Annotated in this window: 53 protein-coding genes, 1 tRNA gene and 2 pseudogenes (1 of these 56 running past the window's edge); 24 read left to right on the top strand and 32 right to left on the bottom strand. The window is 62.6% G+C overall.

The annotated features are described in order from the left end of the window. From E3T27_RS15145 to E3T27_RS15125, 5 genes and pseudogenes are all read left to right on the top strand, one after another. On the top strand, nucleotides 1-1286 hold the 3' portion of the coding sequence (locus E3T27_RS15145) for a sulfate adenylyltransferase subunit 1 (RefSeq protein WP_104197676.1). 127 nt of this gene lie to the left of the window's left edge; 1286 of the gene's 1413 nt are visible here — the last part of the coding sequence; its start codon lies off the left edge, out of view; the stop codon is at nucleotides 1284-1286. Between the two features lie 23 nt (nucleotides 1287-1309). Beyond that, nucleotides 1310-2089, top strand: a complete 780-nt coding sequence (locus tag E3T27_RS15140) for an ABC transporter ATP-binding protein (protein ID WP_241992279.1) — start codon at nucleotides 1310-1312, stop codon at nucleotides 2087-2089. Then, nucleotides 2079-3002 carry an ABC transporter permease gene (locus tag E3T27_RS15135; protein ID WP_104197675.1) on the top strand — a complete coding sequence of 308 codons (924 nt, stop codon included), beginning with the start codon at nucleotides 2079-2081 and terminating at the stop codon, nucleotides 3000-3002. The genes E3T27_RS15140 and E3T27_RS15135 overlap by 11 nt, the downstream gene beginning before the upstream one ends. A gap of 48 nt (nucleotides 3003-3050) precedes the next feature. Then, the gene (locus E3T27_RS15130; RefSeq protein WP_134573776.1) at nucleotides 3051-4451 is read left to right on the top strand and encodes an FAD-dependent oxidoreductase; all 1401 of its coding nucleotides are present in this window, start codon (nucleotides 3051-3053) and stop codon (nucleotides 4449-4451) included. 25 nt (nucleotides 4452-4476) lie between these two features. Beyond that, nucleotides 4477-4704, top strand: a pseudogene (locus tag E3T27_RS15125) (4Fe-4S dicluster domain-containing protein); the annotation flags it as partial. Nucleotides 4705-5018: 314 nt separating this feature from the next. On the opposite strand, the gene E3T27_RS15120 reads toward E3T27_RS15125, so the two are convergent. The 11 genes from E3T27_RS15120 to E3T27_RS15070 form a co-directional block, all read right to left on the bottom strand. Continuing rightward, the gene (locus tag E3T27_RS15120) at nucleotides 5019-5609 is read right to left on the bottom strand and encodes a HutD/Ves family protein (RefSeq protein ID WP_338144906.1); all 591 of its coding nucleotides are present in this window, start codon (nucleotides 5607-5609) and stop codon (nucleotides 5019-5021) included. A 115-nt stretch (nucleotides 5610-5724) separates the two neighbouring features. Further along, nucleotides 5725-9348, bottom strand: a complete 3624-nt coding sequence (gene smc, locus E3T27_RS15115; RefSeq protein WP_134573774.1) for a chromosome segregation protein SMC — start codon at nucleotides 9346-9348, stop codon at nucleotides 5725-5727. 325 nt (nucleotides 9349-9673) lie between these two features. Then, nucleotides 9674-10618, bottom strand: coding sequence for a bifunctional DNA-formamidopyrimidine glycosylase/DNA-(apurinic or apyrimidinic site) lyase (gene mutM, locus E3T27_RS15110; RefSeq protein WP_134573772.1), 945 nt, complete (start codon nucleotides 10616-10618; stop codon nucleotides 9674-9676). An 11-nt stretch (nucleotides 10619-10629) separates the two neighbouring features. Further along, on the bottom strand, nucleotides 10630-11322 hold the full coding sequence (rnc, locus tag E3T27_RS15105) for a ribonuclease III (RefSeq protein WP_104197671.1): 693 nt from the start codon (nucleotides 11320-11322) through the stop codon (nucleotides 10630-10632). Between the two features lie 47 nt (nucleotides 11323-11369). Next, nucleotides 11370-11573 carry a 50S ribosomal protein L32 gene (gene rpmF, locus E3T27_RS15100; protein WP_104126937.1) on the bottom strand — a complete coding sequence of 68 codons (204 nt, stop codon included), beginning with the start codon at nucleotides 11571-11573 and terminating at the stop codon, nucleotides 11370-11372. 2 nt (nucleotides 11574-11575) lie between these two features. After that, the gene (locus E3T27_RS15095; protein WP_241992278.1) at nucleotides 11576-12148 is read right to left on the bottom strand and encodes a YceD family protein; all 573 of its coding nucleotides are present in this window, start codon (nucleotides 12146-12148) and stop codon (nucleotides 11576-11578) included. A gap of 37 nt (nucleotides 12149-12185) precedes the next feature. Continuing rightward, nucleotides 12186-14585, bottom strand: coding sequence for a transglutaminase TgpA family protein (locus tag E3T27_RS15090; RefSeq protein ID WP_134573770.1), 2400 nt, complete (start codon nucleotides 14583-14585; stop codon nucleotides 12186-12188). Nucleotides 14586-14595: 10 nt separating this feature from the next. After that, nucleotides 14596-15945 carry a DUF58 domain-containing protein gene (locus tag E3T27_RS15085; RefSeq protein ID WP_166786235.1) on the bottom strand — a complete coding sequence of 450 codons (1350 nt, stop codon included), beginning with the start codon at nucleotides 15943-15945 and terminating at the stop codon, nucleotides 14596-14598. Nucleotides 15946-15959: 14 nt separating this feature from the next. Beyond that, complete coding sequence (locus tag E3T27_RS15080) at nucleotides 15960-17081, bottom strand: AAA family ATPase (protein ID WP_134573766.1); 1122 nt, start codon at nucleotides 17079-17081, stop codon at nucleotides 15960-15962. After that, on the bottom strand, nucleotides 17078-17566 hold the full coding sequence (coaD, locus tag E3T27_RS15075; protein WP_104197780.1) for a pantetheine-phosphate adenylyltransferase: 489 nt from the start codon (nucleotides 17564-17566) through the stop codon (nucleotides 17078-17080). Before coaD ends, E3T27_RS15080 begins: the two co-directional genes overlap by 4 nt. 65 nt (nucleotides 17567-17631) lie before the next feature. Continuing rightward, nucleotides 17632-19872, bottom strand: coding sequence for an ATP-dependent DNA helicase RecG (locus E3T27_RS15070; protein ID WP_134573764.1), 2241 nt, complete (start codon nucleotides 19870-19872; stop codon nucleotides 17632-17634). A 149-nt stretch (nucleotides 19873-20021) separates the two neighbouring features. Between E3T27_RS15070 and rsmD the strand changes: the two genes are divergently transcribed. Then, entirely contained in the window at nucleotides 20022-20603 is a 582-nt protein-coding gene (gene rsmD, locus E3T27_RS15065; protein WP_134573762.1) for a 16S rRNA (guanine(966)-N(2))-methyltransferase RsmD, read from the top strand. Between the two features lie 41 nt (nucleotides 20604-20644). Here the strand turns inward: rsmD and thiL are convergent, their stop codons facing one another. Then, nucleotides 20645-21679 (bottom strand): thiamine-phosphate kinase, encoded by a 1035-nt coding sequence (thiL, locus tag E3T27_RS15060; RefSeq protein ID WP_134573760.1) that lies wholly within the window; start codon nucleotides 21677-21679, stop codon nucleotides 20645-20647. Nucleotides 21680-21703: 24 nt separating this feature from the next. Here thiL and E3T27_RS15055 point away from each other — a divergent pair, with 24 nt between their 5' ends. Continuing rightward, nucleotides 21704-22228, top strand: coding sequence for a DUF3515 family protein (locus tag E3T27_RS15055; protein ID WP_134573758.1), 525 nt, complete (start codon nucleotides 21704-21706; stop codon nucleotides 22226-22228). A gap of 62 nt (nucleotides 22229-22290) precedes the next feature. On the opposite strand, the gene E3T27_RS15050 is transcribed toward E3T27_RS15055, so the two are convergent. The 8 genes from E3T27_RS15050 to E3T27_RS15015 form a co-directional block, all read right to left on the bottom strand. Continuing rightward, the gene (locus E3T27_RS15050) at nucleotides 22291-23388 is read right to left on the bottom strand and encodes a D-alanine--D-alanine ligase family protein (RefSeq protein WP_134573756.1); all 1098 of its coding nucleotides are present in this window, start codon (nucleotides 23386-23388) and stop codon (nucleotides 22291-22293) included. Then, entirely contained in the window at nucleotides 23288-24439 is a 1152-nt protein-coding gene (locus E3T27_RS15045; RefSeq protein ID WP_241992277.1) for an NAD(P)H-dependent glycerol-3-phosphate dehydrogenase, read from the bottom strand. The genes E3T27_RS15050 and E3T27_RS15045 overlap by 101 nt, the downstream gene beginning before the upstream one ends. Beyond that, the gene (locus tag E3T27_RS15040; protein ID WP_233200883.1) at nucleotides 24429-25226 is read right to left on the bottom strand and encodes a lysophospholipid acyltransferase family protein; all 798 of its coding nucleotides are present in this window, start codon (nucleotides 25224-25226) and stop codon (nucleotides 24429-24431) included. The genes E3T27_RS15045 and E3T27_RS15040 overlap by 11 nt, the downstream gene beginning before the upstream one ends. A 7-nt stretch (nucleotides 25227-25233) precedes the next feature. After that, nucleotides 25234-26541 (bottom strand): UDP-N-acetylglucosamine 1-carboxyvinyltransferase, encoded by a 1308-nt coding sequence (murA, locus tag E3T27_RS15035; RefSeq protein WP_104197778.1) that lies wholly within the window; start codon nucleotides 26539-26541, stop codon nucleotides 25234-25236. Nucleotides 26542-26710: 169 nt separating this feature from the next. After that, on the bottom strand, nucleotides 26711-27337 hold the full coding sequence (leuD, locus tag E3T27_RS15030; protein WP_104197660.1) for a 3-isopropylmalate dehydratase small subunit: 627 nt from the start codon (nucleotides 27335-27337) through the stop codon (nucleotides 26711-26713). 2 nt (nucleotides 27338-27339) lie between these two features. After that, entirely contained in the window at nucleotides 27340-28800 is a 1461-nt protein-coding gene (gene leuC, locus E3T27_RS15025) for a 3-isopropylmalate dehydratase large subunit (protein WP_134573754.1), read from the bottom strand. A 164-nt stretch (nucleotides 28801-28964) separates the two neighbouring features. Next, nucleotides 28965-29756 carry a PP2C family protein-serine/threonine phosphatase gene (locus E3T27_RS15020; protein ID WP_241992276.1) on the bottom strand — a complete coding sequence of 264 codons (792 nt, stop codon included), beginning with the start codon at nucleotides 29754-29756 and terminating at the stop codon, nucleotides 28965-28967. A gap of 37 nt (nucleotides 29757-29793) precedes the next feature. Next, nucleotides 29794-30819 carry a TerC family protein gene (locus E3T27_RS15015; protein WP_134573752.1) on the bottom strand — a complete coding sequence of 342 codons (1026 nt, stop codon included), beginning with the start codon at nucleotides 30817-30819 and terminating at the stop codon, nucleotides 29794-29796. Nucleotides 30820-31065: 246 nt separating this feature from the next. On the opposite strand from E3T27_RS15015, the gene E3T27_RS15010 reads away from it, so the two are divergent. After that, on the top strand, nucleotides 31066-32220 hold the full coding sequence (locus E3T27_RS15010) for a methyltransferase (RefSeq protein ID WP_241992275.1): 1155 nt from the start codon (nucleotides 31066-31068) through the stop codon (nucleotides 32218-32220). Between the two features lie 118 nt (nucleotides 32221-32338). On the opposite strand, the gene E3T27_RS15005 is transcribed toward E3T27_RS15010, so the two are convergent. The 3 genes from E3T27_RS15005 to E3T27_RS14995 all read right to left on the bottom strand — a co-directional run bounded on the left by E3T27_RS15005 (nucleotide 32339) and on the right by E3T27_RS14995 (nucleotide 33767). Further along, on the bottom strand, nucleotides 32339-32896 hold the full coding sequence (locus E3T27_RS15005; RefSeq protein WP_104197657.1) for a DUF3090 domain-containing protein: 558 nt from the start codon (nucleotides 32894-32896) through the stop codon (nucleotides 32339-32341). Between the two features lie 9 nt (nucleotides 32897-32905). Then, nucleotides 32906-33613, bottom strand: coding sequence for a histidine phosphatase family protein (locus E3T27_RS15000; RefSeq protein ID WP_134573750.1), 708 nt, complete (start codon nucleotides 33611-33613; stop codon nucleotides 32906-32908). A gap of 78 nt (nucleotides 33614-33691) precedes the next feature. Next, nucleotides 33692-33767 (bottom strand) — tRNA-Glu (locus E3T27_RS14995). A 139-nt stretch (nucleotides 33768-33906) separates the two neighbouring features. Here E3T27_RS14995 and E3T27_RS14990 point away from each other — a divergent pair. From E3T27_RS14990 to E3T27_RS17425, 4 genes and pseudogenes are all read left to right on the top strand, one after another. Then, entirely contained in the window at nucleotides 33907-34557 is a 651-nt protein-coding gene (locus tag E3T27_RS14990; protein ID WP_104197655.1) for an MBL fold metallo-hydrolase, read from the top strand. Nucleotides 34558-34681: 124 nt separating this feature from the next. After that, nucleotides 34682-35437, top strand: a complete 756-nt coding sequence (locus E3T27_RS14985; protein WP_104197654.1) for an ABC transporter ATP-binding protein — start codon at nucleotides 34682-34684, stop codon at nucleotides 35435-35437. Beyond that, the gene (locus E3T27_RS14980; RefSeq protein ID WP_134573748.1) at nucleotides 35434-36726 is read left to right on the top strand and encodes an ABC transporter permease; all 1293 of its coding nucleotides are present in this window, start codon (nucleotides 35434-35436) and stop codon (nucleotides 36724-36726) included. Before E3T27_RS14985 ends, E3T27_RS14980 begins: the two co-directional genes overlap by 4 nt. A gap of 26 nt (nucleotides 36727-36752) precedes the next feature. Then, nucleotides 36753-36908 (top strand): annotated as a pseudogene (locus E3T27_RS17425) (hypothetical protein); the annotation flags it as partial. A gap of 371 nt (nucleotides 36909-37279) precedes the next feature. Here E3T27_RS17425 and E3T27_RS16665 read toward each other — a convergent pair. The 3 genes from E3T27_RS16665 to E3T27_RS14960 all read right to left on the bottom strand — a co-directional run bounded on the left by E3T27_RS16665 (nucleotide 37280) and on the right by E3T27_RS14960 (nucleotide 43888). Beyond that, nucleotides 37280-38182 carry a response regulator gene (locus tag E3T27_RS16665; RefSeq protein ID WP_166786234.1) on the bottom strand — a complete coding sequence of 301 codons (903 nt, stop codon included), beginning with the start codon at nucleotides 38180-38182 and terminating at the stop codon, nucleotides 37280-37282. A gap of 4 nt (nucleotides 38183-38186) precedes the next feature. Next, a complete protein-coding gene (locus E3T27_RS14965) occupies nucleotides 38187-41084 on the bottom strand; it encodes a hybrid sensor histidine kinase/response regulator (RefSeq protein ID WP_241992285.1) in 2898 nt (965 codons plus the stop codon). A 266-nt stretch (nucleotides 41085-41350) separates the two neighbouring features. Beyond that, nucleotides 41351-43888, bottom strand: coding sequence for a zinc ribbon domain-containing protein (locus tag E3T27_RS14960; protein WP_134573742.1), 2538 nt, complete (start codon nucleotides 43886-43888; stop codon nucleotides 41351-41353). 364 nt (nucleotides 43889-44252) lie between these two features. On the opposite strand from E3T27_RS14960, the gene E3T27_RS14955 reads away from it, so the two are divergent. After that, complete coding sequence (locus E3T27_RS14955; RefSeq protein ID WP_104197649.1) at nucleotides 44253-45014, top strand: ParA family protein; 762 nt, start codon at nucleotides 44253-44255, stop codon at nucleotides 45012-45014. A gap of 25 nt (nucleotides 45015-45039) precedes the next feature. Here the strand turns inward: E3T27_RS14955 and E3T27_RS17420 are convergent, their stop codons facing one another. Both E3T27_RS17420 and E3T27_RS14950 read right to left on the bottom strand, forming a co-directional pair. Continuing rightward, nucleotides 45040-45258: a three-helix bundle dimerization domain-containing protein gene (locus tag E3T27_RS17420; protein WP_420898074.1), complete on the bottom strand. Its 219-nt coding sequence runs from the start codon at nucleotides 45256-45258 to the stop codon at nucleotides 45040-45042. Nucleotides 45259-45542: 284 nt separating this feature from the next. Continuing rightward, nucleotides 45543-46217, bottom strand: coding sequence for a haloacid dehalogenase type II (locus E3T27_RS14950; RefSeq protein ID WP_104197647.1), 675 nt, complete (start codon nucleotides 46215-46217; stop codon nucleotides 45543-45545). A gap of 607 nt (nucleotides 46218-46824) precedes the next feature. Between E3T27_RS14950 and E3T27_RS14945 the strand changes: the two genes are divergently transcribed. The 3 genes from E3T27_RS14945 to E3T27_RS14935 are packed head-to-tail and all read left to right on the top strand — an operon-like array spanning nucleotide 46825 to nucleotide 48146. Then, a complete protein-coding gene (locus tag E3T27_RS14945; RefSeq protein ID WP_134573740.1) occupies nucleotides 46825-47289 on the top strand; it encodes an SRPBCC domain-containing protein in 465 nt (154 codons plus the stop codon). After that, on the top strand, nucleotides 47286-47648 hold the full coding sequence (locus E3T27_RS14940) for an ArsR/SmtB family transcription factor (RefSeq protein ID WP_134573738.1): 363 nt from the start codon (nucleotides 47286-47288) through the stop codon (nucleotides 47646-47648). The genes E3T27_RS14945 and E3T27_RS14940 overlap by 4 nt, the downstream gene beginning before the upstream one ends. Before the next feature lie 12 nt (nucleotides 47649-47660). Then, nucleotides 47661-48146, top strand: a complete 486-nt coding sequence (locus E3T27_RS14935; protein ID WP_134573736.1) for a hypothetical protein — start codon at nucleotides 47661-47663, stop codon at nucleotides 48144-48146. A 90-nt stretch (nucleotides 48147-48236) separates the two neighbouring features. Here the strand turns inward: E3T27_RS14935 and E3T27_RS14930 are convergent, their stop codons facing one another. Beyond that, nucleotides 48237-48878 (bottom strand): maleylpyruvate isomerase family mycothiol-dependent enzyme, encoded by a 642-nt coding sequence (locus tag E3T27_RS14930; protein ID WP_166786232.1) that lies wholly within the window; start codon nucleotides 48876-48878, stop codon nucleotides 48237-48239. 428 nt (nucleotides 48879-49306) lie between these two features. Between E3T27_RS14930 and E3T27_RS17415 the strand changes: the two genes are divergently transcribed. Both E3T27_RS17415 and E3T27_RS14920 read left to right on the top strand, forming a co-directional pair. Next, nucleotides 49307-49453 (top strand): ArsR family transcriptional regulator, encoded by a 147-nt coding sequence (locus E3T27_RS17415; RefSeq protein WP_420898073.1) that lies wholly within the window; start codon nucleotides 49307-49309, stop codon nucleotides 49451-49453. Between the two features lie 123 nt (nucleotides 49454-49576). Beyond that, nucleotides 49577-50224, top strand: a complete 648-nt coding sequence (locus E3T27_RS14920) for a dihydrofolate reductase family protein (RefSeq protein ID WP_134573732.1) — start codon at nucleotides 49577-49579, stop codon at nucleotides 50222-50224. A gap of 390 nt (nucleotides 50225-50614) precedes the next feature. On the opposite strand, the gene E3T27_RS14910 is transcribed toward E3T27_RS14920, so the two are convergent. Then, nucleotides 50615-50953 carry a YciI family protein gene (locus E3T27_RS14910; RefSeq protein WP_241992284.1) on the bottom strand — a complete coding sequence of 113 codons (339 nt, stop codon included), beginning with the start codon at nucleotides 50951-50953 and terminating at the stop codon, nucleotides 50615-50617. 145 nt (nucleotides 50954-51098) lie between these two features. On the opposite strand from E3T27_RS14910, the gene E3T27_RS14905 reads away from it, so the two are divergent. The 6 genes from E3T27_RS14905 to E3T27_RS14885 all read left to right on the top strand — a co-directional run bounded on the left by E3T27_RS14905 (nucleotide 51099) and on the right by E3T27_RS14885 (nucleotide 56891). Beyond that, nucleotides 51099-51431 (top strand): YciI family protein, encoded by a 333-nt coding sequence (locus tag E3T27_RS14905; protein ID WP_104200957.1) that lies wholly within the window; start codon nucleotides 51099-51101, stop codon nucleotides 51429-51431. Further along, nucleotides 51416-52648, top strand: a complete 1233-nt coding sequence (locus tag E3T27_RS14900; protein WP_241992274.1) for an RNA polymerase sigma factor — start codon at nucleotides 51416-51418, stop codon at nucleotides 52646-52648. Before E3T27_RS14905 ends, E3T27_RS14900 begins: the two co-directional genes overlap by 16 nt. Beyond that, nucleotides 52648-53478 (top strand): alpha/beta fold hydrolase, encoded by an 831-nt coding sequence (locus tag E3T27_RS14895; RefSeq protein ID WP_134573728.1) that lies wholly within the window; start codon nucleotides 52648-52650, stop codon nucleotides 53476-53478. The genes E3T27_RS14900 and E3T27_RS14895 overlap by 1 nt, the downstream gene beginning before the upstream one ends. 9 nt (nucleotides 53479-53487) lie before the next feature. Beyond that, complete coding sequence (locus tag E3T27_RS14890) at nucleotides 53488-53997, top strand: serine hydrolase (protein WP_134573726.1); 510 nt, start codon at nucleotides 53488-53490, stop codon at nucleotides 53995-53997. 711 nt (nucleotides 53998-54708) lie between these two features. Beyond that, nucleotides 54709-55209 carry a helix-turn-helix domain-containing protein gene (locus E3T27_RS17410; RefSeq protein WP_420898072.1) on the top strand — a complete coding sequence of 167 codons (501 nt, stop codon included), beginning with the start codon at nucleotides 54709-54711 and terminating at the stop codon, nucleotides 55207-55209. A gap of 62 nt (nucleotides 55210-55271) precedes the next feature. Next, nucleotides 55272-56891 (top strand): HEPN domain-containing protein, encoded by a 1620-nt coding sequence (locus E3T27_RS14885; protein WP_134573724.1) that lies wholly within the window; start codon nucleotides 55272-55274, stop codon nucleotides 56889-56891. Between the two features lie 3 nt (nucleotides 56892-56894). Here E3T27_RS14885 and E3T27_RS14880 read toward each other — a convergent pair whose 3' ends face one another. Next, on the bottom strand, nucleotides 56895-57431 hold the full coding sequence (locus E3T27_RS14880; protein ID WP_134573722.1) for a hypothetical protein: 537 nt from the start codon (nucleotides 57429-57431) through the stop codon (nucleotides 56895-56897). Further along, on the bottom strand, nucleotides 57428-57671 hold a 244-nt coding region (locus E3T27_RS16835; RefSeq protein WP_134573720.1), incomplete at its 5' end, for a hypothetical protein. The genes E3T27_RS14880 and E3T27_RS16835, both read right to left, overlap by 4 nt.

Raw genomic sequence — 57671 nt, 5'->3', positions numbered from 1 at the left:
TGCTGCACGACTCGAAGGCGATCCTGGCCGACCAGCTCGAAGCGGTCACCCGAACCTCCACCGAACGCGGCTTCGGCGGCGAGAGCGGCGGCATCGACTTCGCCCTCCTGACCGACGGCTTGCGCGCCGAACGTGAACAGGGCATCACCATCGACGTGGCCTACCGCTACTTCGCAACGCCCGCGCGGTCCTTTATTCTCGCGGACTGCCCCGGCCACGTGCAGTACACCCGCAACATGGTCACCGGCGCCACCACAGCGGATGCTGTCATCATGCTCATCGACGCCCGCAAAGGGGTGCTCGAGCAGACGCGCCGTCATCTCAGCGTCGTCGCGCTGCTGCGGGTACCGCACGTGATCGTCGCGGTCAACAAGATCGATCTGCTGGACTACGACGAAGCCGCGTACCGAGAGGTGGAGGCATCCGTTCGTCTCGTCACCGCCGAACTCGGAATCGCTGAGGTTCTCGTGATTCCAGTGTCGGCATTGGTCGGCGACAACGTCGTCGACCGCTCAGAGCGCACGCCTTGGTATGCCGGGCCGAGCCTGCTTGAACTGCTGGAGACGCTCAGCGTGATCGATGACCTCGACGCATCTGGGCGGGCCTCCGAGGCATTCCGGCTGCCCGTGCAGCTCGTACTGCGCCCGCAGGGCGCTGTCGTCGTGGCCCCCGAGCTCGCCGACTCCTACCGCGACTATCGGGCCTATGCTGGCCAGATCGCGAGCGGCAGCATCAAGGTGGGTGACACCGTCAGCGTTGAACCCGGCGGCGGCACCAGCACCGTCACCAGCATCGACTTCGCCGGGGTATTTCTCGACGAAGCCTTCGCGCCGCAGTCGGTTGCCCTGCAGCTGGCCGACAATCTCGACATTGCCCGCGGCGCCATCATCGCAGCGCTGGACACCCTGCCGCCTCTTACCCGCACGCTCGAAGCCGACCTGTTCTGGCTCGACCCGCGCCCGCTCGCTCCGGGCGCCCGAGTTCTGGTGAAGTTCGGCACGACCGTGGTGCAGGCCCTGGTCAGTGAGGTCACCGGTCGGCTCGACCTGACGACGCTCGGCGTTGAACCGGCGACAAACCTGGCCGTGAACGATATCGGGCAGGCCAGCATCCGGTTATCGCGCGATCTGCCCGTGGAACGCTACGTGCAGAACCGCCGCTCGGGCGCTTTTCTCGTGATTCACCCGCAGGACGGCGCAACCCTCGCCGCCGGCATCGTCACCGCACCGGGCGAGCCCACCCGGGCCGGCGATGGCTCGGGCGCCGGGTCGGACGTGTCGCCGTGACCTCCCCCGCACGCACGTCAGTCGTGACAGCACCCGTGCAGACCACTGAACCGGCCGTCGCCGCGCAGCTAGCCGCAATCACGATCGAGTCCCTCGGTAAGCGCTACGGCACCGGCCCACTTGTGCTCGACGATATCAACCTCTCGATCGAGGCCGGCCAGTTCGTCTGCTTGCTCGGTGCGAGCGGATGCGGCAAGTCCACCCTGCTCAACATCATCGCCGGCCTCGAGAAGCCGACGGAAGGCGCCGTGACCGTGGCGAGCGGTAAAGCCGCCGTCATGTTCCAGGACGCCGCTTTGTTTCCCTGGCTGACCGCCGGCCGCAACGTGGAGCTCGCTCTGAAACTACGCGGGGTGCCGCGCAAAGCGCGGGTCGCAGCGGCACTCGAACTGCTTGATCTGGTCAACCTGGCCGATGCCGCCGACAAGCGCCCGCACGAGCTCTCCGGCGGCATGCGGCAGCGGGTCGCCCTGGCTCGTTCGCTGGCGCAGGACCGCAAGGTGCTGCTCATGGACGAACCGTTCGCCGCCCTCGACGCCATCACCCGGGACCTGCTGCACGAAGAGCTCGAACGGGTGTGGCGCCAGACCGGGCGCACCATCGTCTTCGTCACCCACAACGTGCGGGAAGCGGCCCGGTTGGGCGAACGAATTCTGTTGATGTCGTCGCGCCCCGGCCGCATCGTCAACGAGTGGACCATCACCGATACCGGCTCCCGCCGAATCGAATCCCCCGAGGTAGCTCGTCTGGGCGACGAGATCACTGGCCAGCTGCGAGAGGAGATCCGCCGCAATGCCGCTTGACGCTCGAATTGACACCACCCCTGCCGCACCGCACACACCCGACCCCGGCCACGACGAATTTCGTCGCCTCGAAGCTGGCCTGGATTCGTTGCAGGCCGTCCCCGAAACGCCCCGCGGAGCTTTCCGCCGCACCGTCGACGGTGTCCTGCCACCGATTCTGCTGCTCATCGCCCTCGTCGCGGCCTGGCAGGTCTATATCCTTATCGCCAAACCGCGGCCGGACCTGATCCCCGGGCCGTTCGACGTGTTCGGTGCCCTGGCCGGCGCATGGTCGAGTGAGCGCCTGCAGCTCGCAGTCGCGACGAGCCTCGAACGCGGCGGCCTCGGCTTTCTGATCGCCGTCGCCATCGGCACCCCGATCGGGCTGCTGCTCGCTGAATGCCGCCCGGTACGACGGGCCGTCGGCCCACTGTTGTCTGGTCTGCAGGTGCTGCCCTCGGTCGCGTGGGTGCCAGCCGCGATCATCTGGTTCGGCCTGACCGATGCCACGGTGTACTTCGTCATCCTGATGGGCGCCGTTCCCTCGATCGCCAACGGACTCGTGTCCGGTGTCGACCAGATTCCGCCGCAGCTTCGCCGCGTCGGAACGGTACTCGGCGCCTCCCGGTTCGAGATGGCGACCCTCGTGGTGCTTCCGGCCGCGCTGCCCGGCTATTTCTCCGGCCTCAAGCAGGGCTGGGCTTTCGCGTGGCGTTCGTTGATGGCCGCAGAGATCATCACGACCGGCGGTACGATCGGATTCGGCCTCGGTACAATGCTTAACCAGAGCCGCGAACTGGCCGATCTCGCGGGCGTGCTCGCAACGATCCTGGTGATTCTGTTCGTCGGGATACTGGTCGAACTGGTGTTTTTCGCTCCGATCGAGCGTCGCCTGTTGCGCCGCCGCGGGCTCATGGCCGCCGGCTTGCGTTGAACCGCGCGCATCCACTTTTCTCCCCTGTTCTCTTGTGAAAGGCCCGTTATGACCCCCGCTTCTTCTGCCCTGCGTGTTGCCATCATCGGCGCCGGCCCAGCCGGCATCTACGCCGGCAACATTCTCAATCGGCTCGTGGTCGAGGCGGGCCACACCGTGGCCATCGACCTGTTCGATTCGCTGCCCGCACCGTACGGGCTGATTCGCTACGGCGTCGCCCCCGACCACCCGCGCATCAAGGGCATCGTCAAGTCGTTACAGGAGATGCTCGACGCAGGCACGATCCGCTTCATCGGTAACGTCACGTACGGCACCGACCTGAACCTCGCCGATCTGCGCGAGCACTACCATGCGGTCATCTTCGCGACCGGCGCCATTCTCGATGCCCCACTCGTCATTCCCGGCATCGACCTGCCCGGCTCGTTCGGCGCCGCCGACTTCGTCTCCTGGTACGACGGGCACCCCGACGTATCGCTGGAATGGCCACTCGACGCAACCGACGTGGCGGTCATCGGCAACGGCAACGTCGCCCTGGATGTGGCCCGCATTCTCGCCAAGCACGCCGACGACCTGCTCACCACCGACATTCCCGCGTCGGTCTACGCCGGCCTCGCCGGGTCTCCGGTCACCGACGTGCACGTATTCGGTCGTCGCGGACCATCACAGGTCAAATTCACCCCGATCGAACTGCGTGAACTCGCCGACATCCCCGATGTCGACCTCGTGGTCTATGCCGAAGATTTCACGCCCGACTCATACAGTGAACAGCTCGTCGCCAGCAACAACCAGGTCAAGATCATGACCCGCACGCTGAACGGATGGCTCACCAAGGCTCCCCTCGGCGCCTCGCGTCGCCTGCACCTGCACTTTCTGCACGCGCCGGTCGAAGTGTACGGAGACGGTCGGGTAGAAGGAATCCGTTTTGAACGCACCGAACACACCGGAGACGGCGGGGTGCGGGCGACCGGGCAGGTCGTCGATTACCCGGTACAGGCCGTCTATCGCGCGGTCGGCTACCGGGGCAGCGCGCTCACCGAGGTACCGTTCGACGCCGTTCGCGGTGTCATTCCCAACGACGGCGGGCGGGTGCTCGACGCAGCCGGCGACGCGATCGCGGGACTGTACGCCACCGGGTGGATCAAGCGCGGTCCGGTCGGCCTCATCGGTCATACCAAGGGCGATGCCCTCGAGACCGTGACCCGGCTTGTGGCCGACCTGCCCGTGCTCGTATCCCGTGCAACGGTCGATCAGGGCGCAGATATGATTCTGGCGCTGCTCACGGACCGCGGCGTGGAGTACACCACTTGGGCTGGATGGCGCGCCCTCGACGTGCACGAGCAGTTGCTCGGCAGCCAGGATCTGGTCACCCCCGGCCGGGAGCGGATCAAGGTCATTTCCCGGGCCGAACAGGTCGCCATTTCTCGTGTGGAAGCGTTGTCGGCCCTATGACGTATGTGATCGCTCTTCCGTGCGTCNCTATATCCATCCGGACGAGTGCGTCGACTGCGGCGCCTGCGAACCGGTCTGCCCGGTCGAAGCCATCTACTACGAAGATGACCTGCCCGAACAGTGGTCCGACTACTACAAAGCCAACGTCGAATTCTTCGACGACATCGGCTCCCCCGGCGGAGCCGCCAAAATCGGCGTCCTCGCCAAGGACCACCCCGTCATCTCCGCACTGCCACCACAGGGGGCCGAGTAGGTCGGACTGGGTACTTACGCGTGCCGGTCAACACGCGAAATCGACTACATGCCGAACATGACCGTGCGAGCGCGCGCGGTCATGTTCTCCCGGCGATGATCACCTTGCACCGGGTTCTTCACTACGACGTATCGATCCGTCGAATCTGCCGCTCATCGTGACGAACCGCACGTTGGTCGCAAAAACCTCCATGGCACGGGCCGGTTGAGATCTAGTCGACACCGTTGCTGTCCGTGGCACCAGAATCATCGATATCGGAAAACGCTGTCGCCTCGCAACTGCTAATCTTCACATCACGGATACCGAATAGCCTGTCAGGCCGGAACCGCTTCCAACGTGATGACGGCGAGGAATCCCCGGCCGAGCACCTCCGGGGCCGGATCGTCGCCGCGTACGGTGTCGAGGATACTCAATTTGGCCTCCTCACCATTGGCGGTCGCGACTGCATTGCCCTTCAGCAGCAGGGCGAATTGATCGCTGAACACCGGGTGGGGACGTTTCTTCGACAGCTCGACGATCGACAGAAAGCCCTTGAACGCTCCCCGTCGCGCCATCACGTTCAAATCTTTTATATCGCCGACCGGCAAGGCGGAGCTGGTAACGCTGTCACCGGAAAACCGGAATGGCCGGTACTGTTCCATGGCATGCTCTTCACCATCGACCGTCACAACCATGAGCTCGCCTTCGATCACCGTGAGGATGCGGTCTACCCCTGCAAAAGTAGAAAAGTCGCCGGCCGCGGTCACGTCGGCGATGCTGATGCGCCAGTCGAAGTCCACCGCGCCGTCGGGGAAAGATGCCACCTCGCGGCTGGTGCCGCCGCCGTTTTGCCAGGGTACGTACGGGCCGAAGAGCGTCATATCGAATAATGCGCATGATTTCGAGTTTAGGTCAGCAGACAACACGAAACCAGTTCACACCCAAGCGATGCGCTCTGGCGGCCGCGGCTGGTCCAGCATTGAGAAGTTCGGGAACACCGATCAGTCCACGAACACCGAACTCCCAGCACACCCCGAGCGGTCAGGACGCCGCGGCACGCTCCCGCTGATCGGCACGGGCGCCGATGCGCTGGCCCACGACGGCGCTCACCCCGTCTTGCCGCATGCTGACACCGTAGAGGGCATCCGCTATCTCCATGGTGCGTTTCTGGTGCGTGACCACGATGAGCTGGCTGGTTTCGCGCAGGTCTTCAAAGATGGTCAACAGCCGGCCGAGGTTGGCATCATCAAGGGCCGCTTCGACCTCGTCCATGATGTAGAAAGGGCTCGGGCGGGCCTTGAAAATGGCGATCAGGAGCGCCACAGCGGCGAGCGAGCGTTCGCCACCCGAGAGCAGGGAGAGTCGTTCGATCTTTTTACCGGCCGGCTTCACCGACACCTCGATGCCGGTCGTGAGCACGTCATCGGGGTTGGTGAGCCAGATGCTGCCGCTGCCGCCGGGAAACAGCACCGGGAATACCTCGGCAAAGGCCGCCTGGGTGTCATCGAATGCGGAGGAGAAGATGGTCTGCATCTTTTCATCGATGTCGGCGATGATGGTCAGCAGGTCGCTGCGGGTCTCGGTGAGGTCGGTGAGTTGCTCCGTGAGAAACCGATGCCGTTGCTCGAGTGCCGCGAATTCTTCAAGGGCGAGCGGGTTGACCCGGCCGAGCTGACCGAGCTTGCGTTCAGCAGCCGCGAACCGTTTCAGTTGTTCGGCGCGATCGAAGCGCATACCGTCGCTGGCACCGTCTTCGCTGGCGCCGTCATCGCTGGTGTGGCTTTCGTCCCGAATGCTGTCCCGGATGCTTGCACCGATACCCATACCGTCAGGCGGAATGACCTGGTCCGGCCCATATTCGGTGACGAGCACGTCTTCGGTGAGCCCCAGTTCGCTTCCGGCGCGTTCGAGCAGGGCCGAGAGTTGCAGTTTCTTCTCGTAGATCTCGAGTTCGAGGCCGTGCACCTTCTCGGTGATCGACGCGAGCCGCTCGCGCAGGGCGTTCTCGTCACGACGCAGCTGCTGAAGTTCAGTGTTCTGGCTGGCCCGTTCGGTTTCGGCGCTCGCCAGTTGAAGCCTCGCCTCAGCGACGGAGCGATCCGCCGCGGCGAGCACAGCCGGAAGTGCCGTGGCGACCCGGGACGCGGCATCCACTTGGCGACGACGAACGACGGCGCGGCGAGCCGCGACGGCAGCGGCGGTGCGGTCGGCCTCGAGACGATGGGTGAGAGTGGTGACGTGCGCTTCGCCAGCGCGCACCCGCTCGCGGGCGGTTTCCCCCTGCAGCCGAGTCTCGATCTCGGTCTCGCGGGCGGTTTCAAGTTCGGTGTGCAACGCGTCGCGCAGGGTCACGTCAAGGATGGGCCGTGGCCGTGACCGGGCGGTGTCGAGGGCAGCTGCTGCCCGTGCGGCGACGGCCTCCGCTTCGGTGACGGCGCTGCTTGCGAGCTGCAACGCGGCAGAGACCCGATCGACGTCGGCGGTGGTGGCGTCTGCTTGCACCAGGAGTCGCCCACGTCGTTCGGTCACGGTGGCGAGCCGCGTTTCACAGGCGCGCAGGGCCGCCCGTGCACTGACGGACTGCTCTTTGTGCGCCTGCAACAGTGTGCGCTGTTCGGTGAAGTCGAACCGCACGCGTTCGATCTGCGAGGTGACGGCCGCGAGTTTCTCGGCGGCGGTATCGCGTTCGGCGACGAGTTCGAGCCTGCTCTGCCTGGCGCCGGACCCTCCGCGTACGACCCACGGGCTCAGCACCTCTCCAGAGAGGGTGATGAGGGTGATACCGTTCGGCAGCTGTGCGGCGCTGGCGACGGCGAGATCGTCGGCGATGACGGTCTGGGCGAGCAGCCCCCGTATGCCGGCCGGGCCGTCGATGACCGAGTTCGCCCAGCGGATGCCCACCCGCGCGCGCAGTTCGTCAACTGGCGCTGAAGGGTCACCGGCATCGGCATCGGCATCGGCATCGGCATCGGCCACGATCAGTTCGACCCGCCCGTAGTCGTCGCGTTCGGCCTGCATGATCGCGGCGAGTGCGGCGTCGCGGTTATCGGCAAGCACGGCGTCGGCGAGGGAACCGAGCGCGGCAGCGATCGCCGCCTCGAACCCCGGCTGCACCCGCACGTGGTCGGCCACGAGGCCGCGAATACCTGCTAGCTGCGCGGCGAGCACCGCCGATGAGCCATCTTTCTGATCAAGCGCGAGGGAAAACGCACCCTGTCGGGCTGCCTGGGCGTCGCGTTCCCGCTCGTGCCGGTGGAGGTCATCGCGAAGGCGCTCCACCTCGGCCTCAACGTGCTGCACCGCGGTTTGCGCCAGTTCAAAAGCCTCGGACAGGTCGCCCGAGTCGGGTTCTCCGGCGGGCACGTCCGCTGGCAGTTCGTCGAGCTGCTGCTGTGCTTTTCGGCTGCGGTCCATCGCGTCGCCCTGCGCATTCTGCTGCCGCAACTGCTCACCGCGCACGGCAGTGAGCCGCGACGCCGCCGCCTCCGATTGGCCGGTCAGGTGCGAGATCTCGAGGTCATGGCGAGAGACGAGTGCTGCCTGCGCCGCGATGTCTTCGTCGACCGCGTCGAGCCGCGACCGGGCCGCCGCACTCTGCTCGCGCGCGGTGTCTGAGGCGATTTGGGCTGTCCCAATGCCCGCACGCAACTGCTCAACCTCATCGGCGGCCTCGGCCAGCATGGTCGGGGTGACACTCGATACGAGTCCGGTCGACTCCGCCTGCGATCCCAGCAGGGCCAGTCGCTGATTGGCGAGGGTGAACAGTCCACGCAGGCGTTCCTGCACCGACTCGAGTCCGTGACTGGTGCGGCGAGCCCGGTCGACGGCATCACCGATTTGCGTGAGCTCAAGCCGCTGCGCGCGGTCCTGTTTCTGCGAGAGCTGTTCCTGGAGCACGATCCGCTCGGTGTGCCGTTCACTCTCGGTGCGGTCATGAATGTCGAGTGCGGTGCGCAGCGCCACGACGTCGTCGGCGAGCAGGCGGGCGCGCGCGTCCCGGACGATGGCAGCGATGGTCTGCGCTTCCCGGGCGATTTCGGCCTGGTGTCCGAGCGGCTTGAGCTGGCGCCGAATCTCCCCGGCAAGGTCGCTCAGCCTCGTGAGGTTGGTCTGCATCGCATCAAGCTTGCGCACGGTCTTCTCTTTGCGACGCCGGTGCTTGAGAATGCCAGCGGCCTCCTCGATGAAACCTCGGCGTTCCTCCGGGCTCGCACGCAGCACAGCGTCGAGCTGACCCTGCCCGACGATGACGTGCATCTCCCGGCCCAGGCCAGAGTCACTGAGCAGTTCTTGCACGTCGAGCAGCCGGCAGCTGCGCCCGTTGATGGCGTACTCGCTCGCGCCGTTGCGAAACAGTGTGCGCGAAATAGTGACTTCGGAATAGTCGATCGGCAAGGCGCCGTCGGTGTTGTCAATGGTGAGGATGACCGCGGCCCGGCCGAGCGGACCGCGGGTGGACGTACCGGCGAAGATGACGTCCTCCATCTTTCCACCGCGCAGGGTTTTCACGCCCTGCTCGCCCATTACCCAGGCCAGCGCGTCGACGACGTTGGACTTGCCCGAGCCGTTCGGGCCCACAACGCAGGTGACGCCGGGTTCGAAAGCGAACGTCGTCGGCTGCGCGAACGATTTGAAGCCCTTGAGGGTGAGGCTCTTCAAATACAACAGAAACCCTTTCGGTTGTCGGCCGCGAATGCTCGTCTCGGCATTGATTCAACGCTACCGTGACCCGCCGACACTGGCCGGGACATCCGCTGATCGCACAGTGTGGCGTGAACACTTCGGTCGCTCGGATCACTGTGGCGCAGAATGAGGTACTTCTCGATCGTAGAACTCGTCATTTCGCTTAGGGCTACCGCCCAGCTGGCTCGACCCTGACGCGCTGGCCGCGCTCCATGACGTCGTCGATGCGAAGAAATTCGCTACGATCGAGCCCCACTATCCGAACGTCGAGCTCGACTCCAAACCCGCGTGCTGGCGTCGCCCCAGCTCAGCGTGGCGGGCCTTCGCTGCCTGGGCGCGGCCGAGTCAACCGCTGGCAGTGCGGGCAGAAGTGCGAGCCGCGGTTCATGAACTGTTCGCGCACGATCAGCGTGCCGCAGCGCGAACACGGGTGGCCCTGCCGTCCGTACGCTTCGAGGCTGTGTGCAAAGTAGCCGGCCTGCCCGTTCACGTTCACATACTGGGCGTCGAAGCTGGTGCCGCCCTCGGCCAGAGCGCGGTGCAAAATGGTGCGCACGGCCGCCAGCAGCGTCGTCGCCTTGGCGCGCGACAGCGACGCAGCGGGCTGCTCATAGTGGATCCGCGCGGCGAACAGCGCTTCGTCCGCGTAAATATTGCCGATGCCGCTGATCAGGTTCTGATCGAGCAGCGCCCGCTTAATGCCGGTTTTCTTCTGGGCGAGCGCAGTGAAGAAGGCACGGGCCGAGAACGATGGGTCGATCGGGTCGCGAGCGATGTGCGCAACCTGTCCGGGAATGTGGTCCTGCCAGACGGCATGCGCTGTGGCCATACCGGAATAGCCGCCGGGAAGCCCGTCGCTGGTGGCCACCATGGTGTCGACCGCCATGCTTCCGAAAATGCGCTGGTCGACGAAATTGACCCACAGTTCTCCGCGGCTCGGGTGCTCCAGCGTCAAGCGGATGCGCAACATGCGATCATCGGCCGCCCCCGGGTTCCGCAGCAGCACCTGGCCGCTCATACCGAGGTGAATGACGAGTGCCCGATCGCTCTCGAGCGGCAGCCACAGAAACTTGCCGCGACGCACCGCTGCGAGAATTCGCCGCCCAACGAGCTGCTCGGCGAACGCCCCGCCCGCGGGAGCGTGCCGGCGCAGAGAACGTTCATCGAAGACCTCGACCCCGGTGACCACAGCATTGGTGACCGCCGGCTGAAGACCACGACGCACGACCTCGACCTCGGGAAGTTCCGGCATTTCGTAAGGCTTTAGAGCGCGTTCAGTTGGTCGATGGCGTCCCGCGCCGCGGCCATTTCCGCGAACTTCTTGCTCGGACCTACTCCCTGGGCGGTCACGGCGGAACCGATCGCTACGGTCGCGACAAAAATCTTCGAGTGATCAGGACCGCTGGATTCGAGCGTGTAGACGGGAATGCCCACGCCGGCGCTGGCGGCGAGCTCTTGCAGGCTCGTTTTCGGGTCCATCGACACACCGAAGTGACCAGGCTCAGCCAACAGGGGTTCGATCAGGCGCAGCACGAACGCAGTGGCGACTTCGCCACCGGCATCCAAAAAAGTGGCCCCGATGAGCGCCTCAACGGTGTCGGCCAAAATCGACGCTTTGTCGCGCCCACCGGTGAGAATCTCACCGCGACCCAAGCGAATGTAATCGCCCAGTCCGAGACCTCGGGCGATCCGGGCGAGGGCGGCCGTGGACACCAGGCTGGCCCGGCGTTTGGCCAGATGACCCTCGTCGAGGTCGGGGTAGGTGCGGTACAGCATCACCGTGACGGCCTGGCCCAGAATCGAGTCGCCAAGGAATTCAAGACGCTCGTTTGTGGGAATACCACCGTTCTCGTACGCAAATGACCGGTGAGTTAGAGCAAGCTCCAGAATCACCGGCTCAATCTGCACTCCGAGGGTCGCCAACAGGGGCGACCGCTCGGTACGCACGCTTTTCATCTATACACCTTCATCGACCGAGTTCCGGTCTCTTCAGAAGGAGTGACTTAGATGTCAGCGACTTTACGGCCCTTGTATTCCATGAACAACGGGGTGCCGGTGGAGTCGGTGACAACCTTGGCGCGGTGCGGCAGGCTGTAGACGACCTTGCCACCCTCCATGGACTTCACGAGGGTGGGAGGCGTGGCCTTCCACTGCGCGCGACGCGAGTGGGTGTTGGAACGCGACATCTTGCGCTTCGGAACTGCCATGACTACTTCTCTTCTCTGCTGTCTGAAACATGGATGGTCGCACCCATGTCTTTGTCTGTGGAAGCCGTGAACCCCGCCAGCGCTGACCACCGGGGATCGAGCGCATCGTCGGAAACGAGTTCGGGCAATTCGTCAAGCGGCTCACCGGTCTCACTGTCAAGACCTGGGCAATCCCGCCGACATACCGGCTGGAACGGAAGTGCTAACACTACCGCGTCCCGAAGCAGAGATTCCAAATCGACATGGTCGTCTAGAATCTCAAACTCGAAGGCTTCCTCCTGAGGATAACCGAAAAGCTCGGCAAACTGAACTCGAACCGGCAGGTCGATGTCTTTCAGGCACCGGCCGCACTCGCCGAGTGCCCGCGCGTACACGTCGGTGCTGACCAGGATTCCCTCGTGCATCGCCTCGAGCCGCAGCTCGGTCGACAGAATCGAACCGGCTTTCACCACTACGAGGCCAGCACCCAGGTCGTCGGGAACCTCAATGTCGAGGTGGCGTTCGTGCATGGTACCCGGGCGGTTGATGAGGTCACGCACGTCGACCGTGTACGGAGTCTTCTTGAACTTAGTCACGGTCGTAAATTCTACGCGCTCTGGGTGGACGCTGTGTTCAGGGGGCGATCGTGCGGGCCCATCGCTCTCCGCGCAGCACCGCAGCCAGAGTGGCGAACAGCGAGGTAGGAGCGAATATTGCCCGAAAACGGATGCCGACACTCGCACCATCGTGCACCGCGCGGAGGGCCAGGGTCAGGTCGTCGGCGAGGGTTTCTGACGACGCCTGCGACCGGTCGAACCGCGAGCGTTCAAGAACCAGAAGTACCCGCGCGAGTGCTTCCTTCTGCACAGGATCGACGGCTCGAAGGCGTTCCAGGCGGCCCGCGAAGACCCGGGGGGTTTCGGTGACCGGCACCGGTATGCCGTGATCGAGGCAGGTGTGCTGCAGCTCGGTCCAGGCGAGGCCTGCACCGGCTCGTCCGGAGCGGATACGGCGCACCCGCGAACCACGCAGCATCCGTCTGGTTGCCGCCGGAAGGAGTAACACGAGCAGTCCCAGCGTGCTGAGTCCGAGGATTCCGAGCAGTTTGCTGGACTCGACACTCTGCGCTGTGGCTCCGCGTTCCAGAGCGGAATCGTTCGCTAACCGGTCCGGGCTGAGGGCGGGGCCGCTCGTGGCGCGGGCCTCATCGGGTGTTGTGATCGGTGTGCCGGCAACGACTGCCTGCTCGTAGTTGGGTACGGTGCCGCGGCCGGGCGTAGGCTCGAATTTCACCCAGCCGACGCCGACGAAGTACAACTCCGGCCAGGCGTGCAGGTCGTGGGAATCCACGTTGTACTGCCCCAGTCCCTGCTCGAGATCCTGCGATTTAACGCCGGGCAGATAGCCGAGGGAGACCCGCGAGGGAATACCGAGGGTGCGTGCCATCGCGGCCATGGCGGAGGCGAAATGCACACAGTAGCCGCGTTTTTCCTGCAGGAACATTCCAATCACCCCCACTCCGCCACCGTCGTAACCGGCTTCAACGGGCGCGTCGGTGTCGTAGCTGAAAACGCTGCTGCGTAAATAGTTCTGAATTGCGACAGCAGCGTCATAGTTCGACGTCGTGTTCGCCGTCACCTCTCGTGCTGTCTCCCCGATGATCGGCGGCGCTTCGACCGGGAGTTGTAGATTACCCACGACGCTCGCGGGATAGTCGCTGCTCGACTGTCGCAGTTGTTCGGCGGTGGGTTTCAATTCCACTGACGACACCGTGTATTCCTGACCGAGAGTGTTCGCCGAGACGCTCGCGATCGCCCGGGTACGGCTGTCCCAATACCAGCGACCGGTCAGACCCTCGATGCTGCTTGCACGTGCCGGCGCGGGCAGCCAATGACTGTTGACGCCGTCGATGACGACCGATGTCGACGCTTCCACCGTCTCCACATTGGCATCGAGCCCGAATGGCTTCTGAATAGCGTCGACGGTATTGCGCACGTCTGCCTCATCGACGCGTGCCGTCCAGGTCGAACCGATGACCTCGTCAAGGGTGAGTAGGGTGAAATAGGGCTGCTCCGTGCCGGTCGAGGTGTAGTGAAATGCCGGCCCGGCCTTGGGGCGACGCAGGTCCTGTCCGAGATTGATCATGGGGCTCACCCCGCTGCCGAACAACAATCCACCGGTCCGGGCCGTCACGAGCCCGCCGGCAGTGAAAGCCGGGGCGACCGTGCTCAAAATCAAGGCACCCACGATAGTCAGGGATCCCACCAGGAGTGCGCCGCCCTGCGGCCCGCGGCCGCGCGACCGCTCCGACCGGTACGTTCGAGGCACGCGCGGCCCAGTCACACGATGCGTCGTCGCCTGGGCACGACGACCAGAAACGTCGACCCGCAGCAACAGCAGAAATGCAACTGCCGCCGCCACAAGCGCGGCAATATCAGCCCCATCATCGATGATGAAGCCCGGCACGGACAATGGCACGAGTGCACCCGCTGCACCGATGGCGGGCCAGCGCAGGGTCACCGCCAGCAAATCCATGAGAATCGCGATCAGTCCGGTGCCGCCGGCCAGCAGAAAGAGGATGCCCAGGGTCACCTCGGCCGGCGTGCTCTGCTGCGCGATCGAAGCCCCTCCAGCGTCGATCAGCCCGGCGAAAGTACTGACGGTTTGCGGTGTCGGAATGAGCCAGAACAGACCAGTCCCACCGCCGAACATTAGTGTCATCGTGACGATCAGCACAGCGCTGTTCGCCACCGGAACCAACGGGCGTGGCACTCCAAGACGGCGAAACACAGCCGCGCCGAGCAATACGGCGCACCCGACTGCCGCACAGACCCACCACCAGGCGTTGCCGCGCAGCAGAGGTGCGAGCGCCGCACAGGAGACGAGCAGAAGCAACAGCAGGCTGAGTGCGAGCGGCCAGGGCGCGACCCTGCTCCCGCCGCGGCGACCGCGAAGCCTCCCAAGCGGGCGCCCCGGGCGCGCCTGGGGAAGGAGATCCGAATTCGTCGTCGCTTTGGTGGACAGACTAGTCATGGTCGGCTCCTCACTCCCCGCTCACGTCGTTCCATGCGTCCGCCAGGTCATTGGCGCCAGAAAGCTCCACACAGCGCCAGCCAGCGGCCTGCAGGCGTTCGCGAGCTTGCACTCCCACGGTGCGCTGCACCAACGCTATAGCGGGCGCGCAGTGACGTACGAGGGCGACGAGGTCTTCGACATCCGCATCGGACACACTCACGAGCATCGCGAATGTCGGAAGTGATAGCTCTGCGTTACGCAGGGCGGCACGCACCGGTGCGCGGCGCTCGGCGGACAGTCGAGCGCTGCGGGTAGGCCACGGTACGGGAACCACACCGGCAAGGGCTTCCAGCAGTGCGCGGTCGCCGCCGGGAGCACGAAAAGTGGCGGGCACGTCGCCGTGCATCCCGCCCAGGGTCTGTTGGTTGCCCGGCAGGAGTTGGCTGGCGCCCAGCTCGATCACCTCGAGACGGTAGCCGGCGTCGAGCAAATGCACACCAACGGATGCCGCCAGCTCGATCGCGAGTTCAAAACCGGTCACGAGATGCGGTGGAACGTGCCCGGCGCCGAGCCCCGCCGCGCCGGCCAGGGTCGTGTCGAGCACGATGCGGGCCTCCGGATTGCTGCGTTGCTCTTCCTGCCGCACCATGATTTGCCCGTGCCGGGCGGTGGCTGGCCAGTTCACGCGGCGCAGGGCATCACCGGGGCGGTATTCGCGGGCGATGAGTTCGTCGGAGGTAGGGGTGGCCTGACGCAACAGCTCTCGAATCGAGCCGTCGTTGCTGGACTGGGCGACGCCGCTGCCTGGCAGCGGCGTCACGCGTGGTGTCACTGTCAAGTCGTGGGGCGAACCAGCCTGTCGGTCGCTGTGCGCGAGGCCGAACGGGTCTTGACGTGACACCCGGAGCGGGCCGACGTCATAGACGCCGCGGTTGCGTGGCACGACGGAGTACTCCAGACGCACTGTGTCACCGGTCGCGCCGTTCCGGCTCACGAGGGGAAGGATGGCCGCAGCCGGCGCCTCAACGCCGGGTGACGGGGTGTCGGCCCACCAGGCACCGCTGAGCGGTGTCGCCGAAAGGTTGCGCAACTGTAGTGAAACCACACTCTCACCGCCGACCGACACGATCGGCGGCCGAAAGACCCTGCTGACTTCGACTCGGGCGGGGCGGAGCGAAACGTAACCGGCTGCCACGAGCGGCGCCAGGGTCAACAGGCTGGCCACGAACACCATGTCACGGCTGTTCACCAGCACAGCGTTGGCGAACAATACAACTCCGGCGGCCAGAATGACCCAGCCTCGCCGGGTGAGACGCGTGGCGAATCGGGCAGCCAGCCGCGTGTACCAGTCGGCATTCGCCGGCCCGGTATCTCTCACCCCAGGCGCCATGACTACGACTGCCCGGTAGACCCAAGGGGCCGCATCGAAGCGGCGGGCACGGGCGGCAACGATGAGGACGCCGCCGCTTTGAACGGGTGCGCTGGAACCTGATCGGATGCCGCGACACCGACCGGCACCGGCGTGTCAGCAAGGATTCGACGCACGATGTCGTCGATCACCGGGCCGCTGTCCTGGTGATGGTGACCCAACGCCCGGCTGGTGGGAACCAGCCGATGGCCGAGAACAGCCACGGCGAGCGCGTCGATATCGTCGGGCAGCACGTAGTCGCGACCGTTCAACGCCGCCTGGGCTTTCGCGGCACGGATGAGTTGGAGCGTTGCTCTCGGGCTGGCACCGAGACGCAGGTCGCGATCATCGCGGGTGGCGCGCACCAAATTAACCGCGTACTCCTTGACCGCCACGGAGGCGAAGACTGCTCGTGCCGTGTGCATCATGTCGCGCAGGGTCTCCTCCGACACCACGGCCGAGATCAGAGCGAGCGGGCTGCTGGTGTCGCGCGAATCGAGCATCGCGAGCTCCGAGTCGGAGTCGGGGTAGCCCATGGAGATGCGGGCCATGAACCGGTCCCGTTGCGCCTCCGGAAGGGCGTACGTTCCCTCCATCTCGATCGGGTTTTGAGTCGCGATAACGGTGAACGGCAGGGCCAGTGGGTAGGTTGTGCCGTCAACGGTGACCTGGCGTTCCTCCATTGACTCCAGCAGTGCCGACTGGGTTTTCGGACTCGCCCGGTTGATCTCGTCACCGATGACGATGTTGGCGAAGACCGGGCCCGGTTTGAACTCGAACCGGCGTTCGGCCTGATTGAACACGGACACCCCGGTCACGTCGGAGGGCAGCAGGTCGGGGGTGAACTGAATTCGCCCGACCGTGCAGTCTACGGAGCGGGCGAGCGCCTTGGCCAGCATGGTCTTGCCCACACCGGGAACGTCCTCGATGAGCAGGTGTCCCTCGGCCAGCAGAACGGTCAGCGCGATCTGCACGGCCTCGTGCTTGCCGTCAATGACCGTCTCGACGTTGCGCATGATCGCGCGCCCCGCATCGTGCAACTCGCGCAGGTTGCCGGCCGACACTCCCTGTGTCGGCGAGGCAGAGCGAGTCGGTTTGAGGTTCATACCCGCGACCGCTCCAGATACTGCGCAACGGCTCGCGGCACATACGGTGAGACGTCACCGCCCAGGCCGGCCACTTGGCGCACCAGAGAGCTGGAGACATGGGCATTGGCCGGATCGGGCAGTAGAAAGACTGTCTCGACGGCGGCCAGATTGCGATTGACGATCGCCATCGGCGTCTCGTAGGCCACATCGACCTGTGAGCGGATGCCCTTGACCAGCACGCTCGCACCGACATCCATGCAGTAGTCCACGAGCAATCCCATGCTCCAGCTGGCGACCACGATGTTGGTCGGCAGCCCAGCCTCTCTTATGGCCTGCTCCAGCAGTGATACCCGCTGATTGATCGGCAACAGCGCCGATTTGTCAGGGTTGTGCACCACGAGAACGTGAAGCTCGTCGAACAGGCCGGCCGCGCGATCGATCACGTCCAGGTGGCCCAGAGTGACGGGGTCGAATGATCCAGGGACAACGGCGATCCTGCGCATGGTCACACCCTACTGCCACACACTGACGGAACGCTGCCCGATGTATCCGCTTTGCGTCGGCATAATCAGCCTTTATTGAGCCAGGTGCGTTCGGAATCATTCAGGCGGCGCGCGATCGCATCACGCAGCGCCGGGTTGGTGCGGATGCCCGGATCCCCCGTGACCAAGTGGTAGGCCGCTTGTCGAGCTTCGGCGATCATGTCGCCGTCGACCGCCACCCGCAGAAAGCGCAGTTTCGAGCCGTCACCGGACTGCATGTCACCGAGCACGTTGCCCTCCCCGCGCAGGGCGAGGTCGAGTTCAGCGAGTACGAAGCCATCGAGCGTTGCGGCGACATCACCGATGCGCTGACGGGCCGGGGACCCCGCGCGGGAATTAGTTACCAGCAGGCACAGCCCTGGCACTCCACCGCGTCCGACCCGGCCGCGCAACTGGTGCAGCTGGGAGACACCGAATCGGTCTGCGTCGAGCACGACCATGGCGGAGGCGTTCGGAACGTCGACACCGACCTCGATGACGGTGGTGGCGACGAGAATATCGATCTCACCGGCGGCAAAAGAGCGCATGATGCGGTCTTTCTCCTCGCTCGTCATGCGCCCGTGCAGTGCCTCGAGACGATACGGCGCCAGGGACGCGACACCGCGCATTCCCTCGAGGACTTCTTCGACGTTGAACAGCGGGCGCGGATCGTCTCCCGGCGGCGGCGCGAAATCGGCCTCGTCTTCGATTTCTGCCGGAGAAATCGCCGGACACACGACAAAACCTTGACGCCCCAGGGCGAGTTCCTGCGCCAAACTCGCCCAGACGCGCCCGAACAGTGCCCCGTTCTCACCCATGGGAACGACAACACTGCGAATTCCCTGGCGCCCGGCCGGCAGCATGCGAATGGTGCTCACGTCGAGGTCGCCGAACATGGTCATAGCAATGGTGCGCGGAATCGGCGTTGCCGTCATGACGAGAACGTGGGGAGGCTCCGCCCCCTTGAGCCGCAGTGTTTCGCGCTGGTCGACGCCGAACCGGTGCTGCTCATCGATCACGATCAGACCGAGGTCGAAAAAGGTCACGGTATCGCTGAGCAGGGCGTGCGTGCCGATCACAATGCGCGATTGGCCAGAGACCGTGCGCAGCAGGGCCTTGCGTTTCTGCGCGACCGGCAGTTTTCCGGTCAACAAGGTCGGCATCAGTTCGGCCGCCAGATTCGGGCCGAGCAGGGTCGTGATCGACCGCAGGTGTTGCCCGGCGAGCACCTCAGTCGGTGCCAGCAACGCGGCCTGGCCGCCGCTGTCCGCTACGGCGAGCATGGCCCGCAGGGCAACCACGGTCTTGCCCGAGCCGACCTCGCCCTGCAACAGCCGATTCATCGGGCCGGACCGGGCCATGTCGGCGGCGATTTCGACCGCGCAAATTTCTTGATCGATCGTCAGCACGAAGGGCAGCGCTGCATCAAAGCGTTCGAGGTAGCCGCCGGGCGTTGGCACTCGGGGTTGGGTACGGCGTTCCCGCGCGAGACTGTGCCGCTGCATGAGGGCGCACTGCAGTACCCAGGCCTCGGTGAACCGCAGCGTTTCTTGCGCAGCCATCCACTGTTCTGGATCGTCAGGGCTATGAATCCAGCGGATGGCCTGGGTGTGGTCGAGCAGGCTGTGTACGACCCGCAGGTCCTCGGGAACAGGATCGGGCAGGGTGCCGAGGCGCCGGAGAACCTGGTCGATCATCGTCTGCAGGTTCCAACTGGTCTCGGCGGCCGTAGCGGCATAAATGGGGATGAGCGGCTTGTGCTTCAACTTCAGGGCCGGGTCGTCGCGCGCCTCTTCTTCTTCGCTTTCGAAGGTCTTGTACGACGGGTTGGCCAGTTGGCTCTGACCCTGGTACATGCGCACCTTGCCGGAGAAACTGCCGCGCAGGCCGGGTCGCAGCTGGTCAAGACGCCACTGCTGGCTGTTCTTGCCAAAGAATGTGAGGGTGAACTGACCTCCCCCGTCGGAGATGACCACCTCTACGATCGTGCCCGGGCGGGATGACATGCGTTTTTCGTGCGCAGAGATGATGTCGGCGATGACCGTGATGTTGGCGCCGGGAGTGAGCTGGTTCAGGGGCCGGAGTACTTCGCGGTCGGCGTAGTCGCGCGGGTAATGGCTGAGCAGATCGTTGACGGTCTGAAATCCGAAGGCTTTCGCGAGCGCTGTCGCCTGGGCTGGGCTGAGGGCCTTCTTCAACGGGGTGTCGAGCGTCAGCGGTTCGAGCTGGGGTGACGGAAGCGCAACACCATCAAATCCGGGGCCACTGGCAGCGCTCGAACCGGTCATGCACTCATCGTAAACCGGGCCACTGACATGGTGTTGTGACCCAGTCACCACAACCCACGCCTCCGCCGCAGGTTTATCTGCGCGGAGCGTTCTTTGCGGAGCGTTCTTTGCGGGGCGTTCTTTGCGGGGCGGCTAGGCTCGGGAGGGTTATGATGCGAATTATTACCGGGTTTGCCGGCTCTCTCTCCCTGGCTGTTCCGAAGTCGGGTACACGGCCAACCAGTGATCGGGTACGCGAGGCCATCTTTTCGGCGCTCGACTCACGGGATGCCCTGCACGGCATGCGCGTGTTGGATCTGTATGCGGGATCGGGAGCTTTGGGGCTTGAGGCCGCCAGTCGCGGCGCCCGCGTCGTGACGCTCGTCGAGAACAGCTACGGCGCGGCGGCCATGTGTCGAAGGAACGCCGAGGCCGTGCAACGGTCAGCGCCGAAGGGCACTGACCTGAAGATCGCCGTCTCCGCCCAGGCGGTTCAGTCGTTCTTGGCCGCTACCAAAGAGGGCTTCGACGTGGTGTTCATCGACCCGCCCTACGACCTCAGCGAGATTGAACTCGGGCACAATTTGAGTGCATTGGCTCCCCTGCTGGCCACCGACGCGCTCGTGGTGCTCGAGCGCAGCTCCCGCTCGCCCGAGCCAAAATGGGGCCCGGGGCTCGCACTCGACCGTCGCAAGGACTACGGCGACACGACCGTCTGGTACGCCGATTCCACCCTGCAGCCGGCGCCGTAGTACTACCGGCGCCGTCACTGGTCGTGCAGCATCCGTTTCAGTTAGCCGGCCGCACCGTCCCAGCCTCGGTACGGGTCCCAGCCGCCCTGGTCGTGTGAAACACCGTCGACGGTGATGGCGCCCCAATTCGAAGCGGATACCGCGACGACCGTTCCGAGGCGGCGAAAGGCGGGCGGCAGAACACGGTCGGGTGCGAAGGTGGCGAGAAGTCCGTGGTCTTCCCCGCCTCCGAGGGCGACCTCGATCCGCTCCCCCAGACAGCTGGAGTCGAAGTCGATACCCACACCGCTGGCCCGCGCGATGCGTCCGGCATCGATGGCAAGTCCGTCGGAGACGTCAAGCATGGCCGTGGCTCCGCCGAGCGCTGCAATCGGGCCACTTGCAATCGGCGGTACGGGGGTGAGCTGGGCGGCCACTTCGGTGGGATGCGTGAGTTTGAGTGCGTTGGCCCTGGCCAGGTCGGGTACTCCGTTGGAATCAACGCCCAGACGGAACAATAGTTCGAGGCCGATTCCAGCGTCGCCAAGCCGGCCGGACAGCGCCACTGTATCCCCTGGCCGCGCTCCCGAGCGAAGAACGGGAGCTCGGCCCTCGAGGTCGCCGAAGGCCGTCACAACCAGGGTGAGGGCGTCTGACGCTGACAGGTCACCGCCGACCACCCCGCAGCCGGGGGCGAGAGCCTCACAGCAGTCGCGCAGCCCGTCGGCAAGGCCCTCAAGCACCGAAACGGGCGTCGACGGCGGGGCGGCGATCGCCACGACCAAAGCTGTCGGGCGAGCGCCCATCGCGGCCACGTCGGAAAGATTGGTGGCGGCGGCCTTCCAGCCAAGATCGTGCGGTGACGACCACGCGAGGCGAAAATCGGGTCCCTGAATCATCATGTCGGTCGTCACCACAAACCGCCCATCAGGCGCCGAGATGACCGCCGCATCGTCGCCCGGGCCGAGAAGTTGGGCCGAAGCCGTCGGTAGACGGGGAAAGATCCGCGCCAGCACGGCCCCCTCGCTGAGGTCGGCGAGAGTTTCGGTGGCGGCGGAGTGCGGAGGTGAAAGCGGGGCATCCGCAGCAGTGGTCATGTTAGAAACGGTAGCCTGAATACGATGTCTCACCCACTCCTGCTCCTGCGCACCGCTCCCCGTCGTTTCGCCGCCGCCGCCGCCGTGCTGGCGACCTCACTGTTGCTGGCCGGCTGCGCCACTGCCGTACCCCTGACCCCGGCCGCCGACGCCACCAACGTGGCCTGCGCCGACGTGATCGTGCACCTGCCATCCACCGTCGCCGATCAGGAGTCCCGGGAGACGAACGCCCAGTCAACAGGAGCCTGGGGCGACCCGGCCGCTGTGTTGCTGCACTGTGGTGTTCCCGTGCCGGCGCCCACGACTCTGCCATGCCTGAATATCAACGGCATCGACTGGATCGAAGATGACGCCGCCGCCCCGACCTACCGCTACACGACCTATGGGCGCGACCCGGCCATCGAAATCGTGGTCGACTCCGAAGCGGTGAGCGGCTCGACGGCGCTCGTCGACGTCGCGAATGCGGTCGCGTATGTGCCGGCGACCGGTTCCTGTGTCGGCGCCGAAGACGTGCAGCTGCCCACACCAGGGGCCACAACCGCCCCGTGATCCCCTGGTTCACGACCCGTCGGTGACCCGCCGGTGGTGCGCGAGATCCCTCGGCAGGCCGGTCAGGAGCCGTGGTGGGCGTGGGCGATGGCCACAGAGATGAGTTCGTCGACCAGCTCCGGGTAGGTGTAGCCGCTGGCCAGCCAGCAGGTGGGAAACATCGAGATGCTTGTGAACCCGGGCATGGTGTTGATCTCGTTGATCACCCATCCGGTCTCCGTCAGGAAGAAGTCAACCCGAGCCAGGCCAGCGGCGCCGATCGCCTCGAAAGCGGCAATGGCCAGCCGCTGTACCTCAGCCAGTTCTGCCGCTGATAGCGGCGCGGGGCAGACCAGCTCGACTCCCGGCGCATCCAGGTACTTCGCGGCAAAGTCGTAGAAGTCACGGCCCGTCACGACGACCTCGCCGGCCACGGAGGCGCGGGTCGGTTCCCCCGGGCGTCCTTGCAGCACGGCGATCTCGAGTTCACGTCCGACGAGCCCGGATTCAATGAGTACCTTGCTGTCTTCGGCGAGACCGACCGTCATGGCCTCGGCCAGCTGGTCTCGTGTCGCTACCCGGCTGACGCCGACGCTCGACCCGGCCCGGGCCGGCTTCACGAAGACGGGCAAGCCGAGTTGTTCGAGGGCCGCGTCACCCAGGGCGGGATCCCGCGCCCAGTCATCCGCTATCAGGGTGCGCCACGGCGCCACCGGCAGGGCTGCTTGCTGAAAGACGGTCTTGGCAAAGTGCTTGTCCATCCCCAGAGCGGATGCGAGAACCCCTGACCCGACATACGGAAGGTCGAGCAGGTCGAGCATGCCCTGAATGGTGCCGTCCTCGCCGAAAGGTCCATGCAAAATTGGGAATATAAGGTCGACAGAACCGAGTGAACGCTCACCGGACGCATCGACAACGGTCATTTCCCGGCTCGATGCGCTCTGCGGCCAGCGCACCCGGGTGCCATTGTCGGCGACAACGGGCAATGCTTGCGCGTTGAGGGCGAATTTGGCTGGGTCGTTGTCTTCGAGTACGTACGCGCCGTCCCGGGTGATTCCGACCGGGATGACGGTGTAGCGCTCAGGGTCGAGGGCTGCCAGCACTCCCCCCGCCGTAGCGCAGCTGATCGAGTGTTCGCTGGAACGCCCTCCAAAGAGAAGCACCACCGTGAGCTTGTGCATCGTCAAGTGTCCTTTCGCCCTGCGGTTCGCCGGAGTCAGTCGTGAGGTGCGGCGCAATGTCGCGGGGATTGAGTGTGCCGTCGAGCACCTGGCGAACCTGTTCGACAATGGGCATCTCGACGCCCTTGGCACGGGCCAGTTCGAGAACCGGCTTCACCGAAGCGAGGCCTTCGGTAGTCTGCTGCATTTGTTTGACGACGTCGTTGATGCTGTAACCCTGGCCGAGCAATCGCCCGGCCGTGTTGTTGCGAGACAGCGGCGACTGGCAGGTGGCGATGAGGTCGCCGAGCCCGGCCAGGCCGGCCAACGTCTCCGGTTGAGCGCCGTAGGCGACCGCGAAGTCGGTCATTTCGACCAGGCCGCGGGTGATGATCGAGGCTTTGGTGTTCTCGCCGTAGCCGACACCGTCGACGATGCCGATGGCGACCGCGATCAGGTTCTTCAGCACCCCACCGAACTCGGTGCCGATGACGTCGGTATTGACGTAGGAGCGAAAATAGCGATTGGTGGCCAGTTTGGCCACGGCCTGCGCCGTTTCGAGGCTCACCGAGGAGACGACAGCGCCGGTGGGCTGTTCCTTGGCGATTTCGAGCGCGAGGTTCGGACCGCTGATCGCGGCAATGCGATCGGGGTCAATGCGCAGCGTTTCTTCGATCACCGTGCTCATGCGCATGCCGGTGGAGCGTTCGACACCCTTCATGAGCGAGATCACTATCGGGTTCGCAACCAGATACGGCTCGACCTGCTTGAGATTTTCGCGCAGCGACTGGCTCGGAACCGAGACGAAAACCATTTCGGCGCCGGCCAGGGCCAGGTCGAGACGGCTCGTGGCGCGCAGGCCCACCGGCAGGTTCACCCCCGGCAAATAATCGCTGTTACGGCGAGCCTCAGAGATTTCCCGGGCCAGTTCGGGGCGGCGAGCCCACAGAACGACGTCGGCACCGCCATCCGTGAGAATTTTGGCGAAGGTCGTTCCCCAACTGCCCGCGCCGAGAACGGCCACCCGGGTGCCTGGCTGAATCTTCGGCAACTGGGCGGTTCTAGGCTTCAAAACGACCGGTCTCTCTCTGATTGTGCTCCGCCGGGTTCCACCGCTTAGCCGGGGCCTTCTCGCCGCGCAGGTCTTCCAGCAGCGCGGTGATGGCCAGCATCACGACTGCGGTCGCCTCGTTGAGCGTCGCCGTGTCGAGACTCCGCCCGCGAAACTGGGAGAGGTCGATCGGGTCGCCGATCTTCACGGTGATGGTTTTACGCGGAAACAGGCTGATTTTCTTGGAATATCGTTCCATCAGGTGCTGGGCGCCCCAGTGGGCGGCCGGCACGATGGGAATGCCCTGTTCCAGCGCGATGCGAACGGCTCCGGTCTTGCCGCGCATCGGCCACAAGTCAGGGTCACGGGTCAGTGACCCCTCCGGGTACACCACGACGATCTGACCTTTCTCGGCCAGACGCTGGGCGGCCTTGACCGGTTCGCTGCCGCGCACCGAACCGCCGCGCTGCACCGGAATCTGCCCGGACCTGCGCAGCACCGCACCGAAGACGGGAATTTCAAAAACAGATGCCTTCGCCAGGAATCGAGGCAGCCGCCCCAACTTCCACGCTACGACTCCCATGACCACGGGGTCGATCTCGCTGTAGTGGTTGGGTGAGAGCACGAACGCACCACTGCGCGGAAACTTGTGAGCGTCGATGATCTCGTACCGGGCGGCGAGGTTCATGACCGGCAGAATCAGCCCGGCGAGGATCCAGAACGCGCTGGGCCTGCTCTTCTCCGAACGAATTCGGGTGCGCGGTGAAGATGAACCGGAAGCTACGGACACGTCGTTATTTTCAGGCACGCGCCTATTATCCTTCGAGATCGAAGTCCGCCCCCAAAAGCCGCAACTTGCCGATGAAGTTCTCGTACCCGCGGCTGATGATTCCCACGTTGCTGACCGTTGATGTGCCCTCGGCCGAAAGCGCCGCGATCAGGTGGCTGAAACCGCCGCGCAGGTCGGGCACGACGATGTCGGCGCCGTGCAGCTTCGTCGGGCCGGTAATGACGGCCGAGTGATTGAAATTGCGCTGGCCAAATCGACACGTGTGCCCACCGAGGCATTCCTTGTGAATTTGAATTGTCGCGCCCATCTCGACGAGCGCGTCGACGAAGCCGAACCGCTGCTCGTACACCGTTTCGTGCACGATCGACGTTCCGTGTGCCTTGGTCAGCGCGATGACGAGCGGCTGCTGCCAGTCCGTCATGAAGCCGGGGTGGACGCCCGTTTCGATGATGACAGGCTTGAGGTCACCGCCGGGGTGATAAAAGCGGATGCCGTCGTCGCAGATGTCGAAAGCTCCACCGACCTTGCGGAAGACGTTGAGGAACGTGATCATCTCAGCCTGCCGGGCGCCACCGACGAAGATGTCGCCGTCGGTAGCGAGTGCTGCGGCAGCCCAGCTGGCAGCCTCGTTGCGGTCGAACAGGGCGCGGTGATTGTAACCGACCAGGCGTTCGACGCCCTCGATGCGGATCACCCGGTCAGTATCGACCGTGATGATGGCGCCCATCTTCTGCAAAATATTGATGAGATCCATGATTTCAGGCTCGATTGCCGCGCCCTTGAGCTCGGTGAGACCTTCGGCCCTCACCGCGGTGAGCAGCACCTGCTCGGTGGCGCCCACGCTCGGGTACGGCAGTTCGAGCTTGGCGCCTTTGAGACCGTTCGGCGCCGACATACGGATGCCGTTGGGCTGCTTTTCGACGACAGCACCAAACTTGCGCAGCACCTCGAGGTGAAAGTCGATCGGCCGGTCGCCGATGCGGCAGCCGCCGAGGTCGGGGATGAAGGCTTCGCCGAGCCGGTGCAACAGCGGACCGCAGAACAGAATGGGGATACGCGAGGAACCCGCGTGGGCGTCGATCGCGGCGAAGTGCGCGCTTTCCACGTTTGCCGGGTCAAGCACGAGGGTTCCGGGCTCATCACCCTCGGTTACATTGACGCCGTGCACCTCAAGCAGGCCGCGAACGATCCGAACATCACTGATGTTCGGAACGTCCTTGAGAACGCTGGGGGTTTCACCGAGCAGGGCGGCGACCATGGCCTTGGTGACGAGGTTCTTCGCCCCCTTCACCTCGATGCGACCGACCAGCGGAATACCACCGCGGATGGTGATTTTATCGGCGGTGAGGCCAACGGATGCCCCGTGGTTCTGAGCACTCCCCCGCTCGTTCGCGTCATCGTGCTGCCTGGCTTCGTTTAGATTCTTCGCCTCTTGATCACGCCGGGCTTCACTGAGAGTGCTCACAAAATACCTGTCCTAGTGCAAATTGGTGCAATACAAATTACTGCAAATTGACGCGGGCCGAACCTGCGGAGAGCGCCGGAAGAGTGCGGGGCAACCACGACTCTCGCGTCCCCTCAAATTCCTTGATCCGCGCTTCGTCACGCAGGGTCAGCGCGATGTCATCGAGACCTTCGAGCAGCCGCCATCTAGTGTAATCGTCGATTTCGAAATTCACGGTCAGGTCCCCGACACGCACTGTTTTACTCACCAGATCCACGGTCAACTCCACCCCGGGGGCGCACTCGACCAAATTCCACAGGGTTTCGGCATCCGCTTCGCTGATCTGCCCGGCGAGCAGTCCCTGCTTGCCGGCGTTTCCGCGAAAGATGTCGCCGAACCGGGGGCTCAGCACCACGTCGAAGCCATAGTCCCGCAGGGCCCACACCGCGTGTTCGCGGGAGGAGCCGGTGCCGAAGTCGGCCCCGGCGATGAGTACGCGACCGCCCTGGTACTCCTTTTTATTGATGACGAAGTCGGGGTCGAGGCGCCACGCCGCGAACAATGCGTCTTCAAAGCCGGTGCGCGTGACGCGCTTGAGATACACGGCTGGAATGATCTGGTCGGTATCGACATTGGAACGGCGCAGCGGCACCGCGATTCCGGTGACGGTGGTGAATTTCTGCATGGTTACTTGTCTCCAGCTTGGTCGAGATCCCACGGGCTACTGAGCGTGCCGCGAATGGCCGTGGCGGCAGCGACGAGCGGCGACACCAGATGGGTGCGCCCGCCCTTTCCCTGTCGCCCTTCAAAGTTGCGGTTACTGGTCGACGCGCAGCGTTCGCCGGGTTCAAGCTGGTCTGGGTTCATGCCGAGGCACATCGAACACCCGGCGAAGCGCCATTCGGCACCGAAGTCGAGGAAGATCTGGTCGAGCCCCTCAGCTTCGGCCTCGATGCGTACCCGGGCAGAACCGGGAACGACCATCATGCGCAGACCTTCGGCCTTGGTTTTGCCCTTGATGATTTCAGCGGCGGCGCGCAGGTCTTCGACCCGGCTGTTGGTGCAGGAGCCGAGAAAAACGGTATCAACCCGGATGTCCTTCATCGGGGTGCCCGCCGCGAGATCCATGTATTCCAAAGCCCGCTCAGCCGCCGAGCGCTCGTTGGCATCGACGATTTCGGCGGGATTCGGCACAGCTCCACTCAGGGACACGCCCTGGCCGGGATTGGTACCCCAGGTGACGAACGGTTCGAGATCGTTCGCATCGATGATGACCTCGGCGTCATAGGTGGCGCCCTCGTCGGTAGCCAGGGTCTCCCAGTAGGCCACGGCAGCGTCCCAGTCGGCACCGCGGGGCGCGTGGGCACGCCCGTCAAGGTAGTCGTAGGTGACCTGATCGGGGGCGACCATACCGGCGCGGGCGCCGGCCTCGATCGACATGTTGCAGATAGTCATGCGCCCCTCCATGGAGAGGGCTCGAATGGCCTCACCACGGTATTCGAGCACGTAACCGGCCCCCCCGCCGGTGCCGATCCGGGCAATCACGGCCAGGATGATGTCTTTTGCGGTGACCCCGGTGCGCAACCTGCCGTTGACGGTGATGGCCATGGTCTTGAAGGGGTTCAACGGCAGAGTCTGGGTGGCCATGACGTGCTCGACCTCGCTCGTGCCGATACCGAGCGCCATGGCACCGAAGGCACCGTGGGTGGAGGTGTGCGAGTCGCCGCACACCACGGTGATTCCCGGCTGGGTCAGGCCGAGCTGTGGGCCGACAACGTGCACGATGCCCTGTTCGATGTCACCGAGCGAGTGCAGGCGCACACCGTATTCGGCGCAGTTGCGGCGCAGGGTCTCGATCTGCGTGCGGCTGGTGAGATCCGCTATCGGCTTGTCGATGGCGAGCGTTGGCGTGTTGTGGTCCTCGGTCGCGATGGTCAGATCGGGCCGACGCAGCATTCGATTGGACAGGCGCAGGCCGTCGAAGGCCTGCGGGCTGGTGACCTCGTGCAGCAGGTGCAGGTCGATATAGATCAGGTCTGGCGTACCGTCCTCACCCTTGGTGACGAGGTGCTTGTCCCAGACCTTCTCGGCCAGGGTACGAAGGCCGGTGCCGGAGTGTTTTTGCGAAGTGGGTATTACGTTGGTCATTTTGAGCGTCTTCCTCACGAATCGATGGCAGCCACGCTGAACGCCGCGACGAGGGAGGCCTCAGGACAGGGACTCGTCGCGGCACAGAAGAAGTCGGCTCAGCACCATGGGTTCAGGCTAACACCTCGCCCAGCCGCTCGGCTCGCGAACGCTTGCGCGACCGGTCAGTCGAACGTTGATTCCACGTAGACGACGCTGACGTTATCGCGTCCGCCGTGCTCGATGGCTTCGTCGACGAGAATGTCAGCGACACTGCGCCCCGCGGCATCCAGGCCGATGTCCCTGGCCAAAACCTCCGCGATCGCCGCATCATCAAGTTCTTTGGTCAGCCCGTCGGAGCAGATCAAAAAGGATTGCTGTCCGAGGGCCGGCAACAGCCAGACGTCGGCATCGACAAACTCGTCGGCGCCGATCGCCCGGGTGATGACGTTGCGCTCGGGGTGTTTCTCGGCGTCGTCGACCGAAATCAGGCCAGCGTCGACCATCTCCTGCACTGCGGAGTGGTCGATGGACAACTGGGCCAAAACACCGTCGGTCCAGGTGTAGACGCGGGAATCGCCAACGTTGAAGGCCATCCAGTGGTAGCCGACGTCATCACCGGCGTCGACGAAGGCGATGCCCGCGAGGGTGGTGCCCGACACTGCGGTGCCGTAGTCATCGGCTGTGCTCAGATCGCGTACGGCGTCATTCGAAGAGTGGATGGCGTCGAGGATACGTTCCGGCGTCGAGGGCGAATCGCGGGCGATGTGCTCATCGAACACCCGAAGTACGGTCTGGCTGGCGACCTCACCCCGGGCGTGGCCGCCCATACCGTCGGCCACGAGGAACACTGGGGACTGCGCGAGCACGCTATCCTCGTTGACCTTGCGCACGCTGCCGACATCGGTGCGCTCGCTGAAAGAGAAACGGGCGACAGCACTGGAAAGCTCCATCATGCTCTGCCGGTGCACAGTCATGAAAGCCCCCCGTTTGCCGTCGCCCGGCCTCGATCAGTCATTCGTTGGCGTTAACCGAAATCTCCTCGACCAGCGTGATGCCACGCTTTTTGGCATCGTGACCAGCCTTGATCAGGCTCGCCACGGTGGCCACGGCCATGCTGCCGATGATCACGCCGAGCGAGGTCCAGGTGTCGATCTCGGGCGCCCACAACATGGGATCGCCACCATTGATGAAGAAGACCTCGTTGGTGTGCATCGCGTGCAGCACGAGCTTGACGCCGATGAAGCCGAGGATGACCGCGATGCCGTACTTGAGGTATTCGAGACGTTCGAGCAGGCCGCCGAGGAGAAAGTACAGCTGGCGCAAGCCCATGAGGGCAAAGATATTGGCCGTGAACACGATGAACGGGCTCGTTGTGATGCCGAAGATCGCTGGAATGGAATCGAGGGCGAAGATGAGGTCGGTGGTGCCGATCGCGATGAACACGATCAGCATCGGCGTGAAGATCTTCTTGCCGTCGACCAGCGTGCGAACCTTGGAGCCGTCGAATTCTGATGAGATACGAATGCTGCGGCGGAGCAGACGAATGACGCCGTTCTCTTTTTCTTCCGTTTCTGCTTCTGAGGAGAACGCTTGCTTCACGGCGGTATAGAACAGGAACGCGCCGAAGATGTAGAAGATCCAGGCATAGCTTTCGATCAGCTGGGCGCCGAGCAGAATGAAGATTCCGCGCAGCACGAGAGCGATGATGATTCCCACCATCAGCACTTCCTGCTGGTATTTTCGCGGCACGGAGAACCTGGCCATGATGATTACGAAGACAAACAGGTTATCGATCGACAGGCTGTACTCGGTCAGCCAGCCGGCAAGAAATTGACCGGCATGTTCAGCGTCACCGAGAACCAGCATCAAGAGCGCGAAAATGAGCGCGAGCCCAACGTAGAACGCAACCCAGAGGCCAGCCTCGCGCATGCTCGGAACGTGCGGGCGCTTGTAGACGATGAGCAGGTCAGCGACCAGAATAAGGGTCAAAACGACCAATGATCCAGCTTCGAACCAGAGAGGGAGGGCGAGTTCCACGGGGGCCTTTCAAGAAAATAACGGGAATCGGGGATGGCAGAACCCGAAAGTCTCTCCCGCACCGATAGCGCCCAAACGGAACCAATCGATACCACCGCGACCGGGGCCCCGCCAGTGCGGCCCGTATTGACGATCGCGACATAGAACCCGATCGGGCCCAGAGGGATACTCCCCTTCGCTCGCAAAATCCTATCAGTGTGGCGGCCCCGCTCGCACCTTCGCCCAGCGCCGGCCCGAACCCGGCCTATGCTTGTTGGCTATGACTATGCACCGGGTTCGATGACGGCCGCCGACTACATCAACTGGTCTGACCTTGGTCGACCGGTCACCGCCCTGTGGAGATCAGCTAACGGCGCACCGGCCCCGAAACGAGTCGAGCCGGTCGACGACACGATCACAGCGGATGCGGCCTACCGGCTGGCCTCGCAGGGCGTCGCAATGCTCTGGAACGGAGACTTTCAGAACGCCCGCCAAATTCTGACGGCTCTGGAACACCGCACCAGGCCTCGCCCGGATCACACCGAGCGCAGCACCGCCGACCTGTTCTACCGCTATCGGCAGAACAGGTCGCACCGAGCCCGGATTCTCGGACTGCTTCTCGTTCCGCTTGCTGTCGGCAACACAATCGGGCTGCGCCGTGCGCCGGACGTTCACGCTGCCACGGTCGCCGCCTACGGCAGCATCACCGAGGCATCCGTTGTGTCGCTGCACGAGGTGCTCGGTACGATCGGCGCCCATCAGTGGCGGACCAAAGGCATTCCCGTTGCCGCGTTGAACGCCAACATCTATCCGCATTACGGCACATTCTTCCCGGTGCGCAGCGAGTACGTCGATCTCGTGGCGAGCGCTCCCCTCGCCGCGCCACAGCTTGCCTTCGACATCGGTACCGGCACCGGGGTGCTCGCAGCGGTACTCGCAACCCGGGGCGTGCCGCATGTAGTCGCGACAGATATCGAGTCGCGTGCGGTCGCATCCGCTCGAGAGACGGTATCGCTTCTCAAACTCGACGGGCAGGTTGAGGTTCAACTGACCAGTCTCTTTCCTGAGGGGAAGGCCGATCTTATTGTCTGCAACCCACCGTGGATTCCGGCGACCGCACACTCGCTGCTCGATGCGGCCGTCTACGACCCTGGATCTCGCATGCTCAAGGGATTTCTGGCCGGCGTGCTCGACCATCTGGAGCCAAACGGTGAGGTCTGGTTGGTACTGTCCGATTTCGCTGAGCTGGTGGGGCTGCGCTCCCGCGGCGACCTTCTGAACGTGATCGATGCGGCCGGCCTGCGCGTGATCGGTGCACTCGAAGCGCCCGCCAGACACTCGAGAGCGCGCGACACGAACGACCCGCTGCACGCGGTGCGAGCGAACGAGGTCACCTCTCTCTGGCGCCTCTGCGCCAGCTAAACCCCGCGCTCAACGCTCGGGTCTGCGATTGTCGTCAGCTCTGCAGCACCACCTGGAAAGGACCAGAGCGGCCGGGGAGCTCGCACTGGGCATCAATCGAGGTCGAGCTCCATCGGAATCAGCGGTCATCCGGCAGGGTACAGACGTGTCCGTCCGCATCGATGGGCATACCGCACAAGGCGCAAATGGGTCGACCGGCCCCCACGATCTCGCGGGTGCGCATCGCGAACGCTTGGGCGGTGCCCACCGGGATACGCACAAGCAGCGTTTCCGTCGACTCCAGGCTGGCCGCGTCGAAGTCATCCTCGTCGGTGACCCCGCTGTCCGTCAGCGAAAAAGCCTCGATCACGACCTGCGCAGTGCGCGGATCCCAGCCGAGGGTCATCGTGCCGGTGCGGAACTGCTCATCAAAGGGCTGCTCCAGGGGGTCGTTGTCGACCAGTTCGATAGGCGTTGCCGTTGGCACGCTGAAGGGGTTGCCGTCGTGCGTCATGAGCTGCTCGAGCATTTCGTCGATCTTCTCCGCGAGCAGAGCGGATTGTTGTTTTTCCAGGGCAATGCTGACGATTTGAGCGCCGCTACGCACCTGAAGGTAAAACGTGCGTGATCCGGGCACACCGACGGTGCCGATGACAACACGATCTGGCCAGTCGAATTCGTGAACGATTATGGGCATGTGAACATTTTATGAGTGCTCGGCCTGTGGCGCATCGTGGCCGGGCCCACCGCCCACCGGCGCGTCGGCCCCCGGGGCACTCGAGCGCAGCCAGGACAAGTCTCCGGAGTCGGTATTGGTGGCAAACACGTTCGGACGGTGGGGCCCGTAGCGCACGATCGACACCGAGGCCGGACCGACAGAAATGCGCTGAAACAGGTCCAGGTGCATGCCGAGCGCGTCGGCCAGAATCGACTTGATGATGTCGCCGTGGCTGACCGCCACCCACACGGCGTCCGGCCCGAATTCCGCCTCGATCCGTGCGTCGTGGCGCCGAATGGCGGCGACCGACCGGGCTTGCATGGTCGCCATCGATTCTCCGCCGGGAAAGACGACGGCTGACGGTTGCGCCTGCACGACCGGCCACAGTTTCTCCAGGGCAAGCTCGCTGAGCGATCGGCCCTGCCACTGCCCGTAGTCGCACTCCGTGATGTCCGCATCCTCGGTCGTCGCCGGGGAGCCCGTCTGATGCTGCAGGATCAGGGCCGAGGTCTGCTGGCATCGTTCCAGCGGGCTCGAGACTAAACCAACCAGTGGAACCGCAGCAAGCCGCTCCCCGGTGCGGGCGGCTTGCTCACGCCCCACTTGGTCGAGCCCGACCCCGGGAGTTCGTCCGGCTAACATACCGGTGGCGTTTGCTGTGGTGCGACCGTGCCGCACAAGAATGACTGTGGCCATGCCTACGAGCCTATACAGGAGCACTGACGCCGTGGACCAGAAAGGCCCGGCACCTGTGAAGAGTAAGCGACCGGGCAATGGTGACCCCAGCGGGATTCGAACCCGCGTTACCGCCGTGAGAGGGCGATGTCCTAGGCCGCTAAACGATGGGGCCGTTTTTGCAACTTTCCGAGTATGCCACATGAAGGAGTGCTCTTCCAAACTGAGCGCACGCGGCGCGCCGTGACGGCTGCCGATCAGTCAAGAAAGTGGATGCTGTTGCGCCACGACTCGAATCGGGGTTAGCTCAGGGCATGAAACTGACCAAGCTGGAGCATGCTGCCCTGATCATCGAACTCACCGGCAAAAAACTCTATATCGACCCAGGTTCGTTCACCACTGCACTTTCGCACACGGCCGGCACCGTGGCCGTAGTCATCACCCACGAACACGCCGACCACTGGACCCCGGAACAACTGGGCCGCATCATCGAAATGAACTCCGATCTGCGCATCTTCGCGCCGGCCGGCGTTACGCGCGCCATTGCCGCCTTCAACGCTGATCTCGAAGTCACGACGGTGCAGGCCGGTGACGTGATCGAAGTCGCCCCGTTCACCCTGCGCTTCTTCGGAGCCACCCACGCGGTGATCCATGAATCGATCCCGGTTATCGACAACGTCGGAGTTCTCGTCAATGACGAGCTGTACTACGCCGGCGACGCTTTCACCATTCCCGAGGGGGTCGAGGTCGGCACGCTCGCCGTTCCGGCCGCGGCACCATGGATGAAAATCAGCGAGGCGATGGACTACATTTTCGCGATCAAGCCCAAGCGCAGCTTTCCCACCCATGAGATGCTGCTCTCTCGCGCCGGGAAAGACCTGTCCAATGCGAGATTCCAGAATGTCACCCAACTCAGCGGCGGTGAGTTCTTTCCCCTCGAACCGGGCGACAGCCTTGACCTGTAGACCGACCAGGGGCGCAGCATCCTTGTGAAAACGGCCCGCTGACAGTAAACGTGCAGTAACAGCAATTTAGAGTGCAGTAACTGCACATGTGGCCTGCGAGGTCACCAGGGGCGAGGGATGCGCGATGGGCTCCGAATGGGTAATTGATGCACAAGGCCTGGAAAAATCCTATGGCTCGGGTACGAGCCGGTTCGACGCGCTGAAAGGGGTATCCGTTCAGATCGCGCCCGGGGAGACCGTGGCGATCGTCGGAAAGAGCGGGTCCGGCAAGTCGACCCTCATGCACCTGCTCGCCCTGCTCGACGAGCCCGATAAAGGATCGCTGCAGGTTGCCGGCACAGACGCCAAGTCGCTCTCCAAGCGCGCGGTCAACGAGCTGCGCAACAAGGAGTTCGGCTTCGTCTTTCAGCAGTTCTTTCTCACCCCCAACGTGAGCGTGCTCGACAACGTCATTCTGCCGCTCAAGATCGCCGGCATAGGCGTCAAGGAACGTCGCCGCCGCGGCATGGAAGTTCTCGAACAGCTTGAACTGGCCGACAAAGCCGGTAACAAGGCCACGACCCTGTCGGGCGGGCAAAAGCAGCGCGTCGTTATCGGTCGCGCCCTGGTGAATGCACCACGGGTGATCTTCGCCGACGAACCCACCGGAAACCTTGACACCGCCACCGGCGCCGTGGTCGAAGATATCCTGTTCGAGCTCAATCGCAGCCAAGGCATCACGCTCGTCATCGTCACCCACGACGAGGAACTCGCCGCCCGCTGCGACCGCCAGATCTATATTCGCGACGGACTGGTCGTGTCTCACGCCGGTCCGACGCACACCGGGGCGCACGCGCTGCACACCCCCGAAGCACCGACCACCACCGGAGGCGCAGCATGAGAGCCAAGGACCTCGTCGCCACCGCGATCTCCAACACTTTTCGCAGCAAGCTTCGCACGACGCTGACCGTTCTGGCCATCTTCGTCGGAGCCTTCACTCTCACACTCACCAACGCCGTCGGCGCCGGCGTCAGCCAGTATGTCGACGCTCAGGTGGGCGCCCTTGGCTCCCCCGACGTGTTCATCATCACGCAAGCGACTGACGCCACGACAGCCGGCGACGGCCCAGTCAAGTACGACCCGAAGAGTTCAGCATCTGTCTCCAGCCGACAGGGTCCGCCCGGCACGACAACCAAGGCGCTGACAGACTCCGACCTCACCAAGATTGGCGAGACCGCCGGCATTGTGTCGGTCGATCCGATTCGCGCTGTTCAGCCCGACTACATCGAGTACGGCACCGGTTCGCAGTACGAGTTCAGCATCAACGCCACCTCCGCCGTCACCACGGCCGACCTCACTGCTGGTGCGCAACTCGACGGCGGCGCCAGTGACGCGCAACTCGTGCTGCCTGACACCTTCGTGACCCCGCTCGGGTTCGCGTCGGCGGACGACGCGGTGGGGGCATCCGTGTCGATTGGTATCACCGACATTCTCGGAGCGAAGCACACCGTGCAGGCCACCGTCGTCGGCGTATCGCTCGAGAGCCTGCTTGCTGCGGGCGCCGGAGCCAACGACGCGCTGATAGCCGAGCTGGCCGACGCGCAGTCCGGCGGCATCGCCACCGCCGTCACGAGTTACGGCGTGGCCGTGGCTCACTTCGACACAACCCTGTCAGCGGATGCTGTCACCGCCCTCAAGGCCGACCTCGCCACACAGAACTACACCGCGCGCACCATTGCAGATCAGCTGGGCGCCGTGCAGACGGTGATCAACGGCATCGTGGGGGTACTCAACGCTTTCGCCGTCATTGCCCTGATCGCGGCGGCATTCGGCATTATCAACACCCTGCTGATGAGCGTGCAGGAGCGCACCCGTGAGATCGGCCTGATGAAGGCCATGGGCATGAGCGGCGGCAAGGTCTACACCCTGTTCAGCCTCGAAGCGGTCGTCATCGGATTCCTCGGCAGCGCTATCGGTGCCGGTGTGGCGATCGGGCTCGGCTCCGCCTTGAGCGCCGTCCTGTCGCAGGGGTTGCTCTCCGGGTTGCCGGGATTGAACATCCTCTTGTTTGAGCCGGCATCTGTGGGCTTCGTCATTCTGCTGGTCATGGCGATCGCCTTCCTGTCCGGCACCCTGCCGGCCCAGCGGGCCGCAAAGCAGAACCCGATCGAGTCGCTGCGGTACGAGTAGCGCCATACCAAGCAACAGGACGAGGCATGACCGACACCCCCACCCCACGCACCCAGGTTCCCGTGCGCCCGCAAACTCGTGAAGACAAGCATCATGAGACGATGCTGCGAGTGAAACAAAGTGCCGTCAGCCTCGTTCTGGAACACGGTTGCGACAACGTCACCGTGGATATGATCTGCAGCCGGAGTGGCATTTCCCAGCGCACCTTCTTCAACTATTTCAACACTAAGAACGCTGCCATCATCGGTACCGAATCATCCACCATCGATGAGCCGAGAATGATGTTGCCCGGGTTTTTCGACACGGGCAGGCCGACCTGCTCACGCATGCCATGGTGGGCGTCGCACGTTTCATGGCCATGCAATCGATTCCCGCTCAGGCCTGCCGGGCCGCGTCTGCCGTCGACTGCGAAGCTGCGACCGGAGCCGGCGCCAGCCCGAGCACGACTGACCGACAAGTGGCTCGTACCCTGGCCGAGTCGCTCAACCGAACCGTCGAGCTGCACGCTGCACGCTGGTCCTGCCCAGCCTGGCGGTGCGGACCGATGCAGGGGTCACTGCTCGTGGTCGGATTCCCGGGGCAACCACTTCAAGAGAGCCACCCGCAGCTTGGCTAGGTGCAGCGGGCGTATGAGGTAGTCGTTCATGCCGACCGCGCGGGTGTGGTCGGCATCGCCGCGCACCGCGCTGGCTGTCATAGCCAGGATCGGCACATGTACACCCGGCCCCTCTGCCGCTCGAATGGCCGTGGCCAATTCGAAGCCGTTCATCTGTGGCATTTGGAGGTCAGTGATCACTAGGTGGTAATCTCCCGTTGTCCACAGCGCGAGGGCCAGAGCGCCGTTGTCCCTGAGGTCAGCCTCGTATCCGAGTAGTTTCAGCTGCCACAAAATGAGTTTTTGATTGGTCGGATTACCTCCAGCCACAAGAATACGAGTGGCATCCGGGGCGCGAAGTGTCGTCGATCGTGTCCCTGCGGGAAAATCCTCAACTGTTGACCAGTCTCTCGCCGAGAAGCCGGAAGACGACTCCTTCGGCCTCGAAACGTTGCCTATTGTTGAAGGTATTTCCTCAGACGCGTCCTCATCGTCAGCCCGCGGCAAAAGCCAGTTGATCGCGTCCTGAAGTTCCTGATAGCGCAGCGGCTTGGTGATGTACGCGTCACAAGCAGCCTGACGCGCCCGGTCCTGATCCCGAGACATGGCCATCGCTGTCAGGGCGATCACCGGAATTTCGGCGGTGGCGGGATCGCTCTTCAGCAAAGCGGTAGCGGCGAACCCGTCCATTCCCGGTAGCTGGATATCCATCAGAATCAGATCTGGCAGTTCAACCCGAGCGAGCAACAAACCGCTCTCAGCATCGACGGCCTCAAACGTCGAGTGGCCAGCCCGGCGCACCAGCAGCGTGGCGAGCTTCATGTTGATGTGGTTGTCTTCAATGATAAGAATTCTGGCCACATCGCTACCTACCCGTCGGGTCGTCGCGAAGTCCGCCCGACTGCAAAGCGCGTTTGACCTCGGCAATGAAGGACGTTCGGTTGAAGTTGTCCGTACCGAGCACGCGCACCGGCTGGGTCGGATCGCTGTCGACCGCCGCTGATTCCTGCTTGGTGAGTGGCTTGCTAGACACGATCAACACGGGGATATGTTCGGTACTCTCATCGCTTTGCAACGCCAACACCACCTCGTAGCCGCTAAACCCTTCCATCATGAGATTGAGCAACACCAGGTCAGGGTGCAAACGTTGCGCCATCTCGATGGCCGCATCTTTTGTGAACGCGCGTTCAACTACATAATCCGGTCGGGTCAGAAAGCGTGCGATCACGTCGACAGTTTCGGGGTCATCGTCGGCAACCAGAACGCATCGGGTGCGCCGGGCGTCAGGGCTGAGGCCGAGCGCTTTCAACGACTGCTGCAGCGCCTGTCGGGTGATCGGCTTCTCCAATACGGCGGCCGCGCCGTGCGTCAAAGCCAGGCTCACATCGGTGTCGCCCGCAATGATCACGATCGGAACGGCGGCAAGATCCGAGAACTCGTGCAGGCGAATCAAAAAACCCCAACCGTTCATTCCCGGCAGACGAATGTCGAGGGTTATGAGGCTGAGACGTTGTTTCGGTGCAAGGTCCAACCCCTCTTCACCACTCCGAGCGATGATGACCCGAAACTCTTCAGCCTCCAACAAAAGCCGAAGAACTTCGGCCCCCTTGGCGTCGTCTTCAATAACGAGAACAACGTGCTTGTCGGTGTGCTCCTCGCCTGCGGGCACTTGCTGAAGGCTCTCGGCCACATCGGAAAGAATCTGTGTTGGCGTATCCGGGGATTCGACCGCAGAGTCGCTTGTGAGCCGCCCCGTGGACGCAACCTCGTCGCCCTCGTTTTTGCCGTTTTCGCCGTTTTCGCCGTTGAGGGCCCCTTCCGGCGCCGCTTCCACCAATTCGCCGACAGTAGGTAACCTTTCGTTTCCCCCCGCACTCACCGCGCCACCGGGGTCGCGGTGCGCCGAAGCTATCGACTGGGCGTCCGGGCCGGCAGCCGGTTCCGATGCTTCCGATGCTTCCGACATTCCGTTGGAACTCGTTTTTTTCTGCTCCCCGCTTGGCCAAGCCGGCGCCAAGTCATCGGTCGCGCCCAGGGGAAGCCAGATGGCAAAACTGGATCCCTCGCCGGTCTCGCTGGCTACAGCAACCGTGCCTCCCTGCAACTCCACCATCTGCTTGACCGTGGCGAGACCAAGTCCGGTCCCTCCGAACTTGCGCGCCAAGGTGCTGTCGATCTGGCTGAAAGCGAGAAAGAGTTTGGATAGATCTTCACGTGAGATGCCCATACCCGTATCGTCGACGCGAATTTCCAGAAAATCATCGACGTCACTCATAGGAAGTGGAAAATCATGCACCGGTCGGGTGCCGACGATTTTACCCACAGCGCTGCGCGGCACCCTTCTCGCTGTGAGCGTGACCGCACCAAGGTCAGGCGTGAACTTGACGGCATTGGACAACAGGTTATAGACGATTTGCTTGGTTTTGCGTCGGTCGAGCAGTGGCATCCCCAGATCCTCCGCACCGTCGAATACCAGGTGCAGTCCATGAGCTAGGGCGTCTTCTCGCACGATCAACAGGCTTTGCTCCAACAGCGACTGCACATCGACCGATTCCAGCTCAATATCCATTACCCCCGCTTCGACTTTGGACAAATCGAGGATGTCATTGATCAGCGACAGAAGGTGGTGTCCGCTGGAATAAATGTCTCCGATGTACTCACGCTGCGTTGCGGTGATCTCTCCGATGAGTCCGTCCTTGAGAGCCTCCGAAAAGCCGATGATGGCGTTCAGGGGAGTGCGCAGTTCGTGAGACATCGTTGCCAGGAACTCCGTTTTCATGCGGCTGGCGTGTTCCAACTCGATGTTCGTTTTCTGCAGCGCTCGCTCGAAGCGCTTGCGCTCGGTCACATCACGGGCCGACGCAAAAACACCCTGCACCACTCGGTCCCGATCGTAGAACGTCGCGGCATTGTACGACACATCAGTCTCATCGCCGTCTATGGAGCGCACCGTCAGTTCGTAATCGCTCACCTTGCTCTCGGTCAGCGCACGTTTGATGGCCGCGTCCGCCCGACACGGATCCGTGAAGAAATTGCGGCACGGGGCGCCTATGAGTTCGTCCCTGGTGCGCCCAGTGAGCTTGATCATCTGCTGGTTCACGTCAGAGATAACCCCCCTGGTGTCGGTCATCATAAGCGCGTCGATGTTCGATTCGATGAGCGACCGAGTGTAGAACTGTTGATCACGCAGTCGTTGGTCAAGGAGAGATTGGGCCATCGATGCCTGGTTGCGCGCTGTGTCGTCGGTACTGATCAACAGATATCCGATGATCTCCGCGTTGCCGTCACGTAACGCCGTGACCGACACCGTTGTCGGAAAGCGACTGCCATCTTCTCGAATCGTTGTCAGCTCATAGATATCTTCGATTCCCCGGCTGGCCTTATAGACCAAGGCTTCAAAGCCAGGTTGGATTGTGGTGCTGAATTCGGCGCTCAACTGGGCAGCACGAGCGATGATCTCGTCTGGGTCGTGCATGTCTCCCGGCACGCCCGTGTTCACTATGTCTTCAGGCGCGTAACCGAGCATGCGTTGCGCGCCCACGTTGAAGATTTGGATGACTCCCTTGGCGTCGGTAGCGACGCACGCAAAATTAGCGCTGTTGAAGATGGCATGCTGCAGGCTCACCGTTTGTTCCAGCATGTTTTTGTCGGCGACATCCTTCTGCGCATCCGAATAGTCGTCGCTGGTCAGAGTCGGCTCTTCAGCGCTCATTCCGTCGTGACTTGACGTTCGGGAGTCGTCCTCACCGCGGGGTTTTGTCATGTCGGTCACACCCTCCGTGATCTATCGCTCCACCAGATGCGATTAGTGCAGTAAAACAGCTTGCAGTTCAGTCCAACGACACAGGGCCGGCTCGTTTGCCAAGCTTTAATGCTGCGAGCCGACCGTGAATTCGCTTGGTTTAAATCTATATCATGAGACACCCTCATATGTCTTCTGATCGGGGGTGGTCGAAAATGCCTGCCGCGGGCAAAAAAGTTCGGGTTCGGCGCAAGCCGAACCCGAACGTCGAATGCCCTGATACCCGGTTAGTAGATCGAGGTCACCACGACCTTGCCGTCGACGACGTTGACTTGAGCGGTGATCGTGAGGTGATTCTCAGTGGTCTCATGGCGGACCTCGGCAGAAAAACCGTAGTTCACGTCGTATTCCATAGTCACGACACCGTAAGTGTCGGTGGAGACCGTCAAGCCACCATCCTCGTACGACAGATCCACGGTGAGGTCGGGCGCTGTGACGAGGGTGTAGACCACGTTGGAGTAGTACGAAGAGATGTACCCCATGTATGGGCAGTCGTCAGATGCGGCATCTCCCGCAGCGAGGCAGGTCGTGATGAGCGTGTTCACGGCTGCCAGGGCAGCGGCTTCGTACTTCGCCGTTGGGGCGGCCGTAAACTCGTCATCGCTCGATTCGAACTCTCCATACCCCCCGAGCAGCCCGCTCACGACATAGGTCACCGATGATTCTTCGAAGTAGTCCGTGGCTGGAATGGTCACTTCGTAGGTGCCGGGAAAGGCCGGAAGGGTCAGCCCGTCGTTCTTCGTTGTACCGACCGACATACCGTTCGCCTCGAGCGACACATCATCCAGTTTGGCTGGTGTGTAGACGTCGATCTGGCCAGGCTCGGCGTTCAGAATGGACCAGTTATCGGCAATCAGCCAGTCGGTGCTCGTGCGGGTGAGCTTCAGCACGGAAGAATCAGAAACGCCGCCCTGTTTAAAGTGCACCTCGATCTGGGCGACATTCTCGGTGATGGTGACCTCTGAAATAGCGGCGTCTTCGATGCGATCCGTCGCCAGCCCGAAGATTTCGTTGGAGAGCATGCCGTCACCGGCATCCGCTGAGGACCCGAGCAGCTTCAGAGCCGTCGTGGCGTTGCCCTTTTCCAACGCGTCGAGGTAGGCGTTCGCAACATTCTGCGGGCCAAAGACCGAGGAACGCACAATACCGCCAGCCACACTTGCCGCGATAATGAGCAACGCAGCGGCACCGACGACGATGGCGCCGATCTTCACTCGCTTCGCGGTGGCCGGAGTCAAGGTACTGCTTGCGAACGGGAGGGGTGTCGCACCTGGCTGGCCGGCCGCGGTGATATCGGCAGTGACGGGATAGCCAGTGACGGGATAGCCAGTGACGGGATAGCCAGTGGCGGGTTCGACGGTGTAAGCCGTCCCTGCCGCAGGAACGGCCAGGCCGGCTGCGACGGTGCCGACCGGCATGAGCGGTGCCGTCGGCACAAGGGGCAACAGGCGTTCCTGACCGGATAGCTTGACGAGGGCGCCGATTACCCCCGGCGTCGCATAGGCCAAGATAACCGGTGCGACAAAGCGCGTCAGTGCCTCGATAGCAGCACCCCAGATTGCGAAGATCAGAAAGGTCCACGCAGCGGGTCCGAACATTCCCGACGTCGAGGCATTCTCGGGTGCAGTCATCGACGCCGTGAACAGAGCGCTGCCAAGAAGCTGCAGCACTAAACCGAAGACCATGTAGGTAACGATGGTGGCCAGCCACGACAACGGCGCCGGGCGCACTCGATTGCGACGAACGGCCAGCAATAGCGAGGCGACGACCGCCAGAATCAGGGCGAGCAGCACGATGAGCCAGATATAGCCGGTGATTCCGTCGCTGAATACGGTGAGGTTTTGCTGTGCCTGCTCGTTGGATGCGCCGCCCAGGTTGGCCAGCACCCGATCCAGGTCGCCGAGATCGACGGAGAAGGCGCCCAACATGCCGATCACGACGGCGTTGATGGCGAGGGTAAGCAAAAATATGGGAAGCATTCCGACATATTCGTCGGCCGCGGACAGCGGGGTCAGAATAGCGAGCACGACCGCCAGCACGGCGATGAACGCGCCGAGGTGCAGGCCCGCGATGCGCGCGGTGCCCCGTGGTAGCCAGGTTGCGCGAACGAGAAGACGCGACCATGCGTCCGTGGCCTGCAGCCGGGCCACGTAGGAGACGGTGAATCCAAGGATAAGCGCGCCGAAGAACGAACCGACGGATGCCGCGGAAGTTGAGCCGACAGGAATGTCCAACTGCAGATCGTGGAACTGCACTGGGAGCACCGCGGCCAGCACGGTCACCCCGATGGCGAGCGTGAGCCCGGACACGGCCGACAGAATGAGGGCCGAGGAGCCTTGCCAGACGCCGCGCCCCACGAAACGACTGGAAAGGTAGTTGCCGGCCAATAGAGCGGCAAGTACCAGCAGCGGCAGTACTCCCACAGCGACATTTCCGGCGAAGGAGATCATGTACTCAACTTCTGCCGACGCTCCGAGCTGGCCGAACGTTGCCATTGCAACCAACTGCACGGGACCGGAGACAAGCCAGCCAGCCGAGAACATCTCCCAGCCGCTGAGAAGCCCAGTCAGGGCAACGGTCAGGAGCGCGACAACAAACGCTGCCCCGTACCCGATTCCAGCGGATGCGACGGCTCCCCGCCACGCGCTCGGCGCGATCGTGGAAAACGCGTTCGGCCCGCTCGGCCGCTGAGCGAGCGGCTGCCTGGCCGGATCAGCATACGGGTTGGCCCGCGTGTCTCCGGGCTGAGCAGACGCTGAATTCACTATGGGCTGGTCTGGTGCAGTCGGTATCGATCCCGCCTGAAATGGATTCGGTGGCGTGGTCGGCGGCGTGTTTTCAAGCGACATGAATGTCGTTATCTCCCCAAGATGAATGTGTGTGCCGACACAGGGTGAACATCACCTGCGTATTTCATGAGAAATTGATGGCAATTATCAGCCTATTACACAGCAAAGATGTCTCTCACCGGCTCTGTCGAAGCTCCAGACCGGGAACACGACGAGTCTTGGATTCGTAGACTGCTGAAATCACCACACGTACCTGGCCGCTATAAGCGCCTCCAACGCGGCACGGTGTCGAGTCTGCGCCGGCCCACGACGCCGCGAGGTTGACTTCTATGATGGGGTCATGAAGACGGTCGCGATATACAGCACCAAGGGTGGGGTCGGCAAGACAACGACAGCGGTCAATCTCGCCTGGGAGGCGTCCCATGAGTGCCGAGTGCTGCTGTGGGACCTGGACCCGCAGGGCGCTGCGACGTATCTCCTCAACGTCAAAGCAAAGGTCAAAGGCGGCGTGGATTCTCTCATTCGGGGCAAAAGCCACGTGGATGCTGTCATCCGGCCGACCGCGTACAAAAACCTCGATGTGCTCCCGGCGGATGATACCTACCGAAATCTGGACCTGTTCCTTGACTCAGCCAAAAAGTCGACGCAGCGTATCGCCAAGGTGCTGGAGTCGGTCTCGAACCAATACGATGTCGTGATTCTCGATTGCCCGCCCGGGGCGTCCCTCGTGGCGGAGAACGCACTCCACGCGGCCGACCTTGCCGTGGTCCCCCTTGGACCGTCACCGCTTTCACTACGTTCACTGGCCCAAGTCAACGAGATCATCGCGGCATCGGACCGGCCGCCCAAAGTGTTCGCATTTCTTTCGATGGTGGACCGCCGCAAACTTGTGCACCGCTTTACCGCAGAGGCGTTGCCGCGCGAACACCCAGAGGTGATCGACCTCGTCGTTCCCGCGACCGTCGTGATCGAACGGATGGGCACCGAACGCGCCCCGATCGGAACATACGCACCGAACACTGAGGCCGCTCAGGTATTCGCCCAACTCTGGGGGCACGTTCGTGCTTCGTCGAAAGTCAAGTTGGGCGCGCGACGTGGGTAAGACCATGCGCTAGAGCGAATCGACGCTACGCCGCTCGTGGAGGTGCGGTTCGCTCCGCGCGCAGCTGCGACCGGGCTGCGTGTTCAACCAGCACCGGGATGAAGTCCCGGATGGGTTTGTCGGAGAGGGAAGCGTGGCATGCCGTCACGACCGCTTTCACCCGATCCGGTGGTAAATCGGCGTACCTGACCTCAAGCCGGCGAACCATATCGTCGACCGCATTCTTTTCCTGCTTTGAGTCCATAGTTCATTGTGCCTACATTCCGTGCTGTACATAACCAGAATCTCCACCCTGGCTTGAGCGCGACGACGGCGTCGCGGTGAGTACGACGACGGTTTTTCCTACCCGACCGGGGCTGGGCACGCCCCGAAGGTCAAAAAAAATCGCGGCGTAACTCACCCGTTCTCGATCGATGTACGCCGTGTGTTCATCCACGTCGATACCCTGCTCTTCCGCTCGGTGAGAGCGTGGAGGATGTGCGTCGTCGTGTCCAGACACAGTCAAATTCACCCACCGAGCGCAGAGTCCTAAGCCTGGAGGCGCTCGGCGAGCTCGCTGAGATTTGGAACGGTGTAATCCGGTATCGCAAAGTAGTTCGGATACAGTGCGTCGGTTCGGTTCAGCCAGGCGGTGCGCAGGCCCGCCTGGGCTGCCCCATGGATGTCCCAGGGGTGCACGGCGACCAGGAGCATGTCGGCCGGTCGAACTCCGAGAACCTCCGCCGCGTACCGGTAGGCGGAACCGACTGGTTTCCAGTGCGGGGCATCCTCGACGGTGAGAAGGGCCTCGAAGTCAGTCCGAATCGCCGCCGTGGTCAGCATGTTCTGGGCCAGCTGCGCGGACCCGTTGGAGAGGGTTGCGAGGCGACATCCGGCATCCTTGAGCGCTCGCACTCCGTCTGCGACGTCCGGGTGCAGCTTCAATGCTCCGAGGCCTTCCAGTACGTGGTTTATTGCCTCGTCAATGGTGCTGGTCAGGGCCACATCGCGGAACAAAGTTCGCAGGATCTCCGCGCCCGCCACGGAAAATTTCACGCTGCCCCCAGACGCGGCAAGGGCGAACCCATCCCGCAGCACGGATGCAAACCAAATGCGGGCCAGGTAGCCCGGAGCACCGACTTCTACGAAGCGATCCTCCATCGGAGACATGTCAGAGAGGGTTTCATTGACATCAAAAACTATCACCGGCATGGCTGCATTCATGGTGGACTCCTCAAGGTTGGTCAATATACCAGCTGCTGTGAACCGACCGGTCCGGCCTCGGCCCCAGCACGAAGGTAAACGAGCGTTGTGTTCGCGATCTTACCGAACGCCCCCATTCCGCAGGCACGGACACAATGATGACCACTGTGCGTTCAACCATTTCACGGTCCTCCAGTTTGCGCAAAGCCACTTTGCGGATGCACTCCGGGCGCGATTGTTGCAGAATGAACCGGGTCGCCTACTCGTGGGATATGCCAGACGGTCCGATCGAATCCGAGATCAGGCTTGGCTCCATTCGAATCACCCGTCGTTGCTGCGCTCGTGGTTTTCCATTGCCGGGGCACGGTCGACTGTTTACGCCGACCCCTAGAAACCGCCCCCGATCTTCGGGCACTATATCGGGCCGGGCAAACGCGACACTCAGGATCGTTGACAGCGACGAAGTCCGTAACGGCGCGGGAATGCCCGTGGAAGGTTCCTCTTTCGGGCGCTCGCGTGGTCGATAGCGTCCGGCATTTCCGCTCACTCAAGCAACCATCGGTTGCGCGTAGCGGGTGCGCGGCGTTATGGTGACGTGCAACCAAACATTGCAAAAGGTCGGACGAAAATGGAGTACGGACGCATCGAACGCGAGTTCCGCATCGACGCCTCGCCCGAGGTGGTTTACAAAGTCATCAGCAGTCCCGCGCACATCCGGGAATGGTGGCATGCTGAGGCGCTCCTGGAGCCTGTCCCAGGTACTGTCGGTGAACTTGTTTGGGGAGACAAAGCCAAAGCTGAGGTGGAGGTCGTTTCCATCACCGTGGTTGATGCTGAACAGCCTCGTTTGTTTTCCTTCCGTTGGGTTTATCCCCTCGGTGAGGTCGCGACCCCTGCTAACTCGTTACTGGTGACCTTCGAACTCGTGCCGTCTGGCACTGGCACCGTGGTTCGTCTTACCGAGGTGGGATTCCGCGAAATAGGTTGGGAGGCTGCCGTTCTTGAGAAACAATACAAGGAGCACTCCGTCGGCTGGACTATGCACTTGGCCAGCCTTCGCGACTATCTCGGGCAACTGGTTGCCGCCCAATGACTGCGGTAATCGACGATGACCTGTGGTCTGCGATCGGCGACCCGACCCGGCGGCGCATGCTCGACATGCTCTTGGCTGCTGGCGGTGGCACCGCAACCAGCCTCAGCCACGAACTTCCCGTGACGCGTCAGGCCGTTGCCAAGCACCTTGGGGTACTGCACCGTGTTGGCTTGGTGCATGCCGCGCCCATCGGACGGGAGATGTGCTACCGGTTGGACGATGCACAGTTCGCTCGCGCGGTAGCGCAGCTCTCCACCGTCGGGGCATCGTGGGACGCACGGTTACAGCGGATCACCCAGATCGCCGAAGCAATGCAGCGTCGCCAAGACGCTGATCCCGGCCGACAAAACAAGACGTAGAGGAAGAACCTCATGATCACAACAGCCCTTCGAAGCGCCTATGAAAAGTTGTTCGAAACGGCATCCATTCCCGATCTCGGCGAAGATCGTTACGAGGGTTGGAACGCCGATCAGATATTGGCTCATCTCCTCAGTGTGGATGCCGCCATCGCGGCGGTTGCGCTCGGAGTCGTTTCGGGCTCGCGTCCCAGCTTCGACAACCGGATCTCTCTCGATTCCTGGAACCTGGACCGGATCATCGCCGCCCACTCGGGTAGGTCTGACTTGCTAGACCACGTTCGAAATCAAGCCACGATACTGTGCGACATCGCCGATCAACTCAGCGACCAAACTTACTCCGTGCTGGTCCCGGCGCTCCTGCTGTCTAACGACGCGCTCATATTAGACCAGCCCATCCCCCTTGCAAGCCTCATTGACGGGCTCGCTGAGGACCACGTTCCCGTACACACTCAACAGCTCCTCGACCTTCGCGTCGCCGTGCGCGAGCACATCTCATAGCGGCACTCTCGGCCGGAGTCGACACAAGTCAGGCGCCAGCTAATTTCGCGAACAAAAATTTGTGCAGGATTCCGATTCGCTCGACGTGCATCAGCGTCCGCTCACCCGTCCCAAGCGGGACCGGAACTCGTCTGCACCGGCGCCCGCCAAGTCAGCCGCGGCCGCACGACGGCGGTTGAGTGCGCTGAGAAGAGTAGCGACATCGCCACTGACTTCGGGTCCTCCACCCAGCGACCAATCGGTGTCGGTGGCTTGGAAGCGCAGTCCACGCAGGAGATCGTCACCGACCGAGTGCCTGCCGCTCGTCAGGTCATTGAGCACCATCCAGCCCGCTTCAGGGGAAATCCGATTAGCAAGGCCGAGCGGCCGACGAACGTCTCCGGAGTGAATGGCCAGGTGTGCCAGAGGGGCGAGTTCTCCCGCGCCGGGGACCGCGAAGCCGGCAACACTGGTCTTCGTGATCAAGCGCGTCAGCTCGGCGCCAGTTCGTCGGTCAGTTCTGGCCCGGCGATAAGCGAACTTGTCGAAGTTGAAGCGCGCTTGCGCGAGACCGACAATGAAGCTGCCAAATCCTAGCTCGTAGGGCATGAGCAGGTGCGCACACAAGTCGCGCACTGTCCACCCTCGGCACAGGCTCGGCGTCTGCCAGGATGCGTCATCGAGACCGACGAGATCTTCCACGAATCGGTCGCGCTCAGCGGCGTACAGCACCTCTACGTCTGTCGTTGTCACGGCTAATTGGCCTCCGAAACGGGTGGTCATTAAAAGGTCACCTGTCGGGGGTTCCCTTGCAAGCATTCGCCGCAATAAGACTACCGATTTCAACTATTCGATTTTGTCGCGGCGACCAGCAAACTCCTTTGGACACGTGCGGCTGTTGCGCCCAGTCACTCTCTGAAAGCCCCATTCAACGCTCTTCATACAGGACGGCAGCAAGGGTCGACGTCGGTGTGGATGATTTGTGCAGTCGAGTACGGAAAATGACACTGGTGCTAAACGATCAATTCCGGAGAAGCTTCAAACGCGAGACACGTTCCTGCCGTGAGCCGGTTGACGAATCCCTGCCCTTCTAAAATAATGAGGTATGTGCCTAAGTATCACGACGAACTCGATGCCGTGCTCCGCGCTCTCGCGGATTCGACGCGCCGGGCCGTCGTGGAATGGTTGGCGAAGTCCCCCCAGCAGTCGTGTCCGAACTCGCGGCACCGTTCTCGATGGCGTTGCCGTCGCTCATGCAGCACCTGTGCGTCCTCGAGAACGCGGGACTGGTCACGTCACAGAAGCATATGGGCGCGTCTGCATCGTGAGCCTGCGACCGGGCGCCCTCGACATCCTACACCTATGACTCGGCGAGCAACGAACCCCCGCCGAACACCAAGCCGACCGGCTCGGCATCCACATGACCCGTACCACTCCGAAGGAAACCTGACGTGACCCGCGTTCGCATCGACCTGTTCATCTCGCTGGACGGCTTTACCTCGACGACCGGCCACGCCCCCGAAAATCCGATGGGTGAGGACTGGGGGCGCCTCACTGCGGCCTACGCCGCGACCCGCACTTTCCACGAGCGCGTCTTCGACGACACCAGCGGCAACGGCACGACCGGCATCGACGACTCCTACGCCGCCGCGTTCTTCGAGGGCGTCGGCGCCGAGATCATGGGCGCGACCATGTTCGGCCTGCACTCGTTTCCCGACGATCCGGACTGGAAAGGCTGGTGGGGTGGCCAGCCGCCGTTCGGCACCCCGGTCTACGTCCTCACCCACACCGCACCGCGTCCGTCGATCCCGATGGAGGGCGGAACAACGTTCCACTTCCGCAACGCCGCAATCGAGGACGTGCTCGCGGAGGCGACCGAGGCTGCCGGCGGCCTGGACGTGCGCGTCGGCGGTGGAGTCGGCACCGCGCGCGACTTCCTGCGCGCCGGCGTGGTCGATCACTTGCATCTCATGGTCGCCCCGATCCTCCTCGGCCGGGGCACTCAACTGTGGGACGACCTGCCCAGCCTCGACCTCACTCACAAGGTGACAACGGAAGTGGCCGAGAGTGGCACGATCCACGTTAACTTCGCACGATAGGGACGGCGTCTTCTTCGACCAGTTCTGGGCGGATGGGCCGGGCCGAAAGGAAGGTACCCGGGGCCTGCTCGAGGCTCTGGGCAACTACCTCGCGTGACGCACTTCCCGGGTTCCGCGCTCATCACCCTTGGTTTCATCGACAAGGTTCCTCATGACATTTCATTCGACGACCTAACGAGCTGTCCCCGATCGCGAGGACCGATACAGCGCGCGTGGGACCTGATGAAAGCTCTTGTTTGATTGCTTTTAAACACGGAGGCTTCCCACTTCCAGACGAGAAACCAAAGGGTCTCTCCACAGGCGATGACCATTACCTCCGCCGGCATGTTCGCCAACGTCCGCACGCTGGCCGGCTGATTTGATGACTTCCTACTGAACGATTTCAAGTCGCTACAGCGGCGGCAAAGCGAAGGCGCGCACTTCAACCGCCGCGTAGCGGGCTTCAACGAAACGTGCAGCGATCTGGATCGCGCGATCTTCGCTTGCGACGTCGACTATGTAGTACCCGCCCACCCATTCGGTGGTTTCCGCGAATGGTCCATTGGTGACAGAAAGACCGCCGTTAGTGCGAACCACTTTCGCGCCGGGGACTGCCAGCTCGTGCGTGTCGATCAACTCGCCGGTGGTGGAGAGCTCGCCGATAACGGCGCCGTGGGCGGCTTCGAACTCAGCGAGGGCTTCGCTTCGGATCGCAAGGTCGCTGGCTGCACTCGTGTGGATCAAAATCATGTACTTCAAGAGGAACTCCTTCAGGGATGTATTTCTTACTGCGACGTATAGCGAAAGACTATGAGGACACCGCGTTTTGACGCGCTGTCCTGAGGTGCTCATCCCGTACGTCGAATTCACACAACGACAAGCAAAGGACCAACTTATGGAATACATGCTATTCATCTGCACAGACTCGACGGCGCCGACGACCGAACCACCTGTTCACACCATCGAAGAATGGGTAGCCGAAACCACTGATGGGGGCACCAGACGCCACGGCGACCGTCTGCGCCCGGCGAACGATGCGACCACGGTAAAACTGCGTGGTGGACGGCTCAGCGTCACTGCTGGGCCGTTCGCTGAAACGACGGAGTGGATCGCTGGATACGACGTGATCGAGTGCGGCGACCTCGACGCGGCGATTGAGATCGCAGCGAGGCATCCAATGGCCCAGTTCGGTCAGATCGAGATCAGGCCGATGTGGCCGATCGAGTAGCGGATGCTATCGTTCGTGCCTCTTCTGAGGAAACTGCGCGCATCATCTCCACTGTGATTCGAATGACCGGCGACTTCGCCCTTGCCGAGGATTGTGCACAGGATGCGTTTGTGAGGGCGTTTTCTGACTGGCGCAAAGGTGGCATTCCGGACAATCCTGGCGCGTGGCTGACCACGGTGGCCAAGAGGCGGGCGATCGACCTGCTTCGGCATGCTGGCGCCGAAGACCGCGCGCTTCGGCGGGTTGCCGTCGAAGCAGACGAACCGGTCGAGCCCGATCCGGACATTAATGCAGGTATCGACGATCGTCTCCGTCTCATTTTCACCTGCTGCCACCCCGCACTTCCGATCGATGCCCGCGTTGCCCTGACGCTGCGAACGGTAGCGGGCCTCACTCCCGCACAGATCGCGCGTGCCTTTCTCGTGACCGAACCGGCGATGGATAAAAGACTCGTGCGTGCCAGGGCAAAGATCAGGCACGCCGGTATCCCTTACCGTGTGCCACCGCCCGACCTCATGCCGGAACGGCGAGACGGTGTGCTGGCGGTGCTGTACTTGTTGTTCACCGAGGGGTACTCCGCTACTGGCGGGGAAGATCTCATCCGAATTTCTCTCCTTCGTGAAGCAATCCGGCTCACCCGGCTGCTCGTTGAGCTGATGCCCGACGACGGTGAAGTTCGCGCGCTCCTCGCCCTGATGTTGCTGCATCACGCGCGTACCGCAGCTCGCACCGACGCTGTCGGAGATGTCGTCACTCTCGAAGAGCAGGACAGATCGCTGTGGGACCCGGATGCCATCACCGAGGCCCTCACCATCCTTCGGTTGCTGGTACCGCGAGCAGGTAGGTATGAACTGCAGGCCCGCATTGCCGCCTGCCACCTCGAGGCTTCGGATGCTGCAAGCACTAACTTCGCGCGCATCGCTGAACTGTACGACGCTCTCGCCTTCATCGATCCCTCACCGGTCGTGGAACTCAATCGCGCGGTCGCAGTGGCCATGTCCCAAGGACCAGAAGCCGGCCTACGCCTTATCGACGCGCTCGTAACCTCTCGGGGCATGGAGGACTATTACCTACTCCCGGCGACACGCGCCGACCTGTTGCGCAGGATGGGTCGAGGGACCGAAGCCGCAACCGAATACGAGAAAGCACTTCAACTGGCCCCATCAGAGGCCGAGAAACGTTACCTGGGCAAACGCCTGGCAGAAACGAGACGCTGATGCATATCACCCTGACCGACGGGCGAACACTGGACGTTCACGACAGCACCAACGGAGTTCACGCTCCCCTAACCGTTGTCTGGCACCACGGCTCGCCTCAAACCGGAGCAGCCCTCGAACCGCACCTGCGAGCAGCGGCGCTGCGCGGCATCCGCTGGATCTCATACGCACGACCAAGCTACGGAGACTCGTCAGCTCAACCCGGTCGCACCGTCACAAACGCCGCAACCGACGTCGAGCAGCTCATCAACGCGATGGGCATCGACCAGATCGCGGTCATAGGTGCTTCCGGGGGCGGGCCACACGCCCTCGCCTGCGCAGCGATTCTGGGTGACAGGGTGTGGGCTGTAGCAACGTTCGCGAGTCTCGCGCCCTTCACGACAGACTTCAACTGGTTCGCCGGAATGGCAGGCGGTGGGCTGTCTTTGCGTGCGGCGCAACACGGAAAGGATGCCCGCGTAATCTTCGAACGAACCTCCAACTTCGATGAAGACAGTTTCAATTCGCGAGACTACGCCGCGCTGAAATCGGAGTGGACATCACTCAACGCAGACGCAGGCGCCGCGACAGCAGCTGGCCCCGAGGGGCTGATCGCTGACGATCTTGCCTTCGTGAAACCATGGGGCGTTGATCTGTCAGGCGTCCGGATACCCGTACTCCTCGCACACGGTGGCGATGACCGCATCGTCCCCCCTTCCCACTCCCAGTGGCTCCTCGAGCACCTCCCCAACGCCGAACTCTGGACCCGGCCACGAGACGGCCATGTTTCAATTCTGAACGCAAGCATTTTGGCCATGGACTGGTTGCGGCAACGGGCCGAAATGCACTGAGGTGCCCCTTTGCGCCCCCGTACACGCGCGGGACTGACCGGCGCATACGAGTGCGCGGATAAGACCGGTGCAGGAAGTTATGGCATCGCCAACGACGCCGGCATCCTCGGGCAAGTCGACGCTGACCCCATCATTCTGTGCATCCTTACTCAAATCAACAACCAGCATGCGGAAGGTAACAACGAAGTGATAGCCGAGAAACAGCGACTCACACGCACTATCCAATTCGTGCTTGCTTGGGCGGTCGGAGTAATCGGAACCATCACCACAGCCATTTCCTTGATCCCTGCGGTGGCCGTCATCGCCACAGTCAGTGGCGTATCTTCGCTTGGATTCGCCGCTCCCCTACTGGTCGTGTCCGTGATGTATCTCTCCGTACCCATCCTCATCGCGTTGGCCATCGCGAATACCGGCCACCGATGGTGGCTCTGGCTGACCATCGCAATAGCGGTCATCGTCTTGCTCCTAGTCGCCCGCTTCGCAGTGGGTTCGCTCGGTGTCTATTGGATTTCGTTTTGAGTCGCGGAGAGCCGTATGCCGCGCGACGTAGTCACTGGCGCGCACCTCGACGGCGCGGATGGACCGGCGTCGTGGGCGGTGCGTATTTCGCCCATCCAGCCCGGAGAATCTGTCCCTTCACTTCGGTAGTCGTCTCGGGAGAGTGTTCGGACATTGCGCCGGTCGGCGACCCATACGGGTACAGGTTGCCCATCACGACGATCCGGGCGCCCGTGGCGGATGCGGCGGCGATAGCCGCATCGATGAGGGGGCGGCCATTGTGCGGCCCAGTCGGTGTATGGCGGATTCGTGCAGACAAAGATGGTCGAGTCATCCGTTGCAGCTTGCGCACAGGTGGCCGGATCACTGGCATCCAGTACCAGGGTGGTAGCGCCTGAGTGGGTCGCGATGGTCACCGGGCGCCGCGAGGCGTTCGTGGAGCGGACGGCCGATCAGGCCCGCTCCAACAACGAAGTGCTTGTTCATGGGTCCATTCGCTTCGTCGTCCCTGGCTTCACCTTGGAAGATTCGTCTATAAAATCCGATCGCATTGGTGGCGAGACATGCACGCACGTCGCCTGGGCGCTTGCGGACCTCTGGCGACAAATCACGCGTCCCGTAGTGGGTTCGGCGTCAGTACTGGCCCTGTTTTGGGTCGGCGTTAACAGCTGCCGCCAAAATAGCGGCTGCAGATCGTTTTGGTACCTTAAGTGGCACTTTGGGCTGTGAACGGTGTGTCTGGAAACAAGAAATACCCCTGGTTTCCGCGGAAACTCAGGGGCTAAAGCTGGCATTATCGACCTCTTGTCAAACAATTCGGATCTCGCCTTAACCCCTGATGGATTGCGGAAATTGGCTATCCCCCAAGGCCTACGAGATACCCCCTGTGAGCCCGCGGAGTTCCAACTTCATCGACTCTCATCGCGACTCAGCGCTCAACAGATCAAGGATATTGTGCGGCGCTACGAAGCTGGCGAAAGCGCCAGAACACTTGCCAGCGAATTTGGCGTTGCGCCATCTGCCCTCCTCCGACTGCTTCGTGAGCGGAACGTCGTCGTCCGTCAGCAGGTCGTAACGCCGGAGCAAGATGAGACGATGGCTCGAGACTATGAGGCCGGAATGACGATGGCGGAATTGGAAGAGAAACACGGGCTGTCGCATGGTGCGATGCTTCGAGCGCTGCATCGAAGGGGAGTTGCGATGCGACCCAAGGCACCCAGGCAGAGAAATTAGAACTACGGAATGGAACCTCCAGCTTGAAATGTCTGACGAAACTGTCACAATGAGGAACAGACATGGCGGACTTATCGGAACAAGCAACACACCGCATTATTGGAGCTTATGGTGAGCCATTTCTTCGGTACGTCTTCGCTCTGCCCGAAGATAAGCCGGTCCTCGAAGCCCTGCAATCTACGCGCGCCGAATACGTTGTTCTACTCCAGACTGCAATCGATCAGACTCCGTACAGCGGAAATGGCGATGTCGACTTCACATTCACAGCCTCTAGCAGCTTTGCCTACTATCGCAAAGAGTTAGGCGGAAGCCTCGCAAACTACCTGCACCGCATGGCTGGTGGCGACGCAAAAAAGATCCCGAGTGGCAAGGACCCCGTCGTCCAGGCCATACGCGAAGTTGCTCATGACGTGTGGCCAAGCCTGCTTCTCACTCCTCCAAAGCACGGTCCACGCGCCTTTTGGATGAGCACCACTGCAGGTATTTTTTCTCACCCTAAAGCCGTCGAAGCCTGTAAAACGTTCATGGCAGATTCTGAGCTCAAAGCGCTTTTTCCAAATACTCCGTCGATTGAAGAAGCTACTTCGATCAATGAGGTAATACTCCAGATACAGGCAAACTGGATCTTGAGTAGCGGACAAGGCGGTAGCAAGCAGCTCATCTCGATCATTGATGCGATCATCTTCAATGCCGCAGTGCACGCTCAGCTCGATGGATCGCCGCTCAACGAACGCGGCTTGATGTCCGCGATCCCATCATCAGTGGAAGCCTTTCGTACGCTTGCCACGATGAAGCCGGTCGAGGTGCCGGCCATCATCGGGTTCAGTGGGCTACGCATCGAAGACGACACTGTGCTGAAGTTCGGCGATGACGAACTCCGCGGTGTGCGTCCAGTCGAAAAGAATTTGCTCCTCAATGAGGCCGACCGTGTTTCGAGCGTATTCACCACCAATTTTCCGATCCAACTCCTAAAAGTTTCGGCATTCAATCCGAGCGAACCAGACGACTTCATCAAAGTATGGAATAAGTACAGCGCTCGAATTCAAGAATCCCATCGCACCCTGCAACGACGCATCGATCGTGCACGTCTGAGTATCCTGCTCGCCTCTACAGATGAGGAACTCCTCGCGACCAGCGAGGTATCACGTTACATCGCAGATCCGACACAACCAGGAGGCTTGTCCAACTGGCAAATGGACCCGCGCACTCCTGCGAGCTACGCGCTAAAGGCAGGCCAGGACAAGGAGGTTCTACGATTCCACGCGCTTATCCAGGAGAAGCACCCCGAATCACTCGACATCGCCATGAAGCGAATTCTCGGTGCCGTCTCACAACGCTGGGATGCTACCGATGCCTTCATTGATGCTGTAGTGGTGTGGGAGAACGCATTCGGCACTAGTACCGAAACTACGTTTCGTGTCACTGGATCCATCGCTAAGCTCCTAGAACCTGGCAGTAGTGACGAACGCGCCAAACTCCAAAAAGAACTGAAGAATCTCTACGAAACTCGTAGCCGATTGGTTCATGGCGCAAAAGAGCCAAAGCCTGAAGAGGCATGGACCCAGCGCGAACGCGCCATCCAGATCGCGCTTGAAGTGCTCCGCAAACTCTATGTCGAACGCCCAGACCTTCTGGAGCTCAGTTCTGAACTTCGAAGTGCGCAACTTCTTCTAGAAGGTTAACCGTCAATGTCGACGACGCCCGATCTTCTTCGCCCGGGCAAGTAGCTTTCCATCCGTGTCTTGCCTTTCGAGTGCAAGCAGCACACGAGCAAGTCGGTAGTGATCAATCTTCGGGCGAGCGACACCCGTTACCCGAAGTGGCCGCCGCTTACCTGCGATGAGCTCAACTGTCGTGGTCTCGTCGCGGTAGGTATCGACGGTCTGATTCGGTGTTCCATCAACCGCTGCCTGAATGGCTTGATATGCCCGGCCGGCTTTCTGCGGGAGCGACGGGAAGACTTTCGTCATCGCGGTTCGATGTGCCAGGGCCTCCTTTTCAGCAAAAGGAACCGCTGGAGCGTAATAGTCGTGAAGGTCACGTTGTTCTTGCATCGGTAGATCAGTAAAAGCGGCACCGTCGTGCTCTTCCCATTGCTCGCGAAGAAATTGACGGTGGATGAGGTAGTCGCGGGAAGTAAGCCTTGGCATTGCTGGCTTTTCACTATGGGCTACTGCCTGGAAATTGCAAGCATGAACAGGGCGGGGTAACGCTAAAATCACTTCAGCTTCTTGACGTCCCCAAGAAGTTTGCGAAGGTGATCGTCGGACATGTCCAGGATTGGCTCATACATGAACGAGTTGACGTGAATCTGCTCTGGCGTCATCAGCACCACGTTTTCGAGAGTGCGAACTGAACCGTCCCTGATTTCCTGCCGCTTTCTTTCTGGTGAAAGGATTCGGATATGCCCAAGAAACACCCAACAGAGGTTCGCGAACGAGCGGTCCGTATGACTCTTGATC

It is taken from the genome of Cryobacterium lyxosi, from assembly GCF_004403345.1.
GTDB lineage: Bacteria > Actinomycetota > Actinomycetes > Actinomycetales > Microbacteriaceae > Cryobacterium > Cryobacterium lyxosi.
This window is presented reverse-complemented; position numbering and strand designations above follow the sequence as displayed.

Bases quoted from the DNA above. Each gene is read 5' to 3' on its own strand.
- E3T27_RS15050 (WP_134573756.1), bottom strand. From the start codon at position 23,388: ATGCACAAGCTCACGGTGGTGCTTCTCTTTGGAGGGCGTTCCAGCGAA.
- E3T27_RS17420 (WP_420898074.1), bottom strand. From the start codon at position 45,258: ATGGACTCAAAGCAGGAAAAGAATGCGGTCGACGATATGGTTCGCCGG.
- mutM (WP_134573772.1), bottom strand. From the start codon at position 10,618: ATGCCGGAACTTCCCGAGGTCGAGGTCGTGCGTCGTGGTCTTCAGCCG.
- E3T27_RS15055 (WP_134573758.1), top strand. From the start codon at position 21,704: ATGTCTCACCCACTCCTGCTCCTGCGCACCGCTCCCCGTCGTTTCGCC.
- rnc (WP_104197671.1), bottom strand. From the start codon at position 11,322: ATGAAAAGCGTGCGTACCGAGCGGTCGCCCCTGTTGGCGACCCTCGGA.
- E3T27_RS15070 (WP_134573764.1), bottom strand. From the start codon at position 19,872: ATGACCGGTTCGAGCGCTGCCAGTGGCCCCGGATTTGATGGTGTTGCG.
- E3T27_RS15005 (WP_104197657.1), bottom strand. From the start codon at position 32,896: ATGCCCATAATCGTTCACGAATTCGACTGGCCAGATCGTGTTGTCATC.
- E3T27_RS14965 (WP_241992285.1), bottom strand. From the start codon at position 41,084: ATGACAAAACCCCGCGGTGAGGACGACTCCCGAACGTCAAGTCACGAC.
- rsmD (WP_134573762.1), top strand. From the start codon at position 20,022: ATGATGCGAATTATTACCGGGTTTGCCGGCTCTCTCTCCCTGGCTGTT.
- coaD (WP_104197780.1), bottom strand. From the start codon at position 17,566: ATGCGCAGGATCGCCGTTGTCCCTGGATCATTCGACCCCGTCACTCTG.
- rpmF (WP_104126937.1), bottom strand. From the start codon at position 11,573: ATGGCAGTTCCGAAGCGCAAGATGTCGCGTTCCAACACCCACTCGCGT.
- E3T27_RS15020 (WP_241992276.1), bottom strand. From the start codon at position 29,756: ATGACTGTGCACCGGCAGAGCATGATGGAGCTTTCCAGTGCTGTCGCC.
- E3T27_RS14945 (WP_134573740.1), top strand. From the start codon at position 46,825: ATGGAGTACGGACGCATCGAACGCGAGTTCCGCATCGACGCCTCGCCC.
- leuC (WP_134573754.1), bottom strand. From the start codon at position 28,800: ATGACCAACGTAATACCCACTTCGCAAAAACACTCCGGCACCGGCCTT.
- E3T27_RS14885 (WP_134573724.1), top strand. From the start codon at position 55,272: ATGGCGGACTTATCGGAACAAGCAACACACCGCATTATTGGAGCTTAT.
- E3T27_RS15080 (WP_134573766.1), bottom strand. From the start codon at position 17,081: ATGAACCTCAAACCGACTCGCTCTGCCTCGCCGACACAGGGAGTGTCG.
- E3T27_RS14950 (WP_104197647.1), bottom strand. From the start codon at position 46,217: ATGAATGCAGCCATGCCGGTGATAGTTTTTGATGTCAATGAAACCCTC.
- E3T27_RS14895 (WP_134573728.1), top strand. From the start codon at position 52,648: ATGCATATCACCCTGACCGACGGGCGAACACTGGACGTTCACGACAGC.
- E3T27_RS17415 (WP_420898073.1), top strand. From the start codon at position 49,307: ATGGTTGGCGAAGTCCCCCCAGCAGTCGTGTCCGAACTCGCGGCACCG.
- E3T27_RS14955 (WP_104197649.1), top strand. From the start codon at position 44,253: ATGAAGACGGTCGCGATATACAGCACCAAGGGTGGGGTCGGCAAGACA.
- E3T27_RS14910 (WP_241992284.1), bottom strand. From the start codon at position 50,953: ATGATTTTGATCCACACGAGTGCAGCCAGCGACCTTGCGATCCGAAGC.
- leuD (WP_104197660.1), bottom strand. From the start codon at position 27,337: ATGCAGAAATTCACCACCGTCACCGGAATCGCGGTGCCGCTGCGCCGT.
- E3T27_RS15130 (WP_134573776.1), top strand. From the start codon at position 3,051: ATGACCCCCGCTTCTTCTGCCCTGCGTGTTGCCATCATCGGCGCCGGC.
- E3T27_RS15000 (WP_134573750.1), bottom strand. From the start codon at position 33,613: ATGGCCACAGTCATTCTTGTGCGGCACGGTCGCACCACAGCAAACGCC.
- E3T27_RS15135 (WP_104197675.1), top strand. From the start codon at position 2,079: ATGCCGCTTGACGCTCGAATTGACACCACCCCTGCCGCACCGCACACA.
- E3T27_RS15010 (WP_241992275.1), top strand. From the start codon at position 31,066: ATGCTTGTTGGCTATGACTATGCACCGGGTTCGATGACGGCCGCCGAC.
- E3T27_RS14985 (WP_104197654.1), top strand. From the start codon at position 34,682: ATGGGCTCCGAATGGGTAATTGATGCACAAGGCCTGGAAAAATCCTAT.
- E3T27_RS14980 (WP_134573748.1), top strand. From the start codon at position 35,434: ATGAGAGCCAAGGACCTCGTCGCCACCGCGATCTCCAACACTTTTCGC.
- E3T27_RS15090 (WP_134573770.1), bottom strand. From the start codon at position 14,585: ATGACTAGTCTGTCCACCAAAGCGACGACGAATTCGGATCTCCTTCCC.
- E3T27_RS14935 (WP_134573736.1), top strand. From the start codon at position 47,661: ATGATCACAACAGCCCTTCGAAGCGCCTATGAAAAGTTGTTCGAAACG.
- E3T27_RS14990 (WP_104197655.1), top strand. From the start codon at position 33,907: ATGAAACTGACCAAGCTGGAGCATGCTGCCCTGATCATCGAACTCACC.
- E3T27_RS14905 (WP_104200957.1), top strand. From the start codon at position 51,099: ATGGAATACATGCTATTCATCTGCACAGACTCGACGGCGCCGACGACC.
- E3T27_RS14940 (WP_134573738.1), top strand. From the start codon at position 47,286: ATGACTGCGGTAATCGACGATGACCTGTGGTCTGCGATCGGCGACCCG.
- thiL (WP_134573760.1), bottom strand. From the start codon at position 21,679: ATGACCACTGCTGCGGATGCCCCGCTTTCACCTCCGCACTCCGCCGCC.